This window comes from Niveispirillum sp. SYP-B3756, from assembly GCF_009495745.1.
Taxonomy (GTDB): Bacteria; Pseudomonadota; Alphaproteobacteria; order Azospirillales; family Azospirillaceae; genus Niveispirillum.
Window position 1 is genome coordinate 291,003 of sequence record NZ_WIDQ01000005.1, and the last position, 57,671, is coordinate 348,673.

Genomic DNA, 57,671 nt, shown 5'->3' on the forward strand with positions numbered 1-57,671 from the left:
GGGCATCCTGGCGCTGGGCGGCCTGTTCCTCTGGCACAAGCTGCGCCACCTGCGGCAACGTCCGTGAAATCTGTCTCGGCGAGTAGCGAAAGGTTGAGCTGGCGAACCTGACCCAATGCAGGATGGGGGCAGACGCTTTACGGTCGTTAAAGACACTCCCTTTCGCTTCGGAGGTTGGCATGGCATCTGCCACATCCATCAAACTTGATGACAAAGCGCTGCGGCGTGACACGTTGCAGGCGTGGGAAAAGCTCCAGGAGACCGGCCTGCACGCGACCGCTGAAGAGGTTGATCAGTGGCTGGAAAGCTGGGGAACGGACGACGAATTGCCAGCACCTGAATGTCACGAGTGAGATTTGCGCCGGCGGCGATCCGGGATTTACAGCGGATCAGCGTGACACCTTAGGTGCCTTGCCGATTGCCATTGGCAGCTTCAAGGACGCAGAAGGTCGTCGCATTCGCAACAATTGACGTTCGCATCCAGCATCGCCTTATTATTGAAGCGGCCCGGTGAACAGCCATCGGGCCGCTTTTTCATTTCTGGATGCGTTTCCATGTCCGCCAAGTCCACCCCCGCCGTCAATGCCATGAAACAGGCCGGCGCCGCGCACCGGCTGCTGGAATATGATTATGACCCGGATGCCGATGCCATCGGCATGGCTGCCGCCGCGGCCCTGGGGGTCGATCCGGCCATGCTGTTCAAGACGCTGGTCAGCGACGTGGAAGGGGTGGGGCTGGTCTGTGCCGTCATCCCCGCCCCTGCCCGGCTGGACCTGAAGGCACTGGCCGCCGCTGCCGGGGGCAAGCGGGCACAACTGGCGGAACCGAAGGTGGCGGAACGCACCTCCGGCTATGTCATCGGCGGCATCAGCCCCCTGGGCATGAAGAAAAAGCTGCCCACTTTCATCGATGCCAGTGCAGAGGCGCTGCCAGAGATGATCGTCAATGGCGGGCGGCGCGGGCTGCAGATCGCCGCCGCACCGGTGGACATTGCCCGTGTTCTGGGGGCCAAGCTGGTGGCCATCACGGTGGCCGGACGCCCGTAAAGGCGGTTATTCCCGTGCGGTGTGGCGGGGCATTTTCACCTGCACCTCCCCCATGATGGTCACGAAAAAGGCGGTGGTCCAGCCGATCATAATGACGCCATTGATCCCCTCGATCCCGGCGATGATCTGCCAGGCGGGGGCGATGGCGTGGTCGCTATAGCCGATGGCGCCATAGGTGATCAGGGAGAAATATACCGCCTCCCGCAGGGAATGGACGGCCCCGGCCGCCTCATAAAGGCCGGCATAGATCCAGATTTCCATCCCATGCAGGGCAAATAGGCCCAGCACGATCAGCCAGATCGTCACCAGCGCGTGCAGGGTACGGGACAGCGGGCGCCGTCCCCCCATGAAATCCGACAGGCGGCGCAGCAACGACAGACCCACCCCATGGATCGTCACGGTCAGCACCACCAGACCGGTGGCAATGGCCAGCTCCACCAGCATGTCCGTATCGATATCCATTGCCGCTCCCCCTCACCCTGCCGGCCTGCCGCCGATCTCCGCCATCACACGGGCGGCCGTTTCCCGCACCATCTCCCCCAGGGTTTTGATGCGCGCATCGGTGATGCGCGCCATCGGACCGGAAAGGGAAACGGCGCAGGCCGGATCGCCATGTTCGTTGAACACGGTGGCCGCCACACAGCGCAGCCCAACCGCATGTTCTTCGTCATCAATGGCATAACCACGCGCCCGGATGGCTGCAAGATCGGCCTTCAAATCGGCCAGGCTGGTGACGGTGCGTTCTGTCATCTGGGCCAAGCCATGGCGGGCGATATGGCGGGACAGGTCACTGTCTGCCATCGCTGCCATCAGGGCCTTGCCCACACCGGAACAATGCATCGGCACCCGCGCGCCCAGCCGGGCAAAGGTGCGCATCATCTCCCGGCATTCCACCTGTGACAGGTAAACGGCCATGCCCTGATCCTCGATGGCGAGGTTCACCGTCTCCCCGCTGCGTTCCATCAGCCAGCGCATATGCGGCCTTGCCATCCGCACCACGTCACGCGTGCGCAGGAAGCCATTGCCGGCAATGAAGGCCTGCACACCGACACTCCATAGCTTGGTTTCGGCATCGAACCGCACATAGCGTTCCGATTCCAGCGATGTCAGCAGCCGATGCGTCGTCGACCCCGCCAGCCCCACCGCATTGGCCAGTTCCGTCAGGGTGGCCCCGCCATCGCTCAAGGCCAGCCGGTTCAAAATCGCCAGCGCACGGCCCAGGGCCTGCACCTGCCCGCCGCGCTCGCTCTCCTCTTTCTTCGCCACCATGGCACCATCTTTCCGCATCGTGGAAAGACTTCCATAACATATTGCGATGCCCGCAGCAGCGGGCTTATCGTTGTTGGCAGAGGAAATGCCACATCAGGGAACCTGCCCCATGTCCGCCCCCATCCGCCTTCATGGCCTGAATATCGATGCCGCGCTGCACCAGTTCATTGAGACGGAAGCCTTGCCCGGCACGGGCGTGGAACCGGCTGCCTTCTGGCAGGGCTTTGCCAGCCTGTTCCAGGATCTGACGCCGATCAACCGGGCCCTGCTGGCCAAGCGTGACGCGCTGCAGGCCCAGATCGACGGCTGGCACCAGTCCCGCCGGGGCCAGCCGCATGATCAGGATGCCTATGAGGCGTTCCTGCGGGAGATCGGTTATCTGCTGCCGGAGGGGCCGGATTTCAGCATCACCACCAGCAATGTGGATGATGAGGTGTCACGCCTCGCCGGGCCGCAATTGGTGGTGCCGGTGATGAATACCCGCTTCGCGCTCAACGCCGCCAATGCCCGCTGGGGCAGCCTGTATGATGCGCTGTATGGCACCGACGCGCTGGGCGATGTCGGCACAGCCGGCGCCAAGGGCTATGACCCGGTGCGCGGGGCCGCCGTGATCGCCAAGGGGCGGGAATTGCTGGATCAGGCGGCCCCCCTGGCCCAGGGCAGCCATAAAGATGTGACCGGTTATGGCATCCGCCACGGCCAGTTGGTCGCCACGCTGGCGGGCGGAACGGAAACGGGCTTGCGCGATGGGGACCAGTTCAAGGGCTGGCAGGGGGAGGCAACGGCCCCCACCAGCCTGCTGCTGGCCCATCACGGGCTGCATCTGGATATCATCATCGACCGGGGCCACCCGATCGGGCGGGATGACGCGGCGGGCGTGGCCGATATCGTGCTGGAATCGGCCCTGACCACCATCATGGATTGCGAGGATAGCGTCGCCGCCGTCGATGCCGCCGACAAGGTGACGATCTATCGCAACTGGCTGGGCCTGATGAAGGGCGACCTGACCGCCAGCTTTGAAAAGGGCGGCAAGGTTCTGGAGCGCGCACTGAACCCGGACCGCACCTATCAGGGCCCGGCCGGTGACACCTTCGCCCTGCATGGCCGCGCCTTGATGTTCATCCGCAATGTCGGCCACCTGATGACCATCGATGCCGTCACTTTCGCGGATGGTTCCTGGGTGCCGGAGGGGATTCTGGACGGCATCATCACCAGCCTGATCGCCCTGCACGATCTGCGGCGCCAGGGTGGCCTTGCCAACAGCCGCACCGGCAGCGTCTATATCGTCAAGCCCAAGATGCATGGGCCGGAGGAAGTGGCCTTCGCCAACAGCCTGTTCGACCGGATCGAGGATGTGCTGGGCATGGCCCGGCACACGCTGAAAATCGGCATCATGGATGAGGAGCGGCGCACCACCATCAATCTGAAGGAATGTATCCGCGCCGCCAAGGATCGGGTCTGTTTCATCAATACCGGTTTCCTGGACCGGACGGGCGATGAAATCCACACCTCCATGCAGGCCGGCCCGATGATCCGCAAGGGCGACATGAAGGCCGCTGCCTGGATCGGCGCTTATGAAAACTGGAATGTCGATAACGGGCTGGCCTGCGGCTTCCGCTCCCATGCGCAGATCGGCAAGGGCATGTGGGCGATGCCGGACCGGATGGCCGACATGCTGAAAGCCAAGATCGGCCATCCGCTGGCCGGGGCCAACACGGCCTGGGTGCCGTCGCCCACCGCTGCCACGCTGCACGCGCTGCATTACCATCAGGTGGATGTCGCCGCCCGGCAGGCCGAACTGGCCAGTCGCCCGCGCGCCGCCCTGCGCGATATCCTGACCGTGCCGCTGGCCAATGGCATCAACTGGTCGGAAGACGAAATCCGCCAGGAGCTGGAAAACAATGCCCAAGGCATTCTGGGCTATGTGGTGCGCTGGGTGGATCAGGGGGTTGGCTGCTCCAAGGTGCCGGACATCCATGATGTCGGGCTGATGGAAGACCGTGCCACCCTGCGCATTTCCAGCCAGCATATCGCCAACTGGCTGCTGCACGGAGTCTGCGACCGGGAACAGGTGCTGGCAGTGATGCAACGCATGGCCGCCGTGGTGGACCGGCAGAATGCCGGCGACCCGGAATATCGCCCCATGGCCCCGGATTTCGCCGGCTCCATCGCCTTCCAGGCCGCCTGCGATCTGGTGTTCAAGGGCGTGGAGCAGCCCAACGGCTATACCGAACCGCTGCTGCACAAACACCGCCGTGCCCTGAAGGCACTGTTGACAGCATAAAGAACAGCGATGAATCGCCAGCGCTGTTCGGGACGCCCGCAAACAGCGCTGGCGGCGGCTGGGCCTTAACAGGGTGCGGAAAAGCCATATCGCTGCAATCGCGTCATTTGCCGCCTTCGCCCGCCCCCTGCCGCAGCAACTCCATCAACGCCGCCTGCACCCGCGTCGGCTGCCAGCCTTTGCGCACGGTCAGGCCGATGGGGCGTTCGGTGCCGGGCAGGGGCTGGGGCAGCACGGCCAGATATCCAGCCTCCACCTCCTGACGTACCTGGCTGGCAGACAGCAGGGCCGCCCGGTCGCTTTGCATCAGCAACCCGCGTGATGCGATCAGCGAACTGCATTCGATGATGTGGCGTGGCGGCTTCACCCCGGCAGCGGCGAAGAAGCCGGCGAAATGGGCGCGGGCGGGTGTGCCGTCGCGCGGCGCGATCCAGTCCAGCGCCGCCAGGGCTGCCGCCGTCGGCTCCCCTTCCGCCAGGATCGGGTGACCCGCCCGCACCACGATGGAGAGCGGCTCCACGAACAGCACCTCCTGTTCGATATCCGGCGTGGGCGGTGGCAGGCGCAGCGCGCCGACAATCAGATCCAGCCCGCCATGCCGCAATTCATGCAACTGTTCGGCATAAGGCCCATCGATGATGCGCACCTGCGCTTCCGGATAGCGGGCCAGCAGCCCCGTTATCGCCTCGGGCAACAGGTGGGACCGGGCCAGCGGCAGGCAGCCGACCGAGACCCGCCCCGTCATCTGGCCCCGCCATTCGCGCAATTCCTCCAGCCCCTGGCGGATTTCCGCCAGGGCCAGCGCCGCCAGCCGGGCCAGCCCGCGCGCCTCCCGCGTGGGTTCCAGCCCCTGGGGGGTACGGGCCAGCAGGGGCCGGCCGCACAGGCTTTCCAGATCGCGCATGGCCCGGTTGACGCTGGGCTGTGACACGCCCAGCTTTGCGGCGGCCAGGGTGAAGCTGCCCGCCTCCACCGCCGCTACCAGGGTGCGCAATTGCACACTGGTCACCCGGCCCCCCAGCCCCGGCACCCCCAGTTCGCGTTCCGCCAGATGCAACTGATCAAACGCGCGCCCAATGCGCTGGGCAAAGCGGCGACCGGGTTCGGTCGGCTCCATCCCCGTGCCGGTGCGGGTGAACAGCACCTCTCCCACCGCTGCTTCCAGCTTGGCCACTGTTTGCGTCACCGCCGGTTGGGAGATGTGGGCCGCGTCCGCCGCCGCCACCGTGCTGCGGGTGCGAACAACCTCCGCAATAACCTGCAATGCCCGCAGTTTCGGGATTTCCTGCACCGCAGCAATCCTTATGATCCAGAATGGTCTAACAAAATATTATAGCATGATCGGCGTTTTGAAGTGGAGCATCTTGGCGGGGCGGGTCCATAGTCCCACCCAAGATCAAGCGCGGAGGAGCAATCCGCGCACCCGTTTTGGAGGATGTTTGGCCATGCCTGTGGTCGTCACCAATATCAAGCGCCCCGATTCCGCCCTGGTGGATGAATTTGCCCGCTATGGCGTCGCCACCGTGCATGAGGCGCAGGGCCGCAAGGGTCTGCTGGCCAGCTATATGCGCCCGATCTACCGCCCGGCGCATATTGCCGGCACCGCCGTCACCTGCACCGTGGCGCCGGGCGATAACTGGACCATCCATGTGGCCGTCGAACAGTGCCAGCCGGGCGACATTCTGGTGGTGAAGCCGACCAGCCCCTGCGAGGATGGTTATTTCGGTGATCTGCTGGCCGAATCCCTGATGTCGCGCGGCGTGCGCGGCCTGATCATTGAAGCCGGCGTGCGCGATATCGCCACGCTGACCGAAATGGGTTTCCCCGTCTGGTCCAAGGCGGTCTTCGCCCAGGGCACGGTTAAGGAGACGCTGGGCGATGTGAACCTGCCCGTCACCTGCGCCGGGGCCGCCATCAATCCCGGCGATATCATCGTTGCCGATGATGATGGTGTGGTTGTCGTCGCCCGTAAGGAAGCGGCCAGCGTGCTGGAAAGCGCCAAGGCGCGTGAGATCAAGGAAGAAAAGAACCGCGCCCAGTTCAAGCAGGGCGTGCTGGGCCTGGACCTCTACAAGATGCGCGACCGGCTGCGCGAAAAGGGCCTGACCTATATTGAGGCCGCTGACCAGGAGTAAGCCGCCATGCTGAAACCCATCCCCTGCACGGTGATGCGCGGCGGCACCTCCAAGGGTCTGTATTTCCAGGTCCATCACCTGCCCGCCGACCGCGCCGCGCGCGATGCCGTGCTGCTGGCCGCCATGGGGTCGCCCGATGCCCGCCAGATCGACGGCATGGGCGGCGCGCATCCGCTGACCAGCAAGGTGGCGGTGATCGGCCCGTCCAGCCGCGATGATGCCGATGTCGATTACCTGTTCTTGCAGGTGGTGGTGGACAAGGCAGAGGTCAGCGACAGCCAGAATTGCGGGAATATTCTGGCTGGCGTGGGGCCGTTTGCCATTGAAAATGGCCTGGTGCCGGTGGCCGGCCCCGTCACCTCTGTGCGCATCCATATGGTGAATACCGGGGCGCTGGCCGTGGCCCATGTGCCCACGCCCGGCGGGCTGGTGGAATATGAAGGGGATGCCCGCATCGACGGGGTGCCCGGCACCGCCGCCGCCATCCCCATCGATTTCCTGGATGTCGCCGGTTCAAGCTGCGGTGCCCTGCTGCCCACCGGCAATGCGGTGGATGAGGTGGCGGGCGTGCGCGTCACCTGCATCGATAACGGGATGCCCGTCGTCATTCTGAACGCCGCCGATTTCGGCGTGAAAGGTGATGAAGCGCCGGAGGCTTTGGAGGCCGATGCCGCCCTGAAAGCCAGGGTGGAGGCGATCCGCCTGGAACTGGGCCCCCGGATGAATCTGGGCGATGTGGCGAAGAAGACCGTACCGAAAATGACGCTGGTGTCCCCTCCCGCCCATGGCGGGGCGGTCGGCACCCGCAGCTTCATCCCCCATCGGGTGCATGAGGCGATTGGCGTGCTGGGGGCCGTCAGTGTTGCCACCGCCTGCGTGCTGCCCGGTTCAGTGGCGGCGCAGGTGGCGGGGCTGGACGGGGCCACCGGCCCGCAGCGGTTGGAAGTGGAACACCCGACCGGGTTTTTCACCGTGGATATGGATGTCGCCGCCGATGGGGCCGGCATCAAGGTCAACCGTTCCGCCCTACTGCGCACGGCGCGTAAGCTGATGCGGGGTGAGGTTTATGTTCCCGGCCATCTGTTGGGGTGAGGTCACAGCATGTCCTTCAAATCAATCGCCCTGATCGGATTGGGAGAAGTCGGTACCATCCTGGCCGACGATCTGTCTCAGCGCGGCTTCACCCTGTCAGCCTGGGATGTGCGCTTTGCCGATCCTGCCTCGCCACCATCGCAGGCTGCCGCTTCCCGGCCCTTCCTGCGCCGGGGCAACAGTGCGGCCGATGCGGTGGCCGGGGCCGATCTGGTGATCAGCGCCGTCACCGCCGCTCGCACTATTGATGCGGCCAAGGCAGCGGCGGCGGGTATGGCGGCCGGGGCCGTGTTCGTAGATTTCAATTCCGCCTCCCCCGGTGCCAAGGGCGAGGCGGCGGCGGCGGTGAACGGGGTCGGTGCCCGCTATGTCGAAGCCGCCGTGATGTCGCCGGTACCACCCAAGCGGCTGGGCACCCCCATCCTGCTGGGTGGCCCCCATGCCGATGGCTTGCTGGCGGCATTGCGGGATATTGGCCTGTCCAACCTCTCCGTCTTCTCCGCTGAATATGGCAAGGCCTCTGCGGCCAAGATGTGCCGGTCAGTGATGGTGAAGGGGATTGAGGCGCTGTTGAGCGAAAGCCTGCTGGCCGCCCGGCATTATGGGGTGGACGACACGGTGCTGACCTCCCTGAACGATCTGTTCCCCGGGCCGGACTGGCACAAGCTGTCACGCTACATGATTTCCCGCACCATGGAACATGGCAACCGCCGGGCAGAGGAAATGCGCGAGGTGGCCCGCACGGTGGAAGAGGCCGGCCTGTCCCCCTGGATGAGCTTGGCCACCGTGGAGCGCCAGGAATGGGCCCCGCCGCTCTCCAGCGCGCTGGACCAGGAAGAGATCACCGCCATGCTGGACGCGATGCGCGTTCAATTTGCTGCCAAATAAGGAAAAGCAATAATGCTGATCATCGATTGCCACGGCCATTACACCACGGCACCCGCCAAGCATCAGACTTTCCGCGACGCGCAGATCGCCCGCATCAAGAACCCCGCCCTGCCGGAACCGACGCGTCCCGACATCAGCGATGATGAAATCCGGGAGACGATTGAGACCAACCAGTTGAAATTGCTGCGCGAACGCGGCGCGGACATGACCATCTTCTCCCCCCGTGCCTCCACCATGGCGCATCATGTCGGGGATGAAGCCGTCAGCCGCGCCTGGACAGAAGCCTGCAATGACCTGATCAAGCGGGTGGTTGATCTCTATCCGGAAAATTTCATCGGCGTCTGTCAGTTGCCGCAATCGCCGGGCGTGCCCATCGCCAATTCGGTAGCGGAGCTGGAGCGCTGCGTGACCGAACTGGGCTTTGTCGGCTGCAACCTGAACCCGGACCCGTCCGGCGGCCACTGGACCGCCCCGCCGCTGACCGACAAGCACTGGTACCCGTTCTATGAGAAAATGGTGGAACTGGATGTTCCGGCCATGATCCATGTGTCGGGTTCCTGCAATGCCTGCTTCCATGCCACGGGCGCGCATTACATCAATGCCGACACCACCGCCTTCATGCAGTTCATCGAAGGCGACCTGTTCCGCGATTTCCCCGATCTGCGCTTCATCATCCCGCATGGCGGCGGGGCTGTGCCCTATCACTGGGGCCGCTATCGCGGGCTGGCCGACATGCTGAAGCGGCCGCCGCTGCCCGAGCATGTGATGAAGAATGTCTATTTCGACACCTGCGTCTATCACCAGCCGGGCATCGACCTGCTGTTCAAGGTGATTGACATCAAGAACATCCTGTTCGGGTCGGAAATGGTGGGGGCCGTGCGCGGCATCGACCCGGAAACCGGCAATTATTTCGACGATACCAAGCGCTATCTGGACAGCTTGGCCCTATCGGATGATGACCGCTACCGCGTGTTTGAGGGCAATGCCCGCCGCGTCTATCCCCGTCTGGACGCCGCCTTGAGGGCGCGCGGCAATGCCGGAAGGGACCTGTAATATGGCTGACAAACCCGCCTTCCAGATGGATGCCGACTGGCTGCCCTTCCATCCCAACCCGTCCAAGCCCGCCTATGTGCCCCCGCCGGGGGCCGTTGATGCGCATTGCCATGTGTTCGGGCCGGGGGATGTGTTCCCCTATGCGCCGGAACGCAAATACACCCCCTGCGACGCGCCCAAGGAGAAACTGTGGGCCCTGCGCGATTATCTGGGCTTCAGCCGCAATGTCATCGTGCAGGCCACCTGCCACGGGGCCGATAACCGCGCTCTGGTGGATGCCTTGCAGGCCTCCGGCGGGCGCGCGCGCGGTGTTGCCACCGTGCGCCGCAGCGTGACGGATGAAGAGCTGCAGGCGCTGGATGCCGCCGGCGTGCGCGGCGTGCGTTTCAACTTCGTCAAGCGGCTGGTGGATGCCCTGCCCCGCGATGAACTGCTGGAAATCGCCCAGCGGATCGCGCCGCTGGGCTGGCATATCGTGATCTATTTCGAGGCGCAGGAACTGCCCGAACTCTATGATTTCTTCACCAGCCTGCCCACGGTCGTGGTGGTGGATCATATGGGCCGCCCGGATGTGACCAAACCGGTGGACGGACCGGAATTCGCCCTGTTCACGAAATTGATGCGCGAACACACCAATTTCTGGTCCAAGGTAAGCTGCCCCGAACGCCTGTCCAAACTCGGCCCCCCCGCCTATGGCGACGTGGTGCCGTTCGCCCGGCATATTGTGGAAAGCTTCCCCGACCGGGTGCTGTGGGGCACGGATTGGCCGCACCCCAACATGAAATCCCACATGCCCGATGACGGGCATCTGGTCGATGTGATCCCGCGGATCGCCCCGACCGCAGCACTGCAGCAGAAGCTGCTGGTGGATAACCCCCTGCGTCTCTATTGGCCGGAAGAGGTGCGTTGATGTCCGAAGATACGTCTTACCGAAACATTCCAGGCACCATCATCTTCGATGCGGAGATGTCGCGCCGGGGTTATCACCTGAACCAGTTCTGCATGTCGCTGATGAAGGCCGAGAACCGTGACCGGTTCCGCGCCGATGAGCGTGCCTATCTGGACGAATGGAAAATGACGGAGGACCAGAAGCTGGGCGTTCTGGCACGCGATTATAATCGCCTGCTGTCGCTGGGCGGCAACGTCTATTTCCTGGCGAAGATTTTCGCCACCGATGGCAAGAGCTTCCAGTCCGCCGCCGCCACGATGACCGGCATGAGCCAGGAAGAATATGCCGCCATGATGCTGTCAGGCGGACGCCGCCCGGATGGCAGCAACGGCAACAAGGTCGTCTGATAAAACGGGGAGGAAACGGAAATGGCGAAAATCACAGCAGGTGTCACCACCTCACACGTGCCTGCCATCGGCGCGGCCCTGGACCTGGGCAAGTCTGCCGAGCCCTATTGGGCGCCGGTATTCCAGGGCTATGACTTCTCCAAGCGGTGGATTGCCGAGGAAAAGCCCGATGTGGTTTTCCTGGTCTATAATGACCATGCATCCGCCTTCAGCCTGGATCTGATCCCCACCTTCGCCATTGGCTGCGGGGAGGAATTCAAGCCCGCCGATGAAGGGTTCGGTGCGCGCCCCGTGCCGGTAGTGCACGGCCATCCGGAACTGGCCTGGCACATCACCCAGTCGGTCATCCAGGATGATTTCGATCTGACCATCGTCAACAAGATGGATGTGGATCATGGGCTGACCGTGCCGCTGTCGCTGATGTTCGGGCAGCCCGACGCCTGGCCCTGCAAGGTGATTCCGTTCGCGGTCAATGTGGTGCAGTACCCGCCGCCGTCGGGCGCCCGCTGCTATGCGCTGGGCAAGGCCATCGGCAAGGCCATCCGCAGCTTTGACCAGGATCTGAATGTGCAGATCTGGGGCACGGGCGGGATGAGCCACCAGTTGCAGGGCCCCCGCGCAGGCCTGATCAACCAGGAATTCGACAAGCGTTTCCTGGACCTGCTGATCAACGACCCGGAAGCGGCCGCCCGCATCCCGCATATCGATTACGTGCGGGAAGCCGGGTCGGAGGGGATTGAGCTGGTGATGTGGCTGATCATGCGCGGGGCGCTGGAGGCCAATGTGGACCTGCTGCACCGCTTCTACCACGTGCCGGCCTCCAACACGGCGGTTGGTCATTTGATTTTGAAGAATGGGGGGTGAGCCATCGCCGTTCCCGTAGAAGCATATAGGCGCTGATCTCGGCGGTATGTGGCACGCCCTGCCGCTTCACAGCCGTCACCCCGGCGAAGGCCGGGGTCCAGTTCGTAGGGCAAAGTGCTTGCGGCCCCTGGACCCCGGCCTTCGCCGGGGTGACGGTGGGGAGAGTGTGAAACGCACAGCATTATCCTGCAATCGGTCCGCATGTGCCTTCACGAAAGCGATGACAGCTCCGGGCTCCTCCCCCCAACACCATTCCCATCCATCAGAGAGTACAAGCCATGAAGATCATCCTCGCCGGCGCTGGCGCCTTTGGTCAGAAGCATCTGGATGCCCTGAAGCTGATCGACGGGGTGGAAGTTGTTTCCCTGGTCGGTCGCCGCCTGGACCAGACGAAGGAGACCGCCGACAAGTACGGCGTGCCCCATGTAACCACCGAACTGGCGGAAGCCCTGGCCCAGCCGGGCGTGGATGCCGCCATCCTCTGCACCCCCACCCAGTTGCACGCGTCCCAGGCCATTGAATGCATGAAGGCCGGCAAGCATGTGCAGGTGGAAATCCCGCTCGCCGACAGTCTGGCCGACGCCCAGGCCGTGGCGGCGGTGCAGAAGGAAACCGGCAAGGTCTGCATGGTCGGCCATACCCGCCGCTTCAACCCGTCGCACCAGTTCGTGCACAAGCGCATCGTGGCCGGGGAAGCCAAGGTTCTGCAGATGGATGTGCAGACCTATTTCTTCCGTCGCACCAATATGAATGCACTTGGCCAGCCGCGTTCCTGGACCGACCATCTGCTGTGGCACCACGCCGCCCACACGGTGGATCTGTTCCAGTATCAGACGGGGGAAAAGGTGGTGAAGGCCCATGCCGTGCAGGGGCCGATTCACCCGGAATTGGGCATCGCCATGGATATGTCGATCCAGTTGAAGACGGCAGGCGGGGCCATCTGCACCCTGTCGCTGTCCTTCAACAATGAAGGGCCGCTGGGCACCTTCTTCCGCTATATCTGCGACAATGGCACCTACATTGCCCGTTACGATGATCTGATCACCGGCAAGGATGAGAAGATCGACGTGTCCAAGGTGGACGTTTCCATGAACGGGATCGAGCTGCAGGACCGCGAATTCGTCGCCGCCATCCGGGAAGGCCGCGAACCCAATGCCAGCGTGCATCAGGTTCTGCCCTGCTATGAGGTGTTGCACATGCTGGAACAGTCGCTGAACGGCTGATTTGATTGCTGTTCTGATCGGGTAAGGGGTGGCACCATGGCCACCCCTTTTGCGTTGGCGGGTGATTGAACAAGCACCCACACGCGCCAAATAAGGTTATCCATGCTGCGATGGGTTGAACCTTTGCCGATTTCCGGCTAGGTCAGATATCGTACAGGTCTTCAAACCAGGAGCGTGCCTTGCTCGTTAACCCGATCCGTCTCGACGAAGAAGAAAAGCCGGAGACCGCGACCAAGGAGCCGGCCAAGGCCCCGCCCAGCGTGGCCCAGAACCTGTTCAAGGCCCGCACGGTCCTGCTGTTCGGCGAAATCAACCAGAAGGTGGCGCAGGAAGTTGTCGCCCAGCTTCTGGCGCTGGCGGCTGAAAGCGATGATCCGATCAAGCTGGTGATCAACTCCCCCGGCGGCCACGTCGAGTCGGGTGACACGATCCACGACATCATCCGCTTCATCAAGCCGAAGGTGAAAATCCTCGGCACGGGCTGGGTAGCGTCGGCTGGCGCGCACATCTTCCTGGGCGCTGCCAAGGAAAATCGCTATTGCCTGCCCAACACCCGTTTCATGATCCACCAGCCCGCCGGCGGCGTGGGTGGCCCCGCCACCGACATCGCCATTGAGGCGAAGGAGATCATCAAGATGCGCCACCGCATCAATACGGTGATCGCCCGGGAAACCGGCCAGCCGATTGAGCGGGTGGCTGCGGACACCGACCGTAATTTCTGGATGTCGGCCGAAGAAGCCAAGGAGTATGGCGTTGTCAGCCACGTCATCGACAATGCCGCTGCCCTGGACGAATAAGCACCAGAGCATAAGACATTGAAAAAGGCCGGCGCTCACCCGAGGCGCCGGCCTTTTGTTTTCCTGGACCGGTTTTCCCGTCGCATTTTCTGGCATCGAAGGCCAGCTTGGGACGTTTTCGTCCCTGACCGGTCCGGTTTTGGTTGATGGAGGGTTTTCAGTCCCTATATTGGCCTGGACGTGCAACCCGAAACGAGAGAGCCCGGCCGCCGCGATGCTGACAGCGATAGGGATCATCTTCCTGGCAGCGGCCCTGGCGCCGACGCTCAACCGCCTATTCCCCTCCTTCGCCCATTGGCTGCTGGCGCTGGCCCCGGCCGGGGGCTTTGTCTGGTTTGCCGGGCAGTTGGCCACAGTGGTGGGCGGGCAACCGGTGGCCGAATCCTGGAAATGGGTGCCGGCGCTGGGGGTGGAACTAGCCTTCCGGCTGGATGGGCTGTCGCTGCTGTTCGCCCTGCTGATCACCGGTATTGGCACGCTGATCGTGCTTTATTCCGGCGGCTATCTGCGCGGCCATCGGCATGAAGGCCGATTCATGCTGTTCATCATGGCCTTCATGGGGGCTATGCTGGGGCTGGTGCTGGCCGATGATATCATCAGCCTGTTCGTGTTCTGGGAACTGACGTCTGTCACCTCCTTCCTGCTGATCGGCTTCAACCATGCCGATGCCCGTTCCCGCCGGTCGGCCCTACAGGCGTTACTGGTCACGGGTGGCGGTGGTATGGCCCTGCTGACCGGGCTGATTCTGCTGGGCACGGCGGGCGGTGCCGGCAGCCTGTCGGCCATTGCCGCCAAGGGTGTGGATCTGACGGGGCATGGGCTTTACCTACCGATCCTTATCTTGCTGCTGCTGGCCGCCTTCACCAAATCGGCGCAGGTGCCGTTCCATTTCTGGCTGCCCAACGCCATGGACGCGCCCACACCGGTCAGCGCCTATCTGCATTCCGCCACCATGGTGAAGGCCGGCATCTATCTGTTGGCCCGCCTGTCGCCCATGCTGGGTGGCACCGACATCTGGTTCTGGACCCTGACCGGCTTTGGCGCGCTGACGGCCTTCTGGGGCGGGGCCATGGCGCTGCGCGCCACCGACCTGAAGAAAATCCTGGCCTACACCACCCTGATGGCCCTGGGCACGCTGACCATGCTGGTGGGGCTGGGTACGGATTATGCCATCCGCGGCTTCGCCGCCTTCCTGTTGGCACACAGCCTGTACAAGGGCGCCCTGTTCATGGGGGCCGGGTCGGTGGACCATGGCAGTGGCACGCGGGAGGTGAGGGAACTGTCCGGCCTGTTCCGCGCCATGCCGTTGACGGGTGTTTTCATCGCGCTCGCCGCACTCTCCATGTCTGGCCTGCCGCCCTTTCTGGGCTTTATTGGCAAGGAACTGATTTATGAAGGGCTGTTGACCGCCGACCGGCCCGTCTTGCCGGTGCTGGTGGTCTCCATCCTGGCCAATGCCACCATGCTGGGTGCCGCGGGGCTGGTCTTCGTCAAGCCCTTCCTGGGGGCACCGTCCAAAGCCGCCGCCCATGCGCATGAAGGCGGGCTGACATTGTGGCTGGGGCCGGCGCTGCTGGCCAGCCTGGGGCTGCTGCTGGGGCTTTATCCCAGCATCCTGGATGGGCTGCTGGGGCAGGTGGCGGCGTCCGTGCGCGGCGAACCGCTGGCGGTGGAACTGCATCTCTGGCACGGGCTGACGCCTGCACTTGGCCTGTCGGCTATCACCGTGGCGCTGGGGATTGGCTTTTATCTGGCGTTGCGTCCCCTTACCGCCGGGCTGGCGGGATTGCAGCGTTTTACCCGTTTTGATGCCGATAAGGGCTGGGATCATATCCTGAACGGGCTGGATGCATTGGCCCGGGCCGTGACCGGGCAGCTTCAGGGCGGGGTGATGACCCGCTATATGGCCATCATCTTCACCGCCATGCTGCTGCTGCTGGGCGCAACACTCTGGTTCCGCCAGGCGCTGGTGCTGCCGGCCGTTGATCTTCACGGGCAATGGGTGGGACTGCTGCTGGGCATCATGATGCTGGTGGGTACGGCGGGAGCCATGCGTGCCCGGTCACGCCTGGGCATCATCACTGCCCTGTCGGTCAATGGATTGTCGGTGGCGATGTTCTTCATCACCTATGGCGCACCGGATGTCGGCATCACCCAGCTGATGGTGGAAACGCTGACCGCCATCATCCTAGTGCTGGTGCTGGCCCACCTGCCAGCCCTGCCCAAGGGGCCGGACCGCAAGCCGCAGGCGGCCTTCCTGCATGGCATCCTGGCCCTGGGCCTGGGTGGGGTGGTGACGGCGATCCTGCTGGCCATCATCGCCCTGCCGCTGCCGATGACCCTGTCGCAGTTCTTCGGCGATACCTCATACCTGGAAGCCTATGGCCGCAATGTGGTGAATGTCATTCTGGTGGATTTCCGTGGCTTTGACACGCTGGGTGAAATCACCGTGGTGGCCAGCGCCGGGCTGGGCGTGCTGGCCCTGCTGAAGGCGCGCTATGCCAAGCCAAAAGCTAAACCACAGCCGGGGCCGCAGACGGGAGAGGTCGCATGATGGACAGCCTGATCCTGCGCACGGCCACGCGCCTGTTGCTGGCCCTGATGATCCTGTTTTCCATTTTCATCCTCTGGCGCGGCCATAATGAGCCGGGGGGCGGCTTCGTTGGCGGGCTGATCTGTGCCGTGGCCTTCGCCCTGCACGCGCTGGCCTTTGGCGTGAAGGAGATGAAGCGCCTGCTGGTGCTGGACCCGCGCAGCCTGCTGGGCGGCGGGCTGTTGCTGGGCATCCTGTCCGGCTTTTTCGCCGGCCCCGGCGGCGACCCGTTCATGACGGCGCGCTGGATCATCTTCAAGGATGCTACCGGCGCCAAGGCTTTGGCGCTGGGCACGCCCGTGCTGTTCGATATCGGTGTTTATCTGGTGGTGGTGGGTGCCTTGCTGGCCATGGTCCAGGCCCTGATGGAAGAGGATTGAGCCCATGGAAACCATCATGGCCTTCGCCGTCGGCGGCATGGTCGCCGGGGCGGTCTACCTGTTCCTATCGCGCCAGTTGCTGCGGGTGCTGTTCGGGGTGATCCTGCTGTCCAACGCGGTCAATGTCGCCATCCTGCTGGTAGGGCGGCTGACGCCCGGTCAGGCCCCCCTGATCGGCCAGGGGCAGGAGGTGCTGGGCCAGGGCTTGGCAAACCCCCTGCCCCAGGCGCTGATCCTGACCGCAATCGTCATTGGTTTCGGCCTGCTCTCCTTCGTGCTGGCCCTGGTCTATCGCGGCTATCAGGAACTGGGCACGCTGGATAGCAGCCAGATGCGCACGGCTGAGCCGGAGGATGCGGTATGATCGCTTGGCTGGTTGCTTCCCCCATCCTGGTGCCGCTGACCACGGCGGCCCTGTGTGCTGTGTTCTGGAACCGTCCTTCCTTGCAGCGTGTGCTGTCGCTGACCGGCAGCACGCTGCTGCTGATCCTGGCTGGCCTGTTGCTGGCGCGGGTGATGGAAGGCGGGGTGCAGGTGGCCCAGATGGGCAGTTGGGCCGCCCCCTTCGGCATCATTCTGGTGGCCGACACGCTGTCGGCGCTGATGATCCTGATCGCCGCTGTGATGGCGCTGGCGGTGGCCGTCTATGCGCTGGGCGATGTGGATGCGGTGCGCGAACGCGGCGGATACCACATTATCTTTCAGGTGCTGATGGTCGGTGTCTGCGGCAGCTTCATCACCGGCGATCTGTTCAACCTCTATGTCTGGTTTGAGGTGATGCTGATCTCGTCCTTCGTGTTGCTGTCGCTGGGCGGTACGAAGGAACAGATCGACGGGGCCATCAAATATGCCGCCATCAACCTGATCGCCACCGCCTGTTTCCTGCTGGCCGTTGCCCTGCTCTATGGCGTGACCGGTACGCTGAACATGGCCGATCTGGCCGTGCGCGTGCCGCATGTCGCCAATAAGGGGTTGGTCAGCACCATTGCCGTGCTGTTCATCATCGCCTTTGGCATGAAGGCGGCGGTCTTCCCCTTCTTCTTCTGGCTGCCCGCCGCCTATCACACGCCCGCCGTGGCGGTGCAGGCGATCTTCGCCGGCTTGCTGACCAAGGTGGGGGTCTATGCGCTGCTGCGCTGTTTCACCCTGATCTTCACCGGCGACATGGGCTGGACCCATGGCATCCTGCTATGGATTGCCGGGGCCACCATGCTGACGGGTGCCTTGGGATCGCTGGCAGTGCGTGACCTGCGCCGGGCGCTCTCCTGGCAGGTGGTGGCGCATATCGGCTACATGATCATGGGGCTCGCCATCGCCACACCACTGGCCATTGCCGGCACCGTCTTCTATCTGGTGCATGACATTGTGGTGAAGACCAACCTGTTCTTAGGCGCCGGCGTGGTCCGCCGGCTGTCGGGTGGGGATACGTCTTATGCCAAGCTGGGCGGGCTGTTCACCGCCGCACCGATCCTGTGCATCGTGCTGTTCGTGCCGCTGGCCTCCCTGGCTGGCTTCCCGCCTTTCTCCGGCTTCTGGTCCAAGCTTCTGCTGGTGCGTGCAGGCTTGGCCGTGGAGAATTGGGCCATCGTCGCCGCGGCACTGGTGACGGGGCTGTTGACGTTCTGGCTGGTCGGGCGGTTATGGGCGGAAATGGTGTGGAAGGCCAACCCGGATGGCGACGCCCTGGGCACGACCAGCCTGGGTGGGGCGGCGCGCGTGGCCCTGGTGGCCCCGCTGGTGCTGCTGTCCGCCATCACCGTCACCATCGGTTTCTATGCCGAACCCTTGATGCGCGTCAGCGCCATGGCCGCCGATGGCTTGGTTGACCCGCAAGCCTATATCGACGCGGTGCTGGGGGCCGTGCCAACGACACCCACCCTGGTCGGGGCCGCTGACACGGCCGCGATGGAGGTGCAGCCATGAACCTGCTGGTGCTGAACCTGCTGCTGGCCCTGGCCTGGATGGGCTTTAATGCCGATTTCAGCCTGGGCGGCTTCACGGCAGGCTTTGTGCTGGGCCATGGCGTGCTGTGGCTGGGCCGCCCGCTTTACCCCACGCAGCGTTATTTCCGCGTCTTCTGGGGCTCGCTGGGTTATTTCCTCTGGCTGCTGAAAGAAATCGTCACCTCCTCCCTGAAGGTGGCGGCCAGCGTGCTGGGCTTTGGTGAAAAGGTGCAGCCGGCCGTCATCGCCATCCCGCTGGACGCGCGGACGGATCTGGAGATTACCCTGCTGGCCTGTTCCATCACTCTGACGCCCGGCACGCTGACCCTGGATGTCGCGCCTGACCGCAAGCATCTCTATGTCCATGCCATGTTCGGGGGCGATGCGGCGGCTTTGTGTGCCGAAACCAAGGACAGTATGGAACGCCGTATCCTGGAGGTGCTGCGATGATCCCGGCCATCACCCCCTTCCTGACCTGGTGCCTGACCATCGCCATGGTGATGCTGTTCGTCGCCTTTGGGCTGGTGATCGTGCGGGTGCTGCGCGGACCGACCACGGCGGACCGCATCATCGCCATTGACCTGTTCGGCGTGCTGGCCGTCGCCTTCATCGCGCTCTACACGCTGTATGTGAGCCAAGTGGTGTTCCTGGATGCGGCCATCGCCCTGGCCCTGGTCGCCTTTTTCGGCACCGTCGCCTATGCGCGTTTCCTGGAACGGCGCGTGGTGGACAGGCCGGAGGAGCGGGAAGCCACGCAGAAGGAGAAGGAGTCGCCCCATGCTTGACCAGATCGCACAGGCCATCGTCGGCATTCTGGCCGTGGCCGGGGCGTTTTTCTGCCTGGTGGCGGCCTTGGGCGTGGTGCGCCTGCCCGATGCGCTGACCCGGATGCACGCCAGTTCCAAGGCCGGCACGCTGGGCTGCGGGCTGGTGCTGCTGGCGGTGGCCATTTTCTTTCCCGGCCTGGATGTGGTGGCCCGTGTCGTGGCGGCCATCCTGTTCCTGCTGCTGACCACACCGGTTGCCGCCCACATGATCGGCCGGGCAGCCTATGCCAGCGGAGAATCGCCCGCCGCCGGCACCGTGCGGGATGATCTGGCAGACGGCCCGGACAACCCGCGCCGCCGCCTGTTGGACAAGGCGGGAGGACGGTAACCGCTGGCCATTCGCCCTGTCAGGGTGGGGCTTGCAAAAAAATCGCTTGGGTGACGTAACGGAAGGCGGAAGAAACGCTTGAGGTTCCATTTCCCCTACCGATATACGAGATTCAAAGGCGTCGCGCTGGAAGGCGCCGGCAGTCCATACCGGGAGGAATAAAATGGCCGAAGCGGTCGCATCCGTGCAGCAGCAGCAACAGGGTCGCCGGCCCTTCCTGTGGGAAGGCTCCTACCCCCCCGGTGTCACCTGGGACAGCCCACTTCCGGAGCGGACGCTGCCGCAATTGCTGGATCAGGCGACCCAGCGCTTCCGCGACCGGCCCTGCGTCGATTTCCTGGACAAGAAATATACCTATGGCGCGATCACCGACCTGGTGGATCGCTTCGCCAAGGGCTTGCAGGAAATGGGGCTGCAAAAGGGCCAGAAGGTCGGCCTGTTCCTGCCCAATACGCCCTATTCGGTGATCTGCTATTTCGGCATCCTGAAGGCCGGCGGCGTGGTGGTGAATTTCAACCCGCTCTACGCGGAACGTGAAATCTGCCACATGATCAATGATGCCGAGGCTGAATGGATGATCAGCCTGGATCTGAAGGTCACTTATGACAAGCTGGCCAAGATGTTCGGGCAGAGCCGGCTGAAAAAGATCATCGTCGTGCCCATGGCCGGCATCCTGCCCTTTCCGAAAAACCTGCTGTTCCCCTTCGTCAAGAAGAAGGAAATCGCCGCCATCCCGCGCGACGGGCGGCATGTCTGGTTCAAACAGCTGGTAGCCAATGACGGCAGGCTGCGCCCGGTGGCGCTGGATGCCGTCAATGATGTGGCGGTGCTGCAATATACCGGCGGTACCACCGGTGTGCCCAAGGGGGCGATGCTGACGCACCAGAACATCACCGCCAATGCCACCCAGGCATCCTACTGGTTCAGCGCGCTGGCGGAACCAGGGAACGAGCGGATGCTGGGCGTCCTGCCGCTGTTCCACGTCTTCGCCATGACCTGCGTGATGAATCTGAGCATCCAGAATGGCGGGGAAATGATCCTGCTGCCCCGGTTTGAACTGGAGCAGGTGCTGGAGACCATCCACAAGAAGAAGCCGACCCAGTTCCCGGCTGTGCCCACCATCTATACCGCCATCAATAATTACAAGGATGTGGGCAAGTACGACCTGTCTTCCATCAAGGTCTGCAATTCCGGCGGCGCGCCGCTGCCGGTGGAGGTGAAGGCGCAGTTCGAGAAGCTGACCGGCTGTGCCCTGGTGGAAGGTTACGGCCTGTCGGAATCCGCCCCCATCGCCACCATCAACCCGGCCCATGCCAGCCGCGCCGGCTCCATCGGCCTGCCGGTGCCTGGCACCGATATCCGCATCGTCAGCCTGGAGGATCGCCGCACGGAAGTGCAGCGCGGCGAACGCGGCGAAATCTGCATCATCGGCCCGCAGGTGATGAAGGGCTATTGGAAGAAAGACAAGGAAAGTGCGGAGACGCTGGATGGCGGGATGCTGCATACCGGCGATGTCGGCTATATGGATGAAGATGGCTATATCTTCATCGTCGACCGCATCAAGGACATGATCCTGGCTGGCGGCTACAATGTCTATCCCCGCAATGTGGAAGAGGCGATCTATCAGCATCCGCAGGTGGCGGAATGCATTGTGCTGGGCGTGCCCGACCCCTATCGCGGCCAGACAGTGAAGGCCTATATCAAGACCCGTGATGGCGCGGTGCTGACCAAGGACGATATCAAGGCCTTCCTGGAGGACAAGCTGTCCCCCATCGAACAGCCCAAGCTGTATGAATTCCGCGATGAATTGCCCAAGACCATGATCGGCAAACTGTCGCGCAAGGCCCTGCTGGATGAGTTGGAGGCGGAGAAGAAGAAGGCTGGTTGAGCCTCTTCCCCCGCAGGCGGGAAACGGTTAGGAACGTTTCCCGCAAAGACGCCATCCATACCCAAGGGTCCATCATGGCCAAGCTGATCGTTCTCGGCAGCACCAATATCGACATCCTGGCCACCATGCAGGCGGCACCCCGCGCCGGTGAAACGGTGAATGGGGAGACGGTGCAATTGATGCCGGGCGGCAAGGGGCTGAACCAGGCCGTCGCGGCAGTGCAGCAGGGTATTGCGGTCAGCTTTGTCGGCCGGGTGGGGCGCGATGCCTTCGGCGATCAGGTGGTGGCCTTCTTTGCCGAAAAGGGGATCGAGGCATCCGCCCTGAAGCGGAGTGAGACGCTGGGCACCGGCAATGCCCTGATTCTGGTGGATGCGACGGCGGAAAACCGCATCGTCGTCATCCCTGCCGCCAATAAAGAGATCGTGCCCGCCGATGCCGAGGGGGTAGCGATTACCGCTGGCGATATCGTGGTCAGCCAGTTTGAGGTGCCGCGCAGCACCATCGCCAGCATCTTCGCCCAGGCGCGGGCCACCGGTGCCCGCACGGTGCTGAACGCTGCCCCGGCGCTGGATGATGCACCCGCTGAACTCTGGGCCGATACCGACATTCTGGTGGTGAACGAGACGGAGCTGGGCCATTTCGCCGGCATCGAACTGTCCGGTGACGCCCCGGTCGACGCGGTGGCCGATGCCGCCCGCCGCCTGTTCCGCCGCAATGATCAGGTGGTGATCGCCACACTCGGCGTGCGCGGCGCGCTGGCCGTCACATCAGCGGGCCATGAACTGGTGCCGGGCCGTAAGGTGAAGGCGGTTGACACCACCGGGGCCGGGGATTGCTTCGTGGGCAGCCTTTCCGCCCGGCTGGCCGCAGGCGATGCGCTGGCCGATGCCATGCGCTATGCCAACGTCGCCGCCTCCATCGCTTGTACCCGCATCGGCACCAGCACCGCCATGCCGCAGGCCGAAGAGGTGTTTGCCGCGCTGCGGGCGGGATGAGATCGGCACATCACATTTTTATTTGGGCAAGCGGGGCCTGCTTCGGTAGTCTTGGGCACAAATCTCCCGAAGGAGTGGGCCATGAGCGATACCTATGTCACGCTCAAAATTCGTGAGGCATTGAAGGCGGCGCAGGGCAACCGCGCCCAGGCGCAGCGCGTGCTGATCACCTGGGCGCTGGATGATGAACAATTGCTGCGCGGTCTGGCCAAGCCCTTCCTGAAGGCCATTGTTGGCAGCGCGGTGGACCGGGTGGCGCGCGGCGGTGGCATCACCACCGCCTCCCCTGCCCCCGGCCAAGGCATCCAGCGCGCGGCTAAACCGCAGCCGGGGCCGAAGAAGCTGTCGCCCCAGATGCTGGATGCCATCATCTCCCGCATGGGGACGGGCAGCGGCGATATGCCGGAACCGGAACCGCGCGATCAGGCGGATAACCTGAAAGCCCTGGCCGCCGCGTTCACCCAACGCAAGCGGCCCTGAGCCCTTGTAAACCCGAAGTCTGAAAGAAATCCGACCCGGCTAAATCCCGATAATCCCAACCCACCCGAAGGTTGAGCTTCAGGCGGGTTGGAGGCCGACGACTGCCGGCTCGGCACCACGTGGTGCCGAGCCGAGGGCGCGGATGCACCCGCTCGGCGTCCGAGGGAACACGAAATCCCCCTGAATTCGGTCGCGATCAAGGGGGATTGGCGTTACAAAACACGATAAATTTCCAGACAGACGCTCGGACGCACAGCGATCCCCCTTCGATACCGCCCAACAGGGGAATTTCATAACAAGTCTGCTCCACCTTTCAGAAAACCAATCAAATAATAAATATTCATATATGTATTAATGAATTAATTTACCCTCTAAGGTACTTTTCCCGTTTCACGACACCACTCAACGTGATACAATTTTTAATGTATATACCGCTTATACCCCACCACCATGGACATCGTCCCAAAGGGTGTCGTTAAGGCCAGCATCTCCCCTCAGAACCCAGGATGGGCGTCAATGGATGTTATCCGAAACATTCTTGAAACAATTTGTCGGCTTTCCGATGATTTCCTGCAGAACAGGGAGCGTCGGACCGATGGTTGGGTCGTCCTGTCCAACTTCAGTGACCATGATGGGAAGTTAAGTGAATCTATTCGTAACAAAATCGTCATGTCAGTCTACAATATAACTCATGAGACAACGATCAGCACTTATACTGCGGCACAACCCGGTCGGCGGGGCGACTATGCCATTGTACAGCCTCCGCTTTACGTCGATCTTCACCTGATTTTCATGGCGAATTTCATTGACCGCGCCTATCCGGAAGGACTTGCGGCAATTTCCCGGATTATCAGTTTTTTCCAGCAGACCCCTTGGTTCACCCAGGAAAACGCCCCTCAACTGGATCGCACAGTGGATAAAATCACGCTGGAATTCGCCGATCTCAGTCCGGTGGATGTGAATTATGTCATGAGTATGCTGGGAACACGCTATTTGCCCAGTGTCTTTTACAAATTGCGATTGATCCCCTTCACGTCCAACACCATGTCGGCCAGGGCCTATCCGGCCCGTGGATCGGCGCCGGGCGCGTCCACAGAAAATGGGGAGCAAGATGCGTAGGCATGTTCCCTCTTGGCCATTTACCCTGACGAGCGGCGGCGGCCGACCGGCGCATCCGACGGGTTCCGCCAACATGGCTTCAAGCAGCCCGGGCGGCACCCCTGCCTATAATGGCCGCTTCCGTCCACTCTTCACTGTGCTGATCAGTCACAGCTATTACGATGGCGATGACGACCGGTGCCGGGACTTCCGGATCCAACCCACACCCACATCCCTGGATCTGATGCAATCCCTGGGACTGGTGTTCAGGGATTGGGGGACCGGCTTTTCCGTCTTCGTGGACGAGGCCAGGCTGGACGGGCTGGTGAATTATCTGCGGCGACAAAGCAGCAGTGGCGGCCTGTGGTCGTGGCTATCCTTCATCATGGTTCCAACCAACACCGCCTTTGTGGGCATCACCGCCATGCCCCTGGGCATTGCCCCAATCCGCCTCAATTTTTATATGAGCAATCAGGAAGCCAGGCAGACCACCGACCGGGATGCGATACTGTCGGAGGGACCGCTTTCCGCCGATATTTTCTACCCTCCCACCGGCACCTTCTTGACCGTGCCGATCCAGCCAGACACCCGGCAGATCTGGGCCATCAACATCGCCGGAGATACGGCCATTCAGCAGGACATCCCGAAACTGGATCAGGATCTGACCCAGTATCAATTGGATTTCAGTACCGTCCCCATGGGGTTGTACTGGATTTACCTTTTTAACGGGAATGATCTGACACCGCTGTGGCCGTTGCTTTATACAGATACCGGTAAGGTGCCCCTGGGTTTCATTGATCTGATACTCACCCGGCCAACACCGACAACACCGGGCGTCTATCCTGTTCCACCGGTGGATGAAGGACCGGTTAGTTCGGCCGATATCGGTCACCTGACCTATCTGCTGCGGTTCGAAGCACGGTCCACCCGGTGGCGTTATTATGTGGCGTCCCAGGCGCCAGGGACGCTGCATGACGTGATTATCCATGGTCAGGGCACGGAATTCAGCCAACAAAGCCGGGTCATCCTGCCCACCGGGCAGCCGGCGCTCCTGTTCGAGGCGGCCGATGAATTGCCCCTGCGCCAGCAATCTGCCCAACGGTTCCGCTTGCGCGGTGTGCGGCGGGGGCCCGATGGGCGGGAAAACGCCGTGCGGGTGGAGTGCCTGCCGGTCGCACCGGGTACACCCGTGCGGCCGGGGGTGAGCGAACAGTCCGGCACGTCTGAGATGTACATCTATGTCTGATCACCCGTCAGGAAACCAGCAGGTACCGGCGGGTGTGGCCACCACCATTCCATCAAGGGGAGAGCGAGTGTCATGTCCAGTTTGAGGAACCGCAGCACACCCGGCGTCTATACTACCGAACTGCCGGCCTTCCCGCCTTCCATTGTCGGCGTGGCGACGGCGGTGCCGATCTTTATCGGCTACACTGATTTCGCCAAGAACCCGTCCACCGGCAAACAAGCCTATTCAGAGGCGATCGAGTTGGGCTCCATGGCCGATTATTACAGCTGGTTTGGCTATGGCTATGATGCGAAATACGCAGTAGAAGAAGTCACAGCAGCGGACAATTACGATTTTCAGGCCACCAAAAAAGATGGCAAGGTAGGCTATTTCATAATCACAAATACTGAAGTGACCAACGACAAAACAGTTCAGTTCAACCTATTCAATGCTGTAAAGTTGTTCTACGATAATGGTGGTGGCACCTGCTATGTCGTGTCTGTCTGCAACTATGGCGGCGTGAAATCCACCGATCCCTATTCCGGGGCCGGTGTCGCCATCACCAAGGACAAGCTGATTGAAGGCTTGAGTGTGGCAGAGGACAAGGTCGGCCCCACCATGACCGTGGTGCCCGACGCCTGTCTGCTGGCCGATGACGATTATGGCGCGGTGGTGCGCAAAATGCTGGACCAGGCCGCCAGCTTGCAGGACCGGGTTGCCATTCTGGATTTGCCGGGGGCCATGGATTCCACCAAATGGACCAAGACCGGCCTGGCCGAACAGCGGGCTACATTCTACGCCGAGATTGCCGCCGCATCGGCATCGTTCAGCTATGGCGCCGCCTATGCCCCGGCCATGCAGACCACTTTGATGAATATCAGCGATGTGGACTATACCAACCTGCAGCCGAACCAGGACGCCAGCGACCTGTTGAAGAGCCTGCTGGAGACCCAGGCTAAATCCTCCTATAAGGATGCCAGCCTGACGGAAGTCGAAAATAAGATCAACGATGCATTTCCCACCAGCCTCGAAAGTCCGACGGTCACTGGCGCAAGCAACATCCAGGCCCTCGACAATTACCTGGTCAATGCCCTGCCGTTGATGAGCCAGGTGCAGGACATCCTGGTGGGCAAGCTGAATGCCGCCCCGCCCAGCGGCGCCATGGCCGGCATCTGGACCCGCAACGACAATACCAATGGCGTCTGGAACGCCCCGGCCAACATGACCGTCGCTTCGGTCACCGCCCCGGAAGTGCTGCTGACTGACGCCGATCAGGGCGACTACAACAAGCCTCTGAATGGCAATGCCATCGATATCCTGCGCGCCTTCACCAACCGGGGCACTGTGGTGTGGGGGGCCCGTACCCTGGATGGCAACAGCGCCGATTACCGCTATATCCAGGTGCGCCGGACCCTGATCTATGTCGAACAGTCGATCAAGACGGCGCTTCAGCCCTTTGTCTTCGCCGCCAATGACGGCAAGACCTGGGTCACGGTCACATCGATGATCTCCAATTTCCTGACCGGACTATGGACCCAGGGCGGCCTGATGGGCGACACCGCCAGCGATGCCTTTTCGGTCCAGTGCGGACTGGGGTCAACCATGACCGCCCAGGATATCCTGGATGGCTACATGGTGGTGGCGGTCACCTTGCAGATGATCCACCCGGCCGAATTCATCGAACTGACCTTCACCCAACAGATGCAGGGCGCCTGATCGCCACTGTCCGCATAGATAGGAGAGAACCATGACCGGTGAAGTCCAAAACGATATTTGGCCACTTCCTAAATTTTACTTCTCTGTCCAGATCGGCAGTGACACGGTCAGCTTCCAGGAAGTGACCGGGCTGGATTCAGAAGCCCGGGTGATCGAGTACCGGCACGGCGACAGCCCCAGCTTCTATCCCATCAAGATGCCGGGTCTGGGCAAGGTCAGCAACGTGACCATGCGCAAGGGCATCTTCGTCAATGACAGCACCCTGTGGAACTGGTTCAACCAGATCAAGATGAACACCATCTCCCGCCAAACGGTGGTGATCAATCTGCTGGATGAAACCGGCACACCGAAGATGGTGTGGACCCTGAACAATGCCTGGCCCACCAAGGTGACCGGCACCGACCTGAAGTCGGAAGGCAATGAGGTTGCGGTGGAAAGTGTGGAAGTGGCCTATGAAACCCTGGTCATCTCCGCGCCATGATCCGGTACCCCAGGGATACCCATGACGGCGGAACGGCCGGATGAACGACACCTACTACCCTGTGCCAGGGTTCCGGTTCACCGTCGTCGTGGCGGGAACCGGAACTCCTTTACAGTTGGCAAGCCGTGCCGACACCAGCTTCGAGGAGGTCTCCGGTCTTGATGCCCAGATTGAGACCGAGCCGCTGAAGGAAGGCGGGGAAAACCGCTTTGTCTATCAGCTGCCATCCCAGACCAAATCCCCGAATCTGGTACTGAAACGCGGCTATGTCACCGCCCCGTCCTTTCTGTCGGAATGGGCGGCACAGACGGTGGGGTCCAGCCTGTCGCTCCCCATCCTGACCCAAAGCCTGGTGGTGATGCTGTTGGGGGAAAATGGCTGGCCCCTGGTGGCGTGGAACGTGGCCAACGCCTGGCCAGTGCGCTGGGTGACAGGTCCGTTGAATGCCCAGGAGAACAAGGTCTTGACCGAAATACTGGAATTTTCCTGTACCTACATCACCCGCGTTCCGCTGAATGAACAGTTGGTCATGGTACCGGCGGTGGCCGGCCTGATCCGGACGCAGTGACCATTCTAACCAAGGTGCGTTGAGAATGCCGCTGGAAGTATCGGAAATCGCGGTCCGCATGGCGGTGGGCGACGGCAAAAAAGCCACCGGTCGGGACGATTCCGGAACCGAACCGGGCGATCCATGCGGGGGTTGCGCACCGCTGCCGCCTGACCAGATGGAGGAGATCATCGCCCGCTGCGTGCGCCAGGTGTTGCTGGCCATGCGCCGGCAGGAGGCACGCTGATATGTTCGGCAGCAGCCTGCAGAAGATGACCATCACCGCCTATTCCAACGCGGACTTCACATCTCCGGTCGGCACACCGTTCACGGTGTGGATCAACCCGGCCAGCTACACCTACAATTACAAGATCAAGTACAATAACCGGCAGGCCCAGGGCAGCAACGGCCCGTCGCCCGATTTCAACCGGATCGGTGCCGACTGCGTGTCGTTCGACCTGATGTTCGACACCACCGGAATCATTCCCAGCCCTGTCCCCGGCAAATCAAACGCACCAACGGACGGGGTGGCCGGACTGATTGAGGACTTCAAGGCGCTGGTGCTGGATATGAACGGGAAGATTCACAGCCCGAATTATGTGAAGCTTTCCTGGGCCCAGTTGCAGTTTCAGTGCCGGATGGAATCCCTGTCCATCGTCTATACCCTGTTCAAACCCGACGGCACGCCGATCCGCGCCAAGGCGTCGGTGACCTTCCTGGGCTTCACCAGCAATCAGGAACTGGCGAAGGAAGCGAACAAGAATTCCCCTGACCTGACCCATGCCGTGACGGTGGCGGCCGGTGACACCCTGCCCGCCCTGTGCCACCGCATCTATGGCAGCAGCCTTTATTACCTGAGGGTGGCGGAGGCCAACGGCCTGACCGATTTCCGCCAACTGGTGCCCGGCACCCAACTGCTGTTCCCCCCTCTGTCCGGAGCTGGCCAATGACCGCCCCCTCCCCCGTGCAGGTGGCCGGTGCCACGGCCAGCTTCACCATCAAGGCCAATGGTACCGCCATCGACGGTGCCTGGCAGGTGCTGTCCGTCGATATCTGGACCGGTGTCAACAAGCTGCCCAAGGCACGGGTCGTGCTGTATGACGGCAGTGCTGCCACCGAAAGCTTCCCCATCAGCGCCTCATCCGCCTTTGTGCCCGGGGCAAAGCTGGAAATATCCCTGGGCTATGACAGCAAGGAAACCGTCCTGTTCACCGGGTTGGTGTTTCGACTGGGGCTGGAGATCAGTGAGAACGATGCCTCCCGGCTGGTGGTGGAGGCGACGGACAAGGCTATGGCGATGACCCTGGCCCGCCACAACGCCATTTATGAGAATATCACCGACAGTGCGCTGATCGAAAAACTGATCGGCAATGCCGGGCTGGCAAAGAATGTCACCTCCACCAGCGCCCAGCAGCCCACCATTGTGCAATATTACAGCACCGACTGGGATCTGATGGTGATCCGCGCCCAGTTGAACAGCATGGTGGTGATGGTGGAAGCCGCCAAGGTGACGGTGGCCCCGCCCGATACCGCTGCGGCCCCGGTGCTGACCCTGACTTTCGGCGATTCCATCCTGGATTTCCAGGCGGAGCTGGACGCTTCCACCCAATACGCCGCCAGCGCCATGAAAAGCTATGCCTGGGATCCGGCGACCCAGAAGCTGGCCAGCTCCGGCACCGCCAGCGCCAATGTAACCGAGGCGGGCAACCTGTCATCCGCCACGCTGGCCAAGGTGTTCAATGTCAGCCTCTACCCGCAGCAGACCGGGGGCGAGCTGCCGACGGCGGACCTGACCGCCTGGTCCTCGGGGGCGCTGCTGAAAAGCAAGCTGTCAAAAATTCGCGGCATGGTGGCCTTCCAGGGCAGCCCGCTGGCAAAGATGGGGAATATGGTCACCCTGGCCGGGGTGGGAGACCGTTTCAACGGCAATGTGTACGTCGCCGCCGTCCATCACAACCTGACCGAAGGGTTCTGGAAGACGACCCTGGAATTCGGCCTGCCCTTCGCCTGGTTTTCCGCCACCGCCCCGGACATCCCCGCCCCCGGGGCGGCGGGCCAGTTGCCGCCGGTCGGCAATCTGCAGACCGGCATCGTGCAGAAGCTGGACCAGGATCCGGAAGGCGAATTCCGCGTCTATGTTACCCTGCCGCTGCTCCAGGCCACCGGAACCCTGGGGGTGTGGGCGCGGCTGGGCAGTTTCTACGCCTCCAACGGCATCGGTGCCGAATTCTATCCCGAAATCGGGGACGAGGTGGTGGTCGCCTTCATGAATGACGATCCCCGCTTTCCGGTTATCGTCGCCAGCCTGTACAGCAAGAAATATAAACCGCCGGTCCCCCCGGCTGCCGCCAACAATCAGAAGACCATCGTCACCAGATCCAAACTGCGGCTGGATTTCTTCGAGGACAAGAAGGCGGTGGAGATTTCCACACCCGGTGGCCACAATTTCCGCATGGATGAGGACGCCAAGACCATTACGCTGAAGGATCTGAAAGGCAACAAGCTGACCATGGCCCCGGAGGGCATCACCATCGAAAGTGCCGGCAAGATGACCCTGAATGCCAAGGGCGACATCGCCATCAACAGCCAGGCCAACATATCGGTGAGCGCTGCCAAGAATGTGGACATCTCCGGTCTCAGCATCAGCGAGAGCGCCCAGAAAGACTATGCCGCCGAGGGGGCCAATACCACCCTCAAGGGCAAGACCGCGGTCACCATTCAGGGCGCCATGGTGAAGATCAATTGAGCGCCCCCAACCACAGGAGCCGCCTATGACGTTCGCCGCCCGCATGACCGACATGCACACCTGCCCGCAACAGACCCCGGGCGTACCGCCCATTCCCCATGTGGGCGGACCGGTGCTGGCCGGGGAACCCACTGTGCTGATCGGCGGGCTGGCGGCGGCACGGGTGGGGGACGCGTGCCTCTGCGTCGGGCCGCCGGACAGCATCGCCAAGGGGTCCGCCACGGTGAAGATCGGCGGCAAACCCGCCGCCCGCATGGGCGATACCACCGCCCATGGTGGCAAGATCCTGACTGGCTGGCCCACCGTGATGATCGGGGGCTGAACCCATGGCCCAGATCGCCAATCCCCCCTTCCTCGGCGTCGGCTGGAGCTTTCCGCCCACCTTCAGCCGTGACACCGCTTCCATCGTCATGGTGGCGGATGCGACAGACATCAAGCAAAGCCTGTGGATCTTGTTCTCCACCTCCCTGGGGGAACGGCTGATGCTGGCCGGTTATGGCTCCGCCCTTTATTCCAAGGTGTTCGCCGCCCTGACGACGACCACAGCCAACGAGATCGCCGATATCATCCGCAAGGCGGTGCTGAACTGGGAGCCGCGCATCGACGTGGAGGATATCTCTCTGTCCGACCTGGATGCAGAACAGGGCTATGTGAACATCAACGTCAATTTCACCATCCGCCAGACCAATGTGCGCAGCAATCTGGTCTATCCCTTCTACTTGCAGGAGGCGACGCTTCCCCCGTCGCCGCCGTAAGCCCTGCCACCCGAGCCGCCCCTGATCCATGGATGCAAACGGCACATACCGGGTATTGAACCGGGCGACCAGCCAGCTTGACCGGCTGCGCACGGCCCCTGCGCCGGCGCGGGTGCAGGTGGACGGGCGCAGCCTGGCCCAGTTGTTGGCATTTGCCGCCGAATACGGACAATTGATCAGCTTTTACGATCTGGCCGACACACCGGACGGGGACTGGGCCCTGTTCTTTGCCAGCGATCCCAGCATCGCGCTTGCCATGCTGGCAGCATTGGATGTGCGGGACATTGAGGTGAAGCTGAGCGACCTGCTGCACCGCCTGCGCCAAACGTCAGGCACGCAGGAGCGCTTTGCCCTGCTGCGCCGGTTGCTGGCCGCCATCCTGCGCCTGCTGCGCATCCTGGAACGGGGGGAGCGGTCGGCAGAACCGCTGTCCCGCGCCGTGCGCAAGGAAATCCGCGAGCGGCTGGCCCCCCCGCTGCGCACGGTGAACGGCCGCATGGCCGGCACCGCCCCGGAACGGGGCCTGCGGCTGGATCTGGCCGGCCTGTCCGGCATCTGGGGGCTGGAAGCGCCGGCCGCCGCCGCCATGGCCAACCCGACGGCTGTCGGGCAGCGGGACTGGATCGACCAGATCATTGCCGCCCTGACCGAACTTGCCACCGCCCTGCTGGCCAGCCTGGACCTGCTGGCGGCGGATGCGGTGCAGGCCCTGGAGGTGTCGCTGACCCAGGCGGACCACGCCCCTCAGGCGTCCCTCTATATCGCCTTCATCATGCTGTTCCGCCACGCCCAGCGGGCGCTGAACCGGTTTCCCGAACGGCTGGTGGATTTCTATTACGGCACCATCCTGCGGCAGGACAGCAGCCCGGCGATGGCCGACCAGCTTTATCTGACCTTCGTCCCCAGCGATGGGGTGACAGCAACGGCTGTTCCCCTGGATACCCGCTTTCCCGCCGGGGTGGATGAGGCGGGGGAGACCGTCAATTACGCACCGGAACGCTCGCTGTCGGTCTATTCCGCCGCCCTGGCCAGCCTGCGCACCCTGCGTGTCGCCCAGGAACCGCTGCTGCTGCCGGCAGGCGGGAACAGTTCCACCACCGCCCCGGCCCAGGTGCTGGCCGGCACGGTGGCCCTGTCGGACAAAAGCCCCGCCATCACCAGCCCGTTCCCACCGTTCGGCTCAACACAGGTGGGGACGGACGGGGGGCTGGTCACCACCAATGCCAGCCTGGGTTTCGCCATCGCCAGTGTCACCCTGTTGCTGGCGGGCGGCACCCGTCAGATATCCATCGGCCTGACCATCACCGGGGCCAGCCTGGACGCGGTGATGCCGATGCTGGAGGAGATCAGCGCCGCAGCGGGAGGGATCGCGCCGTCGCAGGTGCTGGCCTCCCTGCTGCAGGCGGGCCTGGATCTCGCCTATTCCAGCGATGGTAGCTGGGTTCCGGTACAGGGGCTGACGGTGGGGGTGACCAACCCTGTCACCGACCCCGGCGACCCGTCCGGCGGGGATGCGGCGACCAGCACCGACACCACCTATTACCTGCGTTTTATCCTGCCCCCCAGCGCCGCCGCCTTCACCGCGCCCACCGATGACAGCTGGGCAGCGGCGGGCCTGCCGGTGCTGCTGGCCCGGCTGCGGGCGGAACGGGTGGTGTTGGGGACGGGCGATACCACCGCATCTGTCTATCCCTATGCGGTGCTGTCGGGGTTGATCCTGTCCGGCCTGAGCATCACGGTGGGGGTGACAAACCTGACCGCCTTGACGGTGGAAACCACCGACGGGGCCGCCAACCTGTCCCAGCCCATCGCGCCGTTCGATTCCCCCGCCACCACCGGTGCGACCCTGTCGCTGAGCGCCCCCGAACTGTTCTTGAAGACCCTGAGCTGGCTGGAGCTGGGGTTGACCTGGTACGGCCTGCCCGAGACCAGTACCGGCTTTCAGGGCTACTATAAGGGCTATGTCATTGACGCCAACGACAACAGAATTCCGCCCAATACCTATCTGTTCGACAACGCCACCTTCAAAGGCGCGCTGCAGGTAAAAGAACCGGGCCTGTGGGACCTGCGGGCAACATCGTCGGACAGCACCGGTGCGGAGGAGACGACCGTCACCGCCTTTCTGTTCCGTACCGACAGTTCCGATACCCCGGCGGCGGCCAGGCCGGTGCTGCCAGACAGCACCTTCAAGAATTTCACCGTGGTGCCCACCACGCCGCCCGCCTATTACGCACCGGCCGACAGCCGGATCACCCTGACCCTGACCCAGCCCAGCTATGCCTTCGGCGACACGCTGTACGCCGACAACATGATGGCGGCATCGTTGCAGAACACCGCCCTGGTGGCCGGCTGCAGCGAATATTGCGTCCAGAAATGTGCCGGGGAAACAGAGGTGGCGACCATGGCTGCCGCCCTGGATCCGGTGGCCGAGGCCAACCTGTCCGCCAGTGACGAGCGCTATCACGACATGGTGGACCAGGCTCTGGCCCGGGCGGTGCAGGAACTGAACGGCGCGGCCCTGAAGGCGGTGAACGACGCCCTGGATAAGGTGGTAACCATCCCGGTCGAACGGGGTGAATGGCGCACCCACCTGACCCAGTCCCTGAAGCCCCCCACCAGCAATGGCGGCCGCACCTCCTGGCTGCGACGGGCGCGGGGGCCGCTGCGCCAGCAGGAGGCTGCCGACGCCACCACGGTGAACGCCAACCTGAGCGCCTGGATCGAAGAGAACGCCGCCGCCCTGGGCACGGGGGCCGTACGCGATCTGGGCCTTGCCCGGGTGCTGCTGGGCAGCGCCCGCAAGGTGATCGAGGCCCGGGCTGAAGGGAGTGGCGAAAACCCGGCCGTGGCCCGGCCGCTGCTGGCGGCCGGGGTGCGGGGGGCAAAGGCGGATATGGCCCAGGCTCAGACAGAGAGCATGGCCACCTGCATGGAGGGCTGCACCAGTGCCATTGTCCCCACCCCCAACGCCCCGTGGCTGCCCCAGATCGCCGCCCTGTGGGTGAATTACAGCGCAACCAGCACCTTGCCGGGCAATGGCAGCGATTGTTTCTATCACCTGCTGCCCTTCGCCGGGGTGGCGGCGGTGGACTGGCCCATCGGTGCCACTGTGCCGCTGCTGGACCCGCAGCCCTGCCAGGGGACATTGTATCTGGGGCTGTCCGGGGCGGCCGAAACCTTGAATCTGCTGGTGCAGATGGCGCCGGGCGAAGCCGGCTGGTCCAGCAACCCGCCGCCGGTGGCATGGGCGCAGGCGGTGGGGGGAAACTGGGTGCCCATCACCGAGCCCGACGGATTGCAGGAAGATGGCACCAACGGGCTGCAAAACACCGGCATCATCACCATCGCCCCGCCGCTGCCCGACCCTGGACCGGATGGGCAGATGCTGTTGCGGTTGTCGGTAGTGGATGATGCCGACCGTTTTCCCTTGCTGGCCGGTCTGGTGACCAACGCCGTGACCGCCGCCTGGGTGGGGCCGGGCGGGGCAGAGACCCTGGGCACGCCGCTGCCCGCCGGCACCATCACCAGCAGTGATCCCCCTTTGGATGAGATTGGCAGTATCGGGCAGCCCCTGGCCTCCTTCGGGGGGCGTGCAGCGGCCACCGGCCAGCGCTTCCATGCCTGGATGGCAGAACGGCTGCGGCACAAGGAACGTGGCATCCAGGGCTGGGATTATGCACGGCTGGTGCTGGCCGATTTCCCCACCTTGTGGCAGGCCATGGCGATCCCTGCCGGGCAGGCGGATGACCCGGCAGAACCTGGCCCGGGACAGGTGCGTCTGGTTGTGGTGGCCGGTCCCGGCACCCCGGACATTTCCGACGCCACGGTGCCCCTGGTGGATCCGCTGCTGCTGGCGGAGGTGGGCGAGCTTCTGGCCACACGGATCAGCCCCTTCATTACGCTGACGGTGGAAAACCCCACCTATGTCCGCATCACCGTTCATGCCAAGGTGCTGTTTAGCGATGGCGACACCGTGGCAGCCTGGACCGACACCCTGAACCAGGAACTGATCGACTGGCTGTCCCCCTGGCCTGCCCCTGCCCTGGGCCCACGGCCGGCAGATTATTACAATGACTACGCCATCGGCGACTTCATCCGTCGCCGCCCCTATGTACGGGCCATCCTGTCCCTGGAACTGAGCTATGACCCACAAAATGCCCGGACGGGCTGGCACTATCTCACTTCGGCCAGCACCCATGATCTGAGCGGGGAGACTGTATCGGCGCGGGCGGGACGGCGGCTGGCCGCCGGGGGGGGCGCATGACCCGCCGCAGCGCCACCATCTCCACCACTGCCCTGGAACATCCCGGCCTGGATTATGGAGCCCTGAACGCCGAAGGGACGGCCCTGACCCAGCAGCTGTCCGGCGACATCTGGACCGACTATAATTTCTCCGATCCCGGCGTCACCATTCTGGAGCAGCTCTGCTACGCCCTGACCGAGTTGTCATACCGGGCCGGCTTTTCGGTGGCGGATTTGCTATGCGATCCGGATAGCGGGCAGATCAGGCTGCGGCGCCAGGGGCTGTATCCCGGCCCGGCCATTATGCCCGTCAACCCAGTCACCATCGCCGATCTGCGTCGGCTGGTGCTGGACCGGGTGGCCGCCATCAGCAATGTCTGGTTCACCCCCTGCCAGCCCGATAGGGTGGGCGGGGTCAATGGACTGTACGACATCGCCATCCATGTGCCGGAACAGGCCGATCCCTGCTGCACCCACGCCACCTATCGGCCGGAGCAGATCGTCCGCCGGGTACGCGATACCTATACTGCCCACCGGGCCCTGGATGAGGATGTGAACAGCATCAATATCCTGTCCCTGATCGGCACCCGCGTGGCCGCCCGGGTGCAGATGGGCGACCATGTGGATGCCAGCCTGTTACAGGCGCGGCTGCTGTTCACCATTGGCCTGTTCCTGGCACCGGAACCCAAGCGCACCACCCTGGCCACCCAGCTGGCGGCGGGGAAGACCACGGCGGAGATATTTGACGGGCCTTTGATGCTGCGGGGCTTCATCGCCGATGACCAGCTCACCCCCCTGCTGACGGCGATCCCGGTGGACAGCCTGCTGCGGTTGATGGCGGAAACCACCGGGGTGGTATCGGTGGGGGGGCTGACCGTCACCCTGTCCGGCGATGCCCACACCTACATCGCCGGCGAAACCATCCCGGTGCCGGCAGGCAGCTTGCTATGGCTGGACACCGCCGCCAATGCCGATGGCAGCTTCCCCATCCAGCTCTACCGGGGGGATGTCGCCTGTCAACCGGACCCGAGGCGGGTAGCGGTCTTGCTGGCGGGCCTGTGGACGGCCCAGCGCCGCACCTATGCATTGCGCCCGGAATATGAGGAGGCCTATGCCCCACCCACCGGCAAGCCACAGGATTTAAGCGCCTATTACTCGGTCCAGAACCAGTTCCCCAACGTCTATGGCATCAATGCCTATGGGCTGCCGGAACAGGCCAGTCCGGCCCGCCACGGTCAGGCCAAACAGTTGAAGGGCTATCTGATGCCGTTTGACCAGTTGATGGCCGATTATTTCAGCCAGTTGGCCTTTCTGCGCAACCTGTTCTCTGTCCGCACCGGCGGTGGCACCACCACCTATGCCACCCAATCCCTGCGAACCATCGTGCCGGATGTAGCACCGCTGCTCTCCCCCGATTACGAGGCCGGGCTGGCCAGCGTCACCGCCGCCAGCGATCCGGTCGCCGAACGCCGGGCCGCCATCCTGGATCTGCTGCTGTCCCTGTACGGGGAATCCCTGGCCGCGCCGCCGCAATCAGGCTGCGACTGCGGCAATGGCGACGATGCCGACGATCCCCCCCTGGTGCGGGCCAAACAGGCACTGCTGGTGCGCATGGTTCCGGCCACCCGCGACCGGGGTCGCGGTTTCGATTACCGCCGTCCAGCCCTATGGCACAACCAAGCCGGCATGTTGATCCGCTGCCGTATCCAGCTTGGCATCCTGGACCGCACAGCCGCCGGCGGCGGCAGCAGCGGCGGCAGCAGCGGCGCCATCGTCGTCACCGATCCGGCAGAGGCCACCATCGGCCAATCCCTGGACGGGGAACTGGCCGCCGTCGTGGAGCGCTATTTTCTGCCGGTGGACAGGGTGATGCACAGCGGCGACGGTGACGATGGGGAGGAGGAGACGGATATAACCGCAGCTCCCCTGGCTGGCCAGCGGGTTCCCGCCCCCCTGCTGCCCGCCCTGGCCGACCCGGAACGGTACCGCATCGGTATCCTGCCGGGGGAACGGTCGGTGCGCGTGGCCTGTCGCGGCAGTGACGGCGGCTGGTGGCTGCTGGGCAGCCATCCCCGCACGGAGGATGCCATCGCCAGCGTTCGCGGCCTGGTGCGGGCCAATGGCGGCCAGGCCATCCGGCGCCAGCTTTATGTGGTGGAACATGTGCTGCTGCGCGCCGCCGCCCCGCTTTCCGGCACACCGGGCAGCCGCTACAGCTTCCGCCTCAGCGCCATCATCGCCACCAGCCGCAAGGAAGCGGCCGACATTGTGTGGCAGCGGCAGGTGACGGCCATCGTGCGGGAAAATACCCCGTCGCATATCGCCCCGCAGTGCCTGTTCCTGGACCGGGGGGCCATGCGCCGGTTCCGGACTCGCTATGATGCCTGGATCGACGCCCTGCGCCGGGGGCCGCCGGAACGGCTGGCAGAGGCCAGCCTGCGGCTGGAACGCTTCCTGGCCGATCACAGCGCCAGTCCAGATGCCAACCCGGCCGCCAGCCAGCAGCCCCCGCACGCGTGAGAAGAGGGAGAAAGAGATGCAGCACCAGGCACTGTCAGCACGTCAGGCATCGGACGCCGGTCCCTCCCGGACAATCTCCTCCCCAACCACCGCTGCCGGACCCTTGGCGCAGCGGGTCGCCGACCTGAACGCCCGGCCCCAGGTACGCGCCCTGGCCACCCTGTCGGACACGCTGTCCGCACCGGTGCAGCGCCAGCCCAACCACACCGGCCTGCCCGACGGGTTGAAGCAGGGGATGGAAACCATGTCCGGCCTGTCCCTGGACGGGGTACGCGTCCATTACAACTCATCCCAGCCCGCCACCCTGCAGGCCCACGCCTATACAAGGGGACAGGATATCCATGTCGCCCCAGGGCAGGAACAGCATGTGCCACATGAGCTGGGCCATGTTGTGCAGCAGATGCAAGGACGGGTGCCGGTGACCGGCCAGGTGGGCGGCATGGCCCTGAATGACGACACATCACTGGAAGCGGAGGCCGACCGGCTGGGGGCCACCGCCACCCAGATGCGGGCCATCCACACGCGGCAGCCGGCACAGTTGCGCTCCCACCTGCTGGGCAGCAGCGCCCTGATGCCGGTGCAGCGGTTTTCCTGGAAAGAGGCACTGACGTCCCTGGGGGTCTCCTGGGAAGAGGCACTGAAGACCCTGGGGGTTGGCGGCGCGGTAGGAGCGGGGCTGGCCCTCAGCGGTGCCGTCGGGATTCCAGCAGCAATCGGGTTGGGCGTCGCCGCAGCGACCTCAACGGCAGCGACCAAAGTCGGAGGCGTCGGTGCCGGCCTGGGGGCCGGTACTCTGGGAACGGGAGGAGCACTGGCGGGCACCGCGATCGGAACAGCTTTGGGCGGGCCAGTCGTTGGTGCCGTCTCGGGCGGTCTCCTTGGAACCATCGGCTCGGTTCTCGGCGGGACCATTGGGGCCGATATCCAGTCGGCCAGGACAGATTACAATATACACCACGATAAAGAAAACATCCCTGAGGTGTGGAAAACTGTGATAACCCGAGCATATGAGGGCATCGGAGAAAATGACACGGTTCAAAGCGTTATAAATAAAATAGATAGCACTGGGCTACGAAACAACCTACAAGAAAGAGTAAACAATAATTTAATTACGAACGATAAAGCTAAATTCCATAAAGGTACAATAGAAATTTTTGTCGAACAATATTTAGATGGCAGAATTTCCCCTCTTTATAATAAACAGAATCCAGAAAACGATGAACAGGTTAAGACGAAAATCCGTGGTGCGCTGTATGCAAACCCTTTCATCAGCTCGATCCTGAAAGGCACCGCCTTTGGCCCGAACGGAGGGAATGTTGGAAATCAATCACTGACCGTGAACAACGCCGATCAGCACCCGATGGCCGCCGCGGCGCAACATACCTTCAACGCGCTTGTCCAACGCCCTGGTCTTCCAGACGTTGGCGGGGTGGAGCAAGGCTCCAGCTCGATTTCCTACATGAGCGATGATGGCAACCTTACCATAGGTTGGGGGGCAACCACTGGCGTCCTAGTGCACGAACTTGGCCATCATCTGGAGAACAACCTGCCGCCCGTCGAATTCGGAACGTTGCATAACTTCCTGCGCGCTCGCAGCAAAGACACACGGATGCGACGGGTCGGCAAGGAATACATGATGAACAAGGAACAGCCGGATCGGGGCTATGATACCACTACGCCCCCGGTAGATGTCGGCGGACACCTTTCCCTGACCCGCCTCGCGGTGGACGGGCTGAGTGCTCGAACCGGCATCGGCAACGGTCCACACCGGATTGATCGGTTCGTGCAACAAATGTCCCATGACCCGAGGTCGAGTTATGCGACCAAGGTCTATGACGACACTTATCATACCGAGTTCCTGGCAACGACCATCCATCTGATGGCGAATCCGGAAACGGCGGCAACGTTGATTGAGGCGGACCCGTTGAGAGTGTGTCTGTTCCTCTATTTCGCCAATCGGCCAGCCTATAATCAGGTCAAGAACGCACTGCAAAAGCCCGGTAAGAAAGCACAAAAAAAGCGGGGCAAGAAAGCTCCGCAAAAGCCGATCAATCTGGATAACCTGATCCACCGACTCTGATCCCATGCCCCCATCCCTCCACCATGTCCGCCGGCTGAGCCTGGAAGTGACAGCCGCCGACATGCCGTTGGCCATGGCTCTGCGCGGGCGGGTGGAGACCATGGCCCGCAGCCTGCTGCCGGCGGTGCTGGAGCGGGTGTTCGACATGCTGGCCGGTGAAGACCGACATATCCGGATCGACCGGCTTGACCTTGATCTGGGGCAGCTTCCCGCTGAAGGGCTGGAGCAGGCCGCCGCCGCCGCTCTGGAACGGGTATTGACGGAGGCGCTGCGGCGGGCACTGACCGGCGCGGACACTGACGGGACTGCCGTGGAAGCCCGTCACCTCTCCCCCCAGCAGGCCCAGTTGGAGCTGCTGGACCATTATCTAGCCCATGGCACCCTGCCCTACTGGGCACGCGGCCAGGATGCCATGGCGCCAGCCGCCCTGCTGGACCGGCTGATGACGGCGCAGCCGGCCGCCGCAGCCGCGCTGCTGCGCCGTCGCGGGCGGGATCGGGCAGCGCTGACGCGGCTGGTGCTGCAGGCGGGGGAAGCCGGGTTGCGCCGGCTGCTGGCCCTGCTGGCCCCGGCAGAAGCGGCGGAGATTCTGGCCTATCTGGCGGATCTGATCCTGCTGCATCAGGTCCAGCCGCTGCTGCCCCTGGCGGAACCGGGTCTGCGCCGGCTGCTCTGGCTGCTGACCTTCGATTATCTGGTGCGTGAAGCGGGTTCCCAGTTCAACCGCCGCAGCTTCGTTGCCAGCCTGCTGGAAGGGGCGGCAGAGGCCGAGGGGGTCCCCTATGCCGCCCTGCTGGACCTGTTGCGGCTGGGGCTGGAGCAACTGCGCCGGCACCGGCCGCTGGGGTCATCCCTGCCCGGCGTGCTGCATGAGCTTTTCGCTGTCACCCCCCGGCCACCACCCCCCACAGCGACCACTGCCGCCGACAGACCGATCGACAATCCAGATCTGTTGATCAGCCGGGCGGAGCAGGGGGATGCGACAGAACTGCTGGCCCTGATGCGCCGGCAGGCGGCGGACCGCAGCGCCATGGAACGGCTGGTCCGCCGCCTGGCGACACCCGTGTTTGCCGATATCCTGACAAGGCTGGAACCTGGCCATGCCACCCTGATCCTGACTTATCTGGGCGACATCACCCGGCTGCACCATGAAGAAGCCATCCTGACCCTGTCCGATCTGGGGATGGAACGGCTGCTACGGCTGCTGACCTTGCTGCATCTGCTGCGCGATCCCGGCTCCCAGTTCAACCGGCGGGACTGGCTGCGACGATTGTTGCAGGGGATGGCGGCGGCGGAGGGCATCGCCTATGCCCGGCTGCTGGACCTGCTGGGGCGCTGCCTTGAGCGGACCGGCCGGCATCTGCCCCTGGCCTCCTCCCTTCCCGCCCTGGTGGCGGAACTGATCGGGGAGCAGGCAGTGACAGCCCCCGCCGCCCTGGCCGCAGCCCCGCCGATGGCAGACCTGCCGGCAAGCCTGGAACGGCTGCTGCGGCGGGAGGGGGAAGCAACCGGTTCACTGGCGACAGCGCTGGCCGATCTTTCAGCGGACGCTTTAGCAGGGCTAGTCCAGCGGCTGGCCGGGGACCGCGGTGCGGTGTACCGGTTGGCGGGGCTGTTGTCGGAAGCCGCTTTCCGTCGGCTGGCGGCAACACTGGCTGGCGCGGATGCGGGCGGGTTTCTGGACACGCTGGACGGGCTGTGTGACCTGCATCGACATGTTCCCCTCCTGACCCTGGACGACATGGGCTTCCGCCAGTTGGGCCGTGCCCTGATGTTGGGCTTCATGGTGCGGCCGGGCGGGCGGTCCGGGATGCCGGTGCTGCCCTGGCTGCTGGATGGTGTCGCCCGGTTCGCCGGGCTGGATCGGGCGGGCCTGCTGGACATCCTGCGCCATACCACCACCAAAACCGTGAACGGTACCATCCCCGACCTGCCCGCAGGCCTGGAGGCGATGTTGCAGGAAGTGGCAACGGCACCGCTGCCGGGCCAGGCCCTGTTCCTGGCCGGACGGTATCTGACCAGCAGCCAGCCCCTGGCCAGCGGGTCTGGCCTTCCGGCCCTGGCGACACAGGATCCCGCTGGTCTGGCAGCCTTGCTGCGCCGGCTTGCCCATGCCGACCCCACCGTCTGGCCCCAGAGGCTGGATCGGTTGCTGGCCTGGCTGCTGCCGGAGGAAGTGGCCGCCCTGCTGGATGCCAGACAGGCGGATGAAGCCACCCGCCTGTCTGGTGTGCTGGCCGACATGCCGGGGATGACGCCGGTGGCCGCATGGCGGCGGGTGCTGGAGGCGATGCTGTGGGACCGCTTTCCGCCGCCCCTGCCCCCGCCGCTTGCATCCCCTTCACCGCCCGTGCCGGACCCGCCCCCGGAAAGGGCGGCGCGGTCCCTGGCCCTGGCCTGGCTGGCCGGCGATATCCCGGATGACAGGGTGGAACCGGAGCAGCTGGCGACCCTGGTGGAATGGCTGGCGGAGCATGAGGCGGAGGCATTGCGGGAAGCGCTGGCCCGCGGTCTGGCGCAGGCCGCCGTGCGCGAACGCTGGGCCCTGCATCTGGCAGACGCAACCCTGGCCCAGCTGCTGACCATCATCGCCCCGGAGCGGGCCCGCTTCCTGATCGCCGCCGGCACGGTGCTGGCCACCGCCTGGCGGGAGACGGCCAGCCCGGAACAACGCGCGGCCCTGCGTCACCTGCCCTGGTCGCTGCTGCTGGAACTGGTGGCTGAGCGACCGCCGGAGCTGCGGCCGGTGCGGCTGCTGGCGGCGGAACTGGTGCAGCGGCTGGCCGGCGGCGACCCGGCCCAACTGTCCCCCCTGCTGGACAAGGCGCAGTCCCTGGCGCGGGACGGCGGCCATGCCGGGGTAACCGCTGCCCTGCAGGCTGTCCCCCGCCCGCCGCCGCCGTCGCCCCCGGCCCGGCCATCCGGCTGGCGCTTCCCCGCTTCAACCACGCAGCCGCAGGAGCCGGTTTACATCGGCAACGCCGGGCTGGTGCTGCTGGCGCCGTTCCTGCCGCGTTTCTTTCAGCAGCTTGACCTGCTGATGCCGGGGGAGGATGGCACGCCGGGGCTGCACGGGCTGGAAACCGTCTCCCGCGCCGTTCACCTGTTGCAGTATCTGGTGGACGAGCGGTGCGACCGGCCGGAACCGGATTTGGTGCTGAACAAGCTGCTGTGCGGTGTCACCCCCGCCTTCCCGATCGAACCGGCCATCGAACCCACGAATGCGGACCTGGCCCTGTGCGGGCAGTTGACCCGGGCGGTGCTGGCCAACTGGACAATCATCAAGGATACCTCCCCCATCGGCCTGCGCCAGACATTCCTGCAGCGGGAGGGCAAGTTGACCCCGGCGGAAAATGGCTGGACCCTGACCGTTCAGCGCAAGACGGTGGATGTGCTGGTGGACCAGATCCCGTGGGGGTTTTCCATCGTCCTCCATGGCTGGATGACCAGCCCGATCCATGTCACCTGGTGAAACCCATGATCGACGCATCTGACGATATCCTCAACAATGCCCGGACCATCGGCGCCGAAATCGCTTGGTTCCAGGCGGTGCTGGACTGCCGTTTCGCTGAACATGCCGCCGGCCAGCCCGGGGCGGACGTTCCCGCTCCACCACCGGTAACCGACAAGACATGCGCCTATGGTCGGATCCTGACGGAGCTGGACCCCAGCCCCGCAGAGCGGCTGCTGCTGATTCTGGCCCTGCTGCCCCATCAGGCGCCTGCGGTCCTGGACCCGTTCCTGATCCAGAACCAGCCGCTGGGCCGGCGCTTTACCGAGTTCGGCGGCTATATCAGCCAAGCCCATGGCGGTTTCCTGCCGACGGTGGAAACCGCCCTGTTCCTGCTGGCCGGGGGAAATCATGCAGCGCGCCTCGCCGCGAGGCGGCTGTTCCATCCCGGACACCGGTTTCTGGCCCAGGGAATATTGCGGCTGGAGCATCGCATTGCGGAGGAGCCGATGGGGGTGGCGGTGCTCACCCTGTCGCCCGACTATCTGGAACGGATGACCGTGGGGGGCACCTATGATCCCGACCCCGGCCCCTCCTTCCCCGCCCATCGCATGACCACACCCCTGAACTGGGCGGATCTGGTGCTGGACAGCCCGACCCAGCAACAGGTGGAGATGATCGCCAGTTGGTTGCAGCATGGCGAGACATTGATGCAGGACTGGAAACTGGCACGGCGACTGAAACCGGGATATCGCTGCCTGTTCTACGGCCCGCCCGGCACCGGCAAGACCCTGACCGCCTGTCTGCTGGGGGCCCGCGCCGGACGACCCGTATACCGGGTGGACCTGTCTCAGGTAGTGTCAAAATGGATCGGAGAAACCGAGAAGAATCTGGCCAACCTGTTCGATCAGGCCCAGCATCGGGATTGGATTTTGTTCTTCGACGAGGCAGACGCCCTATTCGGCCGGCGCACCGAATCCCATTCCGCCAATGATCGGGCCGCCAATCAGCAAATCGCCTATCTACTGCAACGGCTGGAAGATTTCCCAGGGCTGGTAATCCTGGCCACCAACCAGCGCGCCCACATGGACGAAGCCTTCACCCGCCGTTTCCAGACGTCGATCCTGTTCCCCATGCCCGATGCCGACGCCCGTGCAAGGCTGTGGCTGGAGACGTTCCAGGACCAGACGAAACGGCTGGCGGCAGACGTGGATCTGGATCGGCTGGCGCGGGAGCATGAGTTGGCCGGCGGGGCGATCTTGAACGTGGCCCGCACCGCCTGCCTGCTGGCGGTCGAACGTTCCCCGCCGGAGATCCAGCTCCGCGACCTGCTGGAAGCGGTGCGGCAGGAGATGCACAAGGAAAATCGCTATTTCCGCTGAGCGAAAGCCCGTTGCCTGCGGGCAGCATGATTGTAAACATAGCCCCGCTCCCATACCGTCTGGATAATGGCACCGGACTGAGAGTGCTCTTGGTTCTTGGCTCACGACCTGAGCGAGGTAAAATTTCACGCCTCTGTAAATCCTCTCCCCACATTATCGGGGGCGTCAGAGTATATAAGCAAAAATTCGGATTACAGCTTTCCCGGCGGACGCGGTATCGTGCCGGCGTTCATGGGCCCAATCAAGTGACGGGAAATGCACCTTCTCATCTATGTCGAGCCCCATCCAGTCCGAAACGGATTTATGCAGCACAACTGGATCGCCCACCAGTTTGCCCAGAGCCTGAGCAGCCATTGGGGAGCGGGGCCGGATCAGGTTCGCCTTCTGGTCAACCGCCATGTGGGGGAGGAAATGGCTGTCCGCTATCCGGACAGCTGGCCACATTTCATCTGCCCATCATCTGCCCTCAGCCGGAAAATCGATGAGGCGCTGGTGGATTGGGCGTCTGCCGGCCTGGACATATGGGCCGGCCTGCTGACGGGAACCGGCCCAATCTGCGCGCTATATGAGGAACTGCTGGATGATGTGAAACAGCATATCTATGATTTCGATACTATTTTACTGTGGGGCGACAATGGTGCGGTGCGGCGCTTCGCGGCCCGACATCACATCCAGGTCATCCATATGGAATTGGGGCCAACGCGGATACCGTTCAAGCAGACCGTGATGTTCGATCCCGAGGGGACGAATGGCAATGCTTCCCTAAGCCAGCTGCATATTGAGGACATTCGCGCTGCCTATGATCATCCCCCCCTGTCCACAGATGTCTGGCGCCTGACGATGGGGGGTGGGGCCCGTCCGGTTTCTGACGACCTGATCAGGCTGGGATTGGGGACTGGAAACCAGAAGCGTCCAGGTGAACGAACGAAGAAGTCAATCCTGATACCGTTGCAGCTGTCCGACGACGCCAACGTTCTTCTGCATTCACCCTATAAATCACCGCTGGCGATGCTGCAGGCGCTATTGCCCAAGTTGCAGGACAAGGGCGTGCAGGTATTGATCAAGCCACATCCAGCAGCTACTCACCGCCCGCTCAACGTCACGGCCCAGGACAAAGCGCTGCGCTTTGCCCGGACATTTCCCAATGTCACCGTCACGGGCCCTGGCATCACAAACGATGATGCTACCACCTTACTCCGCCAGGTGGATGGTATTGTAACCTTGAACAGCAGCGTTGGGTTTGAATCTCTATTGTTCAATAAAAAATTATGCGTAATTGGTGAATCTCCCTATAAAATAAAGGGGGTTTTTCCTGATTTTGATTCTTTTATTAATGATGATTTCGACAAAGAACAGTATGATGAAAATATTAAATATTTGGTAGATTATTTTTTAACTTCAGCGTTTTGGTCAATTGATAAGGGATTCGATTTTAAAACCATTCAGAATACGGCCGAACTGTTTACATCTCTGACAACACTTCCGCCAACGGCCCAGGCTGACCGTGCCCGGCTGCGGCTGACCCATCAGGCGACGGGTGACGGTAGCAAACTGCACCGTCATGGCCGCGTACTGGAAATGGAGCCCCCCCTTCCCGCCGCCGCCGCATCACCGGGGTGGAACGGAATCCAGGCTGGCCCGAAGGGGGAACTGATATCACCCGGCACCGGCTCGCTGCCACTGCTGCCCACGGCGCATATATATTTCATCGATACGTGGCAGTTAAATCCCACCCTCCTAGTCCAGGGATGGGCCTTCGATCAGCGCACCTTGATGATGCCAAAAAGGCTGTTCGCCACGCTGCCAGGCCGGATCTTATGGAGTAGCACCTGCTCCGTGGAACGACCGGGCGCACAGGCAGCTTTCGCGTTGAATACCAGCCGCGTGGGCTTTGGCTTTAGCCTGCAGGTTCAGCTGGGGAACGAGGAAGAAGCACAGTCTCTTCGGGTTTTTGCTGTAAATGACTGTTTCCAGGCGACCGAACTGTTGCCATCAAAATGAGAACGCCACCCCAGGCGGCCATTGTTCAGATGGCGGCCTATCGGGCAAAAAAGCCGCTGGCGCGTATCAAGAAAGACGCGCCAGCGGCTTTTCTCAGTACTTCCAGCGCAGGTCTTCACCCAGGCGACCTTCGCTCATGTGGCGTTCCAGCACTTTCAGGCGCATGAACTGTGAATTCCGGAAGGACTGGTCACGGAACCCCATCGATTCCAACCCGTCGCGCAACCCTTCGATGGCTGCCGTCAGCGTTACCTGGGGCTGATGCTGCGGTGCCAGTTCGCGGTAAAGGGCAAAGTCAACGCTATAGGAACGGCGATCAGGCGGCGCATTGGTATTGATGCTGACTTTGGTCCCGGGAACAAGCTCAGCCACCGCCTGGGCGAGATCGCGGACCTGATAGTTCCAGCCGTCGCTTCCCGTATTAATGCCCAGGAAATCGCCACCCTGATCGGAACTGCGATGGATCGCCCAATCAATCGCCCGGGCCATATCGTTGACATGGATCAGCGGCCGCCAGGGGGTGCCGTCGCTGAGCACGGTAATCTCACCTGCGGCCAGGGCGCAGGCGACAAAATCGTTAAGCACGAGATCCAGCCGAAGCCGGGGGGACATGCCGCAGGCTGTGGCAAAACGCAGGGCAGTGACGACCATGTCGCCCCGATCCATCGCCTTCAAGCCCATTTCCGTTGCAACCTTAGAGCGTGCATAGGCGGTCAGGGGGTTCAGCGCATCGCCCTCACGGCGCGGGCCGCCCTCCGCAGCACCATACATGGAACAGCTTGACGCAAAGACATAGCGCTTCACGCCCTGGTCCCGTGCCATTTCAGCGATAGAAACGCTTGTCTTGTGATTGATATCGTCCGTAACCGCTTCAAACCGGTTGCCCATCGGATCATTAGAAATGGCCGCAAGCTGGACAACGGCATCCACACCCTGCAACAGGGAGGGCGAAAAATCACGAACATCACCAAAATGCTGGACGTCGGCACGGGATTCAGGCAATAAATCAGCTCCGGTCAGGCAATGACCAAAAAAACCACTATCAAATCCGATGATGCGAGCTTTGGGATAAGTAGAACGGATATAGCGAATCAAAACCGGCCCGACATAGCCCATATTGCCTGTAATTAGAATATTCATCATCAAACTCCACCATAATTATCTGCTGCCCGCGCAGCAAATTGATGCGTTACGCCACCAAAGCCTAGCTCCGTAGCCGCTGCTTAATATCAAATTAACCCCTAAATATCTACAGTTCTAGGTGCGACTGTCGAACTTTGTAGGCTTTCGTCCGGCCCCCTTGACAGACTGGTTCGCCAGCGCCGGGATCGCACAGCAATATCAAGGAGTTTACTCTTGGAAGAGCTCTGTCAGCCGAACCGGACAACGGTCGACATTAAGATATCCAGCGTCGAAACGATGAATATCGGTTCCCGGGATATCGTCGGGGCCTATTTGGATGATCCGGAAATCGGTGATGAAACAGAGAGATATTGCCTTCTGGTCCGGGGGTGGTGTATTTCCCGTTCGTCTCCACTTGAGCGTATTCAACTCTTCTATGGAAACAATTGTATTGCTGATGTGGCGCCCTTTAACCGGCCGGACGTGCAATATGCGGTGCCGGGGGAACCATTTGCCCTGCGGTCAGGCTTCTCAATTTCAGTCAGCACGCTCTGTCTGCCTGCTTGCGGAACATTGAGCCTGTGGGCAAAGCTGTCATCCGGTATCAGGGCCCAGATTGGCCGTATTGAGCTTGCGACCCGCATTCCCCTGCTCAATCATCCGGACCATCTCAAACCGTTGATTTTGTTTTCGGTTGGCCGCAGCGGCTCCACCGCCTTGATGAAGCTGCTGACGGCGCATCCGGAAATTTCCGGCCATATGCCCTATCCGCTGGAAACCCGATTTGCGCAACATTCTTATCATGCCATGCGTATCGCGTCCTCCTTTGCAACCAGTTACGCGGAGGATATGATGACCTCATTCACCGCGCGGCGGCCGATGTTGGGGCCAAATCCCTCCTTTGGCTATTTCAATGATTTGGATGGATTTTTCCATCAAACCTATGCGCCTGGATTGATCGAGCGGCATATGGAAATGATTGACGCGTTCTATCGGGCACAAAAGCTACCTGGTGAACAAAAGCCGCGTTTTTTTGCAGAAAAATCCACTCAAGATTCCTATGTTATCTCGGTGTTGGATAAAATTGACGGTGCCCGGCGCATCATGCTGATGCGCGACCCACGGGATATCATGGTCTCGATCCGCAAATTCAATCAACAGACCGGCTATCTGTCGTTCGGTGCAGAGCGGGTCAACAGCTTCGCTGAACATGCTGAACTGATCCGCGCCTCCATTGAATGGCATCTGGAGGCGGCCGGTTGGGAGGATGAGCGGTCCATCTTCCTGAAATATGAGGACATGATCGCTGATTGGACCGATACCGCCACCAAGCTCTTTGGCTTGCTGGGCATTGCGGATGACGAAGACACCGTGGACCAAGCCGTGCGGGTCATCCATGCGGAGAAAGGGGGGGAGGTGCGTCACACCACCTCATCTTCCACTTCAGACTCCATTGGTCGCTGGATCAATGATCTGGAGCCGGAGGAGAAGGAAATTTGCGCGGTCATCTTTGATGATCTGTTGGAAAAGATGGGCTACAATAAATATCACTGATACCTTGGGTCATGTTTCACGCCCTTTGTGACCTGCTCCCTGGAATTATATCCGCGGTAAAGTAGAGTCCTTCCGACCGAGGAGGGCTATTTGATGAAAAAGAGCCGTTTCAGCGAGGAAGCAGATTATCGGGATCCTGCGGGAGCAGGAGGCCGGGCAGAAGACTGCTGAGATCTGTCGGCGGTCGGAGACCAAGCGCCTGAAGGGCTTGGAGGAGGAGAACAGCCGCCTGAAGAAACTGCTGGCCGAGGCGATGCTGGACAACGCCATGCATTGCCGGCATCGGGACGGTTGAGCGTGATAGAGGCCACCGCCCCCACGCGCTCCAACAAGATTGGATCGGCGTCATCATCTTGCATTTCACACTCCAACCGGCAAATCCTTGAACGGGATATCGCGATCGCCCCGAATGTCCGGCGGCAGGCCGAGCACGCGTCCGGCGATGATGTTCTTCAGGATCTCATCGGTACCGCCCGCGATCCGCATGGCGGCACCCCAGAAGAAATTGCGCTGGAAGCCACCGGCGGGCGCTACGGTATCATCATCCGCAACGATGCCATGGGGGCATCCAGCAGGTCCAGCGCCTCCGTCGCCAGTTCCTGCTTCTGGCGGGCGGAAACGATCTTGCCGATGGTGGCTTCCGGCCCCAGCGTACCGCCACGGCTCAGGACCGTCTGGCTGCGCAGCCGCGTCAGCCTCAGCCCCTCGGCCGTCACATACCAATCGGCCAGGGCCCGACGGAAACCGCCATCGCGCAGGGCCGAGCCATGGCCCTCCACGCCGGGCAATTGGCCAGCCAGTGAACCGCACAGGAATTGTCGGCGGCTCCAACTCCCGAGAAATTGGGGCTACCATCAGCAAGACAACGAACAAATTGTCAGCTGAAATCTTTCAGCGACAGTGCGGTTGGCCTGACAGCTCTCCATTCAGTGTACCCCTCCAAGGCACACCCGTTATGTTTCTTTCGTCTCGGTCGGCTTCATTGCACCATTAATATTGCGAATGACACAACGAAAACCGATATGGGTAGTCGGGCTGTCGATCGCCTGTGGGTGACGTGCGGCCGGCCGGTAGCGCTGGCAGTAATTGGGCGCACAGAGGTGTGAGCCCCCCTTCAATACCTTGCGGCCAATGCGGATTTGGGGCGTGCAGGGATCGTAGCTGTCGCGTTCCTTGCCGCCTCGTGGATTGGCGGGGACACAACAGGCCCCCTTGAACGGCTTCGCCGGCACGGACGGCAGTGACCACCAATCGGATGTCCATTCCCAGACATTGCCGATCATGTCGAACAGGCCATGGCCATTGGGCGGATAAGTCCCGACCGGTGAGGTTCGCTCCCAACCATCCAGCATGTCATTGGCATAGGGGAAGGTACCCTGCCAGTAATTGGCCAGCATGGCGCCACCCGGCGCCAGTTCATCCCCCCAGGCGAACTCGGCACCGTCCAGCCCGCCACGGGCCGCGAACTCCCATTCCGCTTCCGTCGGCAGTTCCTTACCCACCCATTTCGCATAGGCCTCGGCATCCTGATAGCCGATCTGTACGACGGGGTGGTCATCCATACCATCAATGGAACTGCCCTTGCCCAGTGGATGGCGCCAGTCGGCGCCGAATTCAAACTTCCACCATTGGCTGAAATCCCGCATGTCCACGGGGCCGCGGGTCTTCTGAAACACCAGGGAACCGGGCTGGGCCAGTTCGATCGGCATACCCGGATAATCCTTGGGATCCGGGGCAATCTCCGCAAAGGTGACGTAGCCGGTTGCTTCGACAAACCGGCGGAACTGCCGGTTGGTCACGGGGGTTTCATCAATCCAGAAGCCATTTACCCGCACGGGCCGGGCCGGCCGCTCCTCCGGATAGAACCGGTTGGACCCCATCTGGAACGATCCGCCCTCCAGGTGGCGCATCCCCTCGAACCGGGCGTCAACATTATCCATCACATCGCTCATCATCGATCGCCTTCCGGTGAGTGCAGTTAGATCACGGATCAATCTCGCTGCAAACCCTGGCGGCGGCGGCGCCCGATCCTTTGGCCCCCCCCCCAGCGGGTGGCTTCTTTGCTTCACCCTTGGGCGCTTTCGACAGGGGATGAACAAGGCAGTCACGGATCGGATCGTAACTGACAGCCTTAGACCGCTTCTCCACCGGGCCCTTAGGCAACAGAGCCTTCAGTTCCGCCACCGTGGCAGCATAGGCGGGGTCCGGAGCCAGATTGCGATGTTCGCCGGGATCGGACTGGTGATCATACAGTTCACGCCCCAGGCCGCCTTCCTCCCATTCCGTGTAGCGCCAGCGTTCGGTTCGCACGCTGCGCCCGCCCCGAACCTGGGACAGGGCCGGCTTGGTCCATGTGGGATCGGCGGGATCGGTCAGCAGCGGTTCCAGGCTTTGCCCCTGGTTACGGTCATAATGCGGCAACCCGGCCAGACTGGTCAGGGTCGGGTACAGGTCCAGCAGTTCCACCGTCCGCTCTGACCGTGTTCCCGCCTTCGTCATACCCGGCGTCCTTACGATCAGGGGCACGCGGGCGCTATCCTCCCACAGGATGTTCTTCATCCATTGCCCGTGCTCGCCCAGCATGAAGCCGTGGTCGCTGGTGAAGACGACGATGGTGTTGTCCTCCAACCCCAGTTCCTTCAGCGACGCCAACACGCGCCCGACCTGGGCATCCATAAAACTGGTGGCAGCGAAGTAGGCCTGGATCATTCGGCGCTGTTCGTCCGGACTCATGCCGAAATGATCGGGCGTCCAGGCCTTGGCCGCCGGCAGCACCTTCGATAGTGCCTCCGGTGTTTCATCGGCGATGCGAATGGTATCCAGCGGATACATGTCGAAATATTTCTTCGGCGCCACTTCCGGCACATGCGGACGGTAGAAGCCGACCCCGATGAAAAACGGCTTGTCCTTGTTCGCCCTCAGCATGTCGATGGCGGCCGTGGCGACCTTGCCGTCGGTCTGTTCCTCGTCCGCCCCGCCATCGGCCAGATAAGACATGGCAGAGCCATAGGGAATGCCCGGCGTCATGTTGATCAGGGCGCCGTTCTCCGCATCCTTGTCCCGCCCGCGCGGGTTGACCACTTCGGTCCAGGATTGCGTGTCGTCGGGGCCGCCCAGGCCGATATCGCCGGGCACACCCTGATGGAAGATCTTGCCGATACGGCCGGAATAATAGCCCTGGTCCTTGAAATATTGCGGCAAGGTCTTGATATCGGGCAGCGCCTGTCGGAACGGCGTCGCCAGATCCATGACCCGCGTCGTATCCGGCCGGGTGCCCGTCAGGAAGGAGGCACGGCTGGGCGCGCACCAGGGGAACTGCGCATAGGCGCGATCAAAGCTCACGCCCTGGGATGCCAGCCGATCCAGGTTGGGGGTACGGACCGGCGCACCATAAGAACCCAGCCGGGCGGCCATGTCGTCGGCGATGATGAACAGGACATTCATCGGCCGTTCGGTACGTGTCGCGGTTCCGGCATTGGCGGCGGCGGGCGGGGCTGCCAGACCCGCGCCGGTCCCCAGTGCCATGGTGCTGACACCCAGAGCCAGCGCCACAACCGAACTTTTACCCAATCGACGCCAATTCATCATTCTCTCCTCCCGTTTATCGACAATCTTTGGCTTCGGCTTTCAATGCCGCTGCGGGAAATAAGCCCGACCTTCGGCATCCGCCTTGGCCTTGGCCTCGCTGTCGGGGAACAGACCGTTCATCTTGGTGGGCAGGTTGGGCTTCACGTACCAGTTCGCCGGGAAATCGGCGGCACGCCGCCCCGATTGATCACGGTTGACCAGACCGGAGCTGGTCTTTTCGGTAAAGGGCACGACATGGTCGTTCCCCTTGTTCGTGAGCTGGGTGAACAAGGAATGCCGAAGCTCGATCTTCGTCTGCAAATAGGCGGGATCATCGATGAGATTGTGCATTTCATCGGGATCTTTGTTCAGGTCATACAGTTCCTCAATATCCCAGACCCCGTGATACTGGATATACTTCACCCGGTTGCGCTCGATGGCAAAGGTGGTCGGGGTCTGCGGGAATGACCATTCCCAATAATATTCGTAGACGAAATCCTGTTTGTTCCAGTCCTGCGCACTGATCTTGCCCTGCGCCACCGGCAGAATGCTCTGCCCCTCCATCTGGACGGGCTTTTCAACATGGGCCAGTTCAAGGAAGGTCGGGGCGAGGTCCAGATTGCGCACCACAGCGTCGTTCGTGGTCCCCTTGGGTAGCAGATCGGGGGCCAGCACGACCATCGGCACACGCACCGATGGTTCATAGGCATTGCGCTTGTCGATCAGGCCATGATCGCCGATCAGGTAGCCATTGTCGCTGTAGAAGACGATGACCGTATCCTTGTCGATCTTCTGCTTGCGCAGGCTGGCCATGATCCGACCCAGGCTCTCATCCACCGGCGACAGGGTGCGGTAATAATCGCGCACCATTTCGGTCAAGGGCTTGTCGGTATGATAGGGGAAATCCGCCCCGTGCCAGCTATTGCGCTGGTTCTGCACCCAGAGCGGCTTGCCCTGGTTGTTCTCCGGCGTATTGGCCAGGCTTGCCGGCAGCTTGATATCCAGATCCTTGTACTGGGTCTTGTACCGTTCCGGCGGCTCGGCATCGGAATGCACCGCCTTGTGGCTGAGATAGAGGAAGAAGGGCTTCGTGGGATCGCGTCCCTTCTCCAGCCAGTCAACCGCATAATCGGTCAGTTCGTCGGTGATATAGCCAGCGCGGTCGACCCGCTGCCCGTCGACATTCAATGTCTGGCGCTTACCCGCCGCAATGGCGGCCGGGGGCAATCCCTGGGTCGGGAAATAGGTGCCCTGGCCCTTGAAGCTGACCCAGCGGTCAAAGCCGGGGCGCGGCGCATCGGTGTCATTGCCCATGTGCCACTTGCCGAAGAACCCAGTCTGATAGCCGGCCTTCTGCAGGTAGGAGGGAAAGAAGATCAGCCCTTCTTCCGACGAATTATTATTGTCGATGACCCGATGGTTGCGCGGCGACTGGCCGGTCAGGATGGTCGCCCGGCTGGGGGAACAAAGCGATGACGTCACCACGGCATTGCGAAAATAGACGCCGTTCTTGGCCAGATAGTCGATATTGGGGGTCTTCAGGCCGGGGGTCAGGAACCCCATGGCATCGAAGCGCAGATCATCGACCAGCACGAAGACGATGTTCCGGGGCCGGTCGGCCGCCTTGTCCGCCGCACGCGCCGTGGTGGACAGCGCCATCAAAGCCGTAGCGGCCAGCGCCAGGGTCCGGAGCTTCATGTTTGGCATTACCATGGTGTTACCATCCCGTCTGTTGCCCGCCGTTTCAGCGGCTTGGCCCGATACCCGCCCCACGGGCATAGAGTGGTTGATTACTATCGTCCGGCAGAGCCGGATTCTGCTTCTCGACCGCCATCATGGATGAGGGCAGTTCGAACGGCAGCCGGCCTTCGGCGCGGGCGCGCCCCGTCACAATATCCATAACCGCCTTGTCACTGGCACCAAAGGCAACCAGCAGCGCGCGGGCCTTGTCCTTGATGTTGGTGAGGATGGCGGGGCGGTCCATATCGACCACCACAATCGTCGGTACCGTCGAGGCAGCCTTTTTTATGACCTCATAGTCGGCGTCACCGTCGCGGAAATCCAGCCGCCCTTCATGCTGACGCGCGCCAAAGAAATGGTGGGGGTGGAGTTTCTCTGACGGCGTCTGCGTCCGCACGATGGCAACATCTGCCTGTGCCGGATCATCGACGACAGTGAAGCCTGCCGCCCGCACCACGGCGGCATCCACCCGATGCAGCCAGACTTTAGATGGTTTCAGCGGCAGCAGATTGCCCCTGTTCTCCAGCAGCACCTGCGAGCGCCGTTGCGCCGCATCCGCTTCCGCCTGGAATTTTTGGTCACCGACAACGATGTTTGCCCGGTCGGGATCGACATAGGGATCATCGAAAAGCCCGAGTTCGAATTTCAACCAGAGTATCCGACGAACGGATTCATCAATCCGCGCTTCTGAAATCCTGCCTTCGTGGACGGCTGCCAGCAGGGCCGTCGGATCATCGACACCGCCGAACTGGTCCAGCCCGGCCTCCACCCCCTTGGCGAAACGCTGTACCTGGGACAGTTCCTCCACGCCCCAAGGCATGGCGATGGCTGCCGATGTCTGCGGCTTCTCCGCAGACGGGGCTATGCATTCGACCGGGCAATCCTTGGTGATGGCCCAGTCGGAAATGATGACGCCGCGATAGCCATAGGTGCCGCGCAGCAGATCGGTCAGCAATGGCTTGCTGTAGCCGGCGGCAACGGGCGGCAGGGGCTGACCATTGACGCTTACGCCCTCCAGGATCGGATAGGTGGGCATGACCCCCGCCGACCCGGCGGCGAAGGCACCCTTGAATGCCGCGACATGCAGGGCGAAGCTGGCGTTATCCAGCTTGGCGATACGGCCATAATAATTATGGGCATCGAAACCTTCCGGTTCTGCGCCATAGCCGACCCAGTGTTTCACCACCGTCGCCACGCCCCCCGGCGTTAACCCCTTGGCCCCTCCCTGGAAGCCCTGGATATAGGCGCCGGCCAGGGTGGAAACGGTTTCCGGGTCGGAACCGAACGTCCCAACGGCGCGGGCCCAGCGGGGCTCGGTCGCCAGATCGGCCTGCGGGGACAGGGCCATATGGATGCCAACCGCCCGATATTCCTGACGAACAATATCCCCGAAGCGGCGGACCAGCGATGGATCGTTGATCGCCGCCAATCCCAGCGTTTCCGGCCAGATGGAGAAACTGCCGCTGGAAGAGCTGGCGCCAACCACCGTCATGAAATGACTTCGGGGATCAGAACTGATGGTGACGGGAATACCGAGACGGCTGCCTTCCGCGATTTTCTGAATGGCGTTGTTCTGACGGGCGAACTCCGCCGCCGGCATGGTCAGCCGGGTGATGAAGCTGTTCACCCCGGTCTCTTTAATGATGTGCTCCGCCGCCGCCAGATCGTACCCCTTGCTGGATGCACCGATTGGGGAATCCATGGCCCGCAGGGAGCCATGCATCATGGTGCCGACCTTCTCCTCCAGCGTCATGCGCCCGAGAAGGTCATCAAGCCGGCGGTCGATGGGCAGTTGCTGGTCCTCATACGGATCACGCTGACCATTATGGTTCAGATCGCGGAATCCCGGCGTCGCAAGGGAGAGCGACGATATCAATGCCAGGGCGGCCGCGCCGCCCAGCAAATATCCCATGCCGCGCATCATTCCTCCAAACTCTTGTTATTCGTTCCCGTCGGAGTCGCCAGCGCGTCGGCAACCGGCGATTTCCGGTGCAATGCCCTCCTTCAGCGAGGGTTTGCCGGCACACATGGGGAACCGCACCGGGTTGAAGGGACCGACA

At 62.6% G+C, this 57,671-nt stretch carries 52 protein-coding genes and 1 pseudogene (2 of these 53 cut by a window edge); 41 read left to right on the forward strand and 12 right to left on the reverse strand.

All coding sequences use genetic code 11. The annotated features are described in order from the left end of the window. The 3 genes from GE253_RS13525 to ybaK form a co-directional block, all read left to right on the forward strand. Nucleotides 1-67 carry the end of a DedA family protein gene (locus GE253_RS13525; RefSeq protein WP_089289324.1) on the forward strand. The gene continues 563 nt to the left of window position 1, outside the view, so 67 of the gene's 630 nt are visible here — the last part of the coding sequence; the start codon falls outside the window, past its left edge; its stop codon occupies nt 65-67. 112 nt (nt 68-179) lie between these two features. Then, nucleotides 180-353, forward strand: a complete 174-nt coding sequence (locus GE253_RS13530; protein WP_153204639.1) for a transcriptional regulator — start codon at nt 180-182, stop codon at nt 351-353. A 201-nt stretch (nt 354-554) separates the two neighbouring features. Further along, nucleotides 555-1,046, forward strand: coding sequence for a Cys-tRNA(Pro) deacylase (gene ybaK, locus GE253_RS13535; protein ID WP_153204640.1), 492 nt, complete (start codon nt 555-557; stop codon nt 1,044-1,046). Between the two features lie 6 nt (nt 1,047-1,052). On the opposite strand, the gene GE253_RS13540 is transcribed toward ybaK, so the two are convergent. Beyond that, the gene (locus GE253_RS13540) at nt 1,053-1,508 is read right to left on the reverse strand and encodes an ion channel (RefSeq protein ID WP_153204641.1); all 456 of its coding nucleotides are present in this window, start codon (nt 1,506-1,508) and stop codon (nt 1,053-1,055) included. Between the two features lie 12 nt (nt 1,509-1,520). Continuing rightward, on the reverse strand, nt 1,521-2,315 hold the full coding sequence (locus GE253_RS13545) for an IclR family transcriptional regulator C-terminal domain-containing protein (protein WP_211101443.1): 795 nt from the start codon (nt 2,313-2,315) through the stop codon (nt 1,521-1,523). A 109-nt stretch (nt 2,316-2,424) separates the two neighbouring features. On the opposite strand from GE253_RS13545, the gene GE253_RS13550 reads away from it, so the two are divergent. Continuing rightward, complete coding sequence (locus GE253_RS13550; protein ID WP_153204643.1) at nt 2,425-4,599, forward strand: malate synthase G; 2,175 nt, start codon at nt 2,425-2,427, stop codon at nt 4,597-4,599. A 103-nt stretch (nt 4,600-4,702) separates the two neighbouring features. Here GE253_RS13550 and GE253_RS13555 read toward each other — a convergent pair whose 3' ends face one another. Next, nucleotides 4,703-5,890 carry a LysR family transcriptional regulator gene (locus tag GE253_RS13555; protein WP_211101444.1) on the reverse strand — a complete coding sequence of 396 codons (1,188 nt, stop codon included), beginning with the start codon at nt 5,888-5,890 and terminating at the stop codon, nt 4,703-4,705. A 154-nt stretch (nt 5,891-6,044) separates the two neighbouring features. On the opposite strand from GE253_RS13555, the gene GE253_RS13560 reads away from it, so the two are divergent. The 31 genes from GE253_RS13560 (at nt 6,045) to GE253_RS13710 (ending at nt 38,714) form a co-directional block, all read left to right on the forward strand. After that, nucleotides 6,045-6,734 (forward strand): 4-carboxy-4-hydroxy-2-oxoadipate aldolase/oxaloacetate decarboxylase, encoded by a 690-nt coding sequence (locus GE253_RS13560; protein ID WP_089289365.1) that lies wholly within the window; start codon nt 6,045-6,047, stop codon nt 6,732-6,734. Between the two features lie 6 nt (nt 6,735-6,740). Next, the gene (locus tag GE253_RS13565) at nt 6,741-7,826 is read left to right on the forward strand and encodes a 4-oxalomesaconate tautomerase (protein ID WP_153204644.1); all 1,086 of its coding nucleotides are present in this window, start codon (nt 6,741-6,743) and stop codon (nt 7,824-7,826) included. A 9-nt stretch (nt 7,827-7,835) separates the two neighbouring features. Then, nucleotides 7,836-8,714, forward strand: a complete 879-nt coding sequence (locus GE253_RS13570) for a DUF1932 domain-containing protein (protein WP_153204645.1) — start codon at nt 7,836-7,838, stop codon at nt 8,712-8,714. A 12-nt stretch (nt 8,715-8,726) separates the two neighbouring features. Further along, on the forward strand, nt 8,727-9,767 hold the full coding sequence (locus tag GE253_RS13575) for an amidohydrolase family protein (RefSeq protein ID WP_247878644.1): 1,041 nt from the start codon (nt 8,727-8,729) through the stop codon (nt 9,765-9,767). Nucleotide 9,768: 1 nt separating this feature from the next. Then, nucleotides 9,769-10,677, forward strand: a complete 909-nt coding sequence (locus GE253_RS13580) for an amidohydrolase family protein (protein WP_247878645.1) — start codon at nt 9,769-9,771, stop codon at nt 10,675-10,677. Beyond that, nucleotides 10,677-11,063 (forward strand): protocatechuate 4,5-dioxygenase subunit alpha, encoded by a 387-nt coding sequence (ligA, locus tag GE253_RS13585; protein ID WP_153204646.1) that lies wholly within the window; start codon nt 10,677-10,679, stop codon nt 11,061-11,063. Before GE253_RS13580 ends, ligA begins: the two co-directional genes overlap by 1 nt. Nucleotides 11,064-11,084: 21 nt before the next feature. Continuing rightward, on the forward strand, nt 11,085-11,927 hold the full coding sequence (locus GE253_RS13590) for a class III extradiol dioxygenase subunit beta (RefSeq protein ID WP_153204647.1): 843 nt from the start codon (nt 11,085-11,087) through the stop codon (nt 11,925-11,927). A 278-nt stretch (nt 11,928-12,205) separates the two neighbouring features. Beyond that, nucleotides 12,206-13,150: a Gfo/Idh/MocA family oxidoreductase gene (locus tag GE253_RS13595; protein ID WP_153204648.1), complete on the forward strand. Its 945-nt coding sequence runs from the start codon at nt 12,206-12,208 to the stop codon at nt 13,148-13,150. A gap of 179 nt (nt 13,151-13,329) precedes the next feature. After that, complete coding sequence (locus tag GE253_RS13600; protein WP_153204649.1) at nt 13,330-13,947, forward strand: ATP-dependent Clp protease proteolytic subunit; 618 nt, start codon at nt 13,330-13,332, stop codon at nt 13,945-13,947. A gap of 214 nt (nt 13,948-14,161) precedes the next feature. Next, nucleotides 14,162-16,501 (forward strand): putative monovalent cation/H+ antiporter subunit A, encoded by a 2,340-nt coding sequence (locus GE253_RS13605; RefSeq protein WP_153204650.1) that lies wholly within the window; start codon nt 14,162-14,164, stop codon nt 16,499-16,501. After that, on the forward strand, nt 16,498-16,920 hold the full coding sequence (locus tag GE253_RS13610) for a Na+/H+ antiporter subunit B (protein WP_211101445.1): 423 nt from the start codon (nt 16,498-16,500) through the stop codon (nt 16,918-16,920). The genes GE253_RS13605 and GE253_RS13610 overlap by 4 nt, the downstream gene beginning before the upstream one ends. A 4-nt stretch (nt 16,921-16,924) precedes the next feature. Beyond that, nucleotides 16,925-17,284 (forward strand): Na+/H+ antiporter subunit C, encoded by a 360-nt coding sequence (locus GE253_RS13615; protein ID WP_153204651.1) that lies wholly within the window; start codon nt 16,925-16,927, stop codon nt 17,282-17,284. After that, on the forward strand, nt 17,281-18,843 hold the full coding sequence (locus GE253_RS13620; protein ID WP_153204652.1) for a Na+/H+ antiporter subunit D: 1,563 nt from the start codon (nt 17,281-17,283) through the stop codon (nt 18,841-18,843). Before GE253_RS13615 ends, GE253_RS13620 begins: the two co-directional genes overlap by 4 nt. Next, nucleotides 18,840-19,313 carry a Na+/H+ antiporter subunit E gene (locus GE253_RS13625; protein ID WP_153204653.1) on the forward strand — a complete coding sequence of 158 codons (474 nt, stop codon included), beginning with the start codon at nt 18,840-18,842 and terminating at the stop codon, nt 19,311-19,313. The genes GE253_RS13620 and GE253_RS13625 overlap by 4 nt, the downstream gene beginning before the upstream one ends. Continuing rightward, nucleotides 19,310-19,648, forward strand: a complete 339-nt coding sequence (locus GE253_RS13630; protein ID WP_153204654.1) for a cation:proton antiporter — start codon at nt 19,310-19,312, stop codon at nt 19,646-19,648. The genes GE253_RS13625 and GE253_RS13630 overlap by 4 nt, the downstream gene beginning before the upstream one ends. After that, on the forward strand, nt 19,641-20,018 hold the full coding sequence (gene mnhG, locus GE253_RS13635) for a monovalent cation/H(+) antiporter subunit G (RefSeq protein ID WP_153204655.1): 378 nt from the start codon (nt 19,641-19,643) through the stop codon (nt 20,016-20,018). Before GE253_RS13630 ends, mnhG begins: the two co-directional genes overlap by 8 nt. A 163-nt stretch (nt 20,019-20,181) precedes the next feature. Continuing rightward, complete coding sequence (locus tag GE253_RS13640; protein WP_153204656.1) at nt 20,182-21,906, forward strand: long-chain fatty acid--CoA ligase; 1,725 nt, start codon at nt 20,182-20,184, stop codon at nt 21,904-21,906. A 74-nt stretch (nt 21,907-21,980) separates the two neighbouring features. Beyond that, nucleotides 21,981-22,904 (forward strand): ribokinase, encoded by a 924-nt coding sequence (locus tag GE253_RS13645; RefSeq protein WP_153204657.1) that lies wholly within the window; start codon nt 21,981-21,983, stop codon nt 22,902-22,904. Between the two features lie 81 nt (nt 22,905-22,985). Beyond that, nucleotides 22,986-23,384: a hypothetical protein gene (locus GE253_RS13650; protein WP_153204658.1), complete on the forward strand. Its 399-nt coding sequence runs from the start codon at nt 22,986-22,988 to the stop codon at nt 23,382-23,384. Between the two features lie 516 nt (nt 23,385-23,900). Further along, the gene (locus tag GE253_RS13655) at nt 23,901-24,503 is read left to right on the forward strand and encodes a DUF4255 domain-containing protein (RefSeq protein WP_173012631.1); all 603 of its coding nucleotides are present in this window, start codon (nt 23,901-23,903) and stop codon (nt 24,501-24,503) included. Continuing rightward, a complete protein-coding gene (locus GE253_RS13660; RefSeq protein WP_153204660.1) occupies nt 24,454-25,728 on the forward strand; it encodes a hypothetical protein in 1,275 nt (424 codons plus the stop codon). The genes GE253_RS13655 and GE253_RS13660 overlap by 50 nt, the downstream gene beginning before the upstream one ends. A 72-nt stretch (nt 25,729-25,800) precedes the next feature. Beyond that, the gene (locus GE253_RS13665) at nt 25,801-27,423 is read left to right on the forward strand and encodes a phage tail sheath C-terminal domain-containing protein (RefSeq protein WP_153204661.1); all 1,623 of its coding nucleotides are present in this window, start codon (nt 25,801-25,803) and stop codon (nt 27,421-27,423) included. Nucleotides 27,424-27,454: 31 nt separating this feature from the next. Beyond that, nucleotides 27,455-27,904 carry a phage tail protein gene (locus tag GE253_RS13670; protein WP_153204662.1) on the forward strand — a complete coding sequence of 150 codons (450 nt, stop codon included), beginning with the start codon at nt 27,455-27,457 and terminating at the stop codon, nt 27,902-27,904. Between the two features lie 40 nt (nt 27,905-27,944). Further along, nucleotides 27,945-28,472, forward strand: a complete 528-nt coding sequence (locus GE253_RS13675) for a phage tail protein (protein WP_153204663.1) — start codon at nt 27,945-27,947, stop codon at nt 28,470-28,472. Between the two features lie 25 nt (nt 28,473-28,497). Continuing rightward, nucleotides 28,498-28,698 (forward strand): DUF5908 family protein, encoded by a 201-nt coding sequence (locus GE253_RS13680; protein WP_153204664.1) that lies wholly within the window; start codon nt 28,498-28,500, stop codon nt 28,696-28,698. 1 nt (nt 28,699) lies between these two features. Continuing rightward, nucleotides 28,700-29,401, forward strand: coding sequence for a LysM peptidoglycan-binding domain-containing protein (locus GE253_RS13685; protein WP_153204665.1), 702 nt, complete (start codon nt 28,700-28,702; stop codon nt 29,399-29,401). Further along, the gene (gene vgrG, locus GE253_RS13690) at nt 29,398-31,197 is read left to right on the forward strand and encodes a type VI secretion system tip protein VgrG (protein ID WP_153204666.1); all 1,800 of its coding nucleotides are present in this window, start codon (nt 29,398-29,400) and stop codon (nt 31,195-31,197) included. The genes GE253_RS13685 and vgrG overlap by 4 nt, the downstream gene beginning before the upstream one ends. A 25-nt stretch (nt 31,198-31,222) precedes the next feature. Further along, the gene (locus GE253_RS13695; protein WP_153204667.1) at nt 31,223-31,519 is read left to right on the forward strand and encodes a PAAR domain-containing protein; all 297 of its coding nucleotides are present in this window, start codon (nt 31,223-31,225) and stop codon (nt 31,517-31,519) included. A gap of 4 nt (nt 31,520-31,523) precedes the next feature. Continuing rightward, nucleotides 31,524-31,952, forward strand: coding sequence for a GPW/gp25 family protein (locus GE253_RS13700; RefSeq protein ID WP_153204668.1), 429 nt, complete (start codon nt 31,524-31,526; stop codon nt 31,950-31,952). A gap of 28 nt (nt 31,953-31,980) precedes the next feature. Then, on the forward strand, nt 31,981-36,216 hold the full coding sequence (locus GE253_RS13705) for a hypothetical protein (RefSeq protein WP_153204669.1): 4,236 nt from the start codon (nt 31,981-31,983) through the stop codon (nt 36,214-36,216). Next, complete coding sequence (locus GE253_RS13710) at nt 36,213-38,714, forward strand: hypothetical protein (protein WP_153204670.1); 2,502 nt, start codon at nt 36,213-36,215, stop codon at nt 38,712-38,714. The genes GE253_RS13705 and GE253_RS13710 overlap by 4 nt, the downstream gene beginning before the upstream one ends. 42 nt (nt 38,715-38,756) lie before the next feature. Here the strand turns inward: GE253_RS13710 and GE253_RS26055 are convergent, their stop codons facing one another. Then, a complete protein-coding gene (locus tag GE253_RS26055) occupies nt 38,757-38,960 on the reverse strand; it encodes a hypothetical protein (RefSeq protein WP_211101446.1) in 204 nt (67 codons plus the stop codon). On the opposite strand from GE253_RS26055, the gene GE253_RS26060 reads away from it, so the two are divergent. The 4 genes from GE253_RS26060 (at nt 38,959) to GE253_RS13730 (ending at nt 47,628) form a co-directional block, all read left to right on the forward strand. After that, a complete protein-coding gene (locus GE253_RS26060; protein WP_211101447.1) occupies nt 38,959-40,794 on the forward strand; it encodes a DUF4157 domain-containing protein in 1,836 nt (611 codons plus the stop codon). The two genes, GE253_RS26055 and GE253_RS26060, sit on opposite strands and share 2 nt — an antisense overlap. A 4-nt stretch (nt 40,795-40,798) precedes the next feature. Beyond that, on the forward strand, nt 40,799-44,266 hold the full coding sequence (locus GE253_RS13720) for a contractile injection system tape measure protein (RefSeq protein WP_153204672.1): 3,468 nt from the start codon (nt 40,799-40,801) through the stop codon (nt 44,264-44,266). Nucleotides 44,267-44,271: 5 nt separating this feature from the next. After that, complete coding sequence (locus tag GE253_RS13725) at nt 44,272-45,627, forward strand: ATP-binding protein (RefSeq protein WP_153204673.1); 1,356 nt, start codon at nt 44,272-44,274, stop codon at nt 45,625-45,627. Between the two features lie 255 nt (nt 45,628-45,882). Continuing rightward, nucleotides 45,883-47,628 (forward strand): hypothetical protein, encoded by a 1,746-nt coding sequence (locus GE253_RS13730; RefSeq protein ID WP_153204674.1) that lies wholly within the window; start codon nt 45,883-45,885, stop codon nt 47,626-47,628. Between the two features lie 93 nt (nt 47,629-47,721). On the opposite strand, the gene GE253_RS13735 is transcribed toward GE253_RS13730, so the two are convergent. Further along, the gene (locus GE253_RS13735) at nt 47,722-48,771 is read right to left on the reverse strand and encodes an NAD-dependent epimerase/dehydratase (RefSeq protein WP_247878646.1); all 1,050 of its coding nucleotides are present in this window, start codon (nt 48,769-48,771) and stop codon (nt 47,722-47,724) included. A gap of 213 nt (nt 48,772-48,984) precedes the next feature. On the opposite strand from GE253_RS13735, the gene GE253_RS13740 reads away from it, so the two are divergent. Continuing rightward, nucleotides 48,985-50,304: a sulfotransferase gene (locus GE253_RS13740; RefSeq protein WP_153204675.1), complete on the forward strand. Its 1,320-nt coding sequence runs from the start codon at nt 48,985-48,987 to the stop codon at nt 50,302-50,304. Between the two features lie 93 nt (nt 50,305-50,397). Beyond that, a pseudogene (locus tag GE253_RS13745) lies at nt 50,398-50,572 on the forward strand (transposase); the annotation flags it as partial. A gap of 92 nt (nt 50,573-50,664) precedes the next feature. Here the strand turns inward: GE253_RS13745 and GE253_RS26530 are convergent. The 7 genes from GE253_RS26530 to GE253_RS13775 form a co-directional block, all read right to left on the reverse strand. Then, entirely contained in the window at nt 50,665-50,790 is a 126-nt protein-coding gene (locus GE253_RS26530; protein WP_282183221.1) for a hypothetical protein, read from the reverse strand. 44 nt (nt 50,791-50,834) lie between these two features. After that, a complete protein-coding gene (locus GE253_RS26065; protein ID WP_211101448.1) occupies nt 50,835-51,092 on the reverse strand; it encodes a hypothetical protein in 258 nt (85 codons plus the stop codon). 165 nt (nt 51,093-51,257) lie between these two features. After that, nucleotides 51,258-52,259: a formylglycine-generating enzyme family protein gene (locus GE253_RS13755; protein WP_211101449.1), complete on the reverse strand. Its 1,002-nt coding sequence runs from the start codon at nt 52,257-52,259 to the stop codon at nt 51,258-51,260. Between the two features lie 28 nt (nt 52,260-52,287). Then, nucleotides 52,288-53,892 (reverse strand): sulfatase, encoded by a 1,605-nt coding sequence (locus tag GE253_RS13760; protein WP_153204676.1) that lies wholly within the window; start codon nt 53,890-53,892, stop codon nt 52,288-52,290. A gap of 39 nt (nt 53,893-53,931) precedes the next feature. After that, complete coding sequence (locus GE253_RS13765) at nt 53,932-55,569, reverse strand: sulfatase (protein ID WP_211101450.1); 1,638 nt, start codon at nt 55,567-55,569, stop codon at nt 53,932-53,934. A gap of 46 nt (nt 55,570-55,615) precedes the next feature. Beyond that, complete coding sequence (locus tag GE253_RS13770) at nt 55,616-57,535, reverse strand: glycoside hydrolase family 3 N-terminal domain-containing protein (RefSeq protein ID WP_211101451.1); 1,920 nt, start codon at nt 57,533-57,535, stop codon at nt 55,616-55,618. 15 nt (nt 57,536-57,550) lie between these two features. Next, on the reverse strand, nt 57,551-57,671 hold the 3' end of the coding sequence (locus tag GE253_RS13775; protein WP_153204678.1) for a sulfatase-like hydrolase/transferase. 1,337 nt of this gene lie beyond the right edge of the window; the window shows 121 of its 1,458 coding nt (coding positions 1,338-1,458); its start codon lies beyond the right edge, outside the window — the gene reads right to left on this strand; its stop codon occupies nt 57,551-57,553.

Coding starts and splice junctions, on each gene's coding strand:
- GE253_RS13630 (WP_153204654.1), top strand. CDS start 19,310: ATGATCCCGGCCATCACCCCCTTCCTGACCTGGTGCCTGACCATCGCC.
- GE253_RS13765 (WP_211101450.1), bottom strand. CDS start 55,569: ATGAAGCTCCGGACCCTGGCGCTGGCCGCTACGGCTTTGATGGCGCTG.
- GE253_RS13560 (WP_089289365.1), top strand. CDS start 6,045: ATGCCTGTGGTCGTCACCAATATCAAGCGCCCCGATTCCGCCCTGGTG.
- GE253_RS13675 (WP_153204663.1), top strand. CDS start 27,945: ATGAACGACACCTACTACCCTGTGCCAGGGTTCCGGTTCACCGTCGTC.
- GE253_RS13685 (WP_153204665.1), top strand. CDS start 28,700: ATGTTCGGCAGCAGCCTGCAGAAGATGACCATCACCGCCTATTCCAAC.
- GE253_RS13615 (WP_153204651.1), top strand. CDS start 16,925: ATGGAAACCATCATGGCCTTCGCCGTCGGCGGCATGGTCGCCGGGGCG.
- GE253_RS13680 (WP_153204664.1), top strand. CDS start 28,498: ATGCCGCTGGAAGTATCGGAAATCGCGGTCCGCATGGCGGTGGGCGAC.
- GE253_RS13570 (WP_153204645.1), top strand. CDS start 7,836: ATGTCCTTCAAATCAATCGCCCTGATCGGATTGGGAGAAGTCGGTACC.
- GE253_RS13720 (WP_153204672.1), top strand. CDS start 40,799: ATGCCCCCATCCCTCCACCATGTCCGCCGGCTGAGCCTGGAAGTGACA.
- GE253_RS13595 (WP_153204648.1), top strand. CDS start 12,206: ATGAAGATCATCCTCGCCGGCGCTGGCGCCTTTGGTCAGAAGCATCTG.
- GE253_RS13565 (WP_153204644.1), top strand. CDS start 6,741: ATGCTGAAACCCATCCCCTGCACGGTGATGCGCGGCGGCACCTCCAAG.
- GE253_RS26530 (WP_282183221.1), bottom strand. CDS start 50,790: ATGCGGATCGCGGGCGGTACCGATGAGATCCTGAAGAACATCATCGCC.
- GE253_RS13540 (WP_153204641.1), bottom strand. CDS start 1,508: ATGGATATCGATACGGACATGCTGGTGGAGCTGGCCATTGCCACCGGT.
- GE253_RS13550 (WP_153204643.1), top strand. CDS start 2,425: ATGTCCGCCCCCATCCGCCTTCATGGCCTGAATATCGATGCCGCGCTG.
- GE253_RS13590 (WP_153204647.1), top strand. CDS start 11,085: ATGGCGAAAATCACAGCAGGTGTCACCACCTCACACGTGCCTGCCATC.
- GE253_RS13705 (WP_153204669.1), top strand. CDS start 31,981: ATGGATGCAAACGGCACATACCGGGTATTGAACCGGGCGACCAGCCAG.
- GE253_RS13665 (WP_153204661.1), top strand. CDS start 25,801: ATGTCCAGTTTGAGGAACCGCAGCACACCCGGCGTCTATACTACCGAA.
- GE253_RS13605 (WP_153204650.1), top strand. CDS start 14,162: ATGCTGACAGCGATAGGGATCATCTTCCTGGCAGCGGCCCTGGCGCCG.
- GE253_RS13770 (WP_211101451.1), bottom strand. CDS start 57,535: ATGATGCGCGGCATGGGATATTTGCTGGGCGGCGCGGCCGCCCTGGCA.
- GE253_RS13620 (WP_153204652.1), top strand. CDS start 17,281: ATGATCGCTTGGCTGGTTGCTTCCCCCATCCTGGTGCCGCTGACCACG.
- GE253_RS13700 (WP_153204668.1), top strand. CDS start 31,524: ATGGCCCAGATCGCCAATCCCCCCTTCCTCGGCGTCGGCTGGAGCTTT.
- GE253_RS13730 (WP_153204674.1), top strand. CDS start 45,883: ATGCACCTTCTCATCTATGTCGAGCCCCATCCAGTCCGAAACGGATTT.
- GE253_RS13760 (WP_153204676.1), bottom strand. CDS start 53,892: ATGATGAATTGGCGTCGATTGGGTAAAAGTTCGGTTGTGGCGCTGGCT.
- vgrG (WP_153204666.1), top strand. CDS start 29,398: ATGACCGCCCCCTCCCCCGTGCAGGTGGCCGGTGCCACGGCCAGCTTC.
- GE253_RS13545 (WP_211101443.1), bottom strand. CDS start 2,315: ATGGTGGCGAAGAAAGAGGAGAGCGAGCGCGGCGGGCAGGTGCAGGCC.
- GE253_RS13695 (WP_153204667.1), top strand. CDS start 31,223: ATGACGTTCGCCGCCCGCATGACCGACATGCACACCTGCCCGCAACAG.
- GE253_RS13655 (WP_173012631.1), top strand. CDS start 23,901: ATGGATGTTATCCGAAACATTCTTGAAACAATTTGTCGGCTTTCCGAT.
- GE253_RS13725 (WP_153204673.1), top strand. CDS start 44,272: ATGATCGACGCATCTGACGATATCCTCAACAATGCCCGGACCATCGGC.
- ybaK (WP_153204640.1), top strand. CDS start 555: ATGTCCGCCAAGTCCACCCCCGCCGTCAATGCCATGAAACAGGCCGGC.
- GE253_RS13670 (WP_153204662.1), top strand. CDS start 27,455: ATGACCGGTGAAGTCCAAAACGATATTTGGCCACTTCCTAAATTTTAC.
- GE253_RS13710 (WP_153204670.1), top strand. CDS start 36,213: ATGACCCGCCGCAGCGCCACCATCTCCACCACTGCCCTGGAACATCCC.
- GE253_RS26055 (WP_211101446.1), bottom strand. CDS start 38,960: ATGGTTTCCATCCCCTGCTTCAACCCGTCGGGCAGGCCGGTGTGGTTG.
- GE253_RS13580 (WP_247878645.1), top strand. CDS start 9,769: ATGGCTGACAAACCCGCCTTCCAGATGGATGCCGACTGGCTGCCCTTC.
- ligA (WP_153204646.1), top strand. CDS start 10,677: ATGTCCGAAGATACGTCTTACCGAAACATTCCAGGCACCATCATCTTC.
- GE253_RS13640 (WP_153204656.1), top strand. CDS start 20,182: ATGGCCGAAGCGGTCGCATCCGTGCAGCAGCAGCAACAGGGTCGCCGG.
- GE253_RS13610 (WP_211101445.1), top strand. CDS start 16,498: ATGATGGACAGCCTGATCCTGCGCACGGCCACGCGCCTGTTGCTGGCC.
- GE253_RS13645 (WP_153204657.1), top strand. CDS start 21,981: ATGGCCAAGCTGATCGTTCTCGGCAGCACCAATATCGACATCCTGGCC.
- GE253_RS13575 (WP_247878644.1), top strand. CDS start 8,727: ATGCTGATCATCGATTGCCACGGCCATTACACCACGGCACCCGCCAAG.
- GE253_RS13530 (WP_153204639.1), top strand. CDS start 180: ATGGCATCTGCCACATCCATCAAACTTGATGACAAAGCGCTGCGGCGT.
- GE253_RS13735 (WP_247878646.1), bottom strand. CDS start 48,771: ATGATGAATATTCTAATTACAGGCAATATGGGCTATGTCGGGCCGGTT.
- GE253_RS26060 (WP_211101447.1), top strand. CDS start 38,959: ATGTCCGGCCTGTCCCTGGACGGGGTACGCGTCCATTACAACTCATCC.
- GE253_RS13755 (WP_211101449.1), bottom strand. CDS start 52,259: ATGATGAGCGATGTGATGGATAATGTTGACGCCCGGTTCGAGGGGATG.
- GE253_RS13650 (WP_153204658.1), top strand. CDS start 22,986: ATGAGCGATACCTATGTCACGCTCAAAATTCGTGAGGCATTGAAGGCG.
- mnhG (WP_153204655.1), top strand. CDS start 19,641: ATGCTTGACCAGATCGCACAGGCCATCGTCGGCATTCTGGCCGTGGCC.
- GE253_RS13625 (WP_153204653.1), top strand. CDS start 18,840: ATGAACCTGCTGGTGCTGAACCTGCTGCTGGCCCTGGCCTGGATGGGC.